The organism is Allosphingosinicella deserti (assembly GCF_003012735.1).
Taxonomy (GTDB): domain Bacteria; phylum Pseudomonadota; class Alphaproteobacteria; order Sphingomonadales; family Sphingomonadaceae; genus Allosphingosinicella; species Allosphingosinicella deserti.
In genome coordinates this window covers 170173-227843 of sequence record NZ_PXYI01000007.1, presented here as the reverse complement: position 1 = coordinate 227843, position 57671 = coordinate 170173, and the positions used below count along the sequence as shown (strand labels likewise).

Genomic DNA, 57671 nt, shown 5'->3' with positions numbered 1-57671 from the left:
CAAGGCGATTCCGATCGATGCGCCCATCTGGCTGGTCTGGGCAGCGCAGCGGAACGGCTCCGAGAGCGCGCTCAGAGCCTTGTCGGCGATCCGCAATGCTTCCTCCCGGCTCGAAACGTCGGGCAGCAGCAAGGTGAATTCGTCGCCGGCAAGGCGCGCGAGCAAGGGCGGCACGAGCCTGCCGGTGATCGTCCCGCTGGTGACGACGTCCCGAAGCCGGTTGGCGACCATCGTCAGCACCTGATCGCCCTGGGCATGTCCAAGCCGGTCATTGACCTCCTTGAATCCGTCGAGATCAATGAACAACAGGGCCGACATCTGATCGAGCCGACGCCCGTCGAGGATGCGCGCGGCCTCCCTGCGGAAGTGCAGGCGATTGGGAAGCGAGGTGACCGGATCGTACATCGCCATCGTGTGGAAATTTTCGAGGCTGGTCCGGACCTGCTCGAATAAGCCGTCTACCGCACCTGCAAGCGCGGGCATGTCGGTGCGCAATATCGTGGGGGCCGGAGAGATGAGATCGCCGCGACCGACCGCAAGCAGCCGGTCGATGAGCGCCGCCATCGCTTTGGCATGACGGGTGTTCGGCCGCTCTGTCGCCACCCGCACGATCAGCAGGGCAAACAGGCCGATGAAGAGGGAGGCGACGATCTGCTGATCTACCCGGCCAAGCAGCAGGAAACCGAGAAGCGTCAGCACGAAGGAGGCGACCCCTGCGAAAACAGAGAGAAAGGTATTGCCGATCCTGCTCAAGCTTTCGCGCATGCTGTCGCCGGCCCCACTTCGTGCCCGGGACGCGCTTTCTCCTGGAAACACGTCCTTCCGTTCACGATAAGGATCGGCGGTTACCAATTGATGAGTGCGGACGCGGCCCTTCAGCGGCGGCGGCGAAGGATGATGTAGAGCGCGCCCGTACCGCCATGGCGAGGATGGGCATTCCGTACGGCGGCGATATCACGGGAATGGCGCGACGCAGCCAGCCAATCGCCCACAGCCGCCCGGATTGCGCCGCGCTTGACGGGCCGCTCCGCGCCCGGCGGTTTGCCGGTGATCAGCAACAGTAGCCGAGCACCGGAGCCGATTGCCATCTCCAGCCGGCTGTCGAGCAGATCGTAGGCCGTGGAGAGGTTGTGGCCGTGGAGATCGAGAACATAATCCGGCTGGGCAAGGCCGCGCGAGAGCCGACGATCCCAGCTGCCGTCGAGGGTGGATTCATGGCTCGGCGCCGGCGGGGATTGCGGGGACTGCAATTGCGCCGGCCGTTCGGGGGGGCGCCGGCCGCGCACGGGCTTGGAATCCGCGGGACGCGCAGATTCCGGCGTCGCGGCGGTGGAGGGCAGACCGGAAGCCGGCGGCAGAGGTTTGGCGCGGATCGGGCGGACGCTCTCGACCACCTTGGCCCAGAGCCGCTCCTCGTCAGGGTTGAGGCGTCGCATCGCGCCTGATCATTTGCGGCGACAAGGTTTGGCGCGTCGAGCGGCAAAGCGGAACGTGTCTGCGCCTGAGGTGCCGGCCGCCGGTCACGCTGCCGGCTGCTTCGGCAGGGATCGCTCGCGTTCGAGCCTCGCGAGCGTTCCGCGGGGCACGGCGACATAGGCACGTCCCTTGCCCTGCATTCCCCCGGCGATCCGCGCCGCATCTGCCCCCGCGCCCCAGAAGGTGTCGAACCGGTTTGCACCCTTGATCGCGCCACCGGTGTCCTGAGCGACCCATAGTCCGCTCGCCTCCGGACGATCGAGCTGCAGCAGAACGGGGGCGCCGAGGGGCACGAATTTCGGGTCGGCCGCCACCGTCCTGCGCGGCGTCACCGGCAGGCCCAGCGCCCCGAGCGGCCCGGGGCCGGTCAGCTCCTGGAAGAAGATGTAGCTCTTGTTCTCGCGCATGATCGCCTTCCCCTCCTCCGGGTGCTCCCGGAGCCAGGCGACGATCCCCTGCATGCTGGTCTGACCCGGACCGAGCAGCCCGCGATCCTTCATCAACTTGCCGATGCCGACATATTCGCGGCCGTTCTGGCCGGCATAGCCGATCCGCATCACTCCGCCGTCCGGAAGGCGCAACCGCCCAGATCCCTGGATCTGCAGGAAGAAGAAGTCGATTGCGTCCGCCGCCCAGCCGATTTCCAGCCCCTGCCCGGCCAGCGCGCCTTCCTCGATCTCGGTGCGATCGAAATAGGGAACGATGACGCCATCGACGAGACGGCCGCGCCGCGGCGTTCCCGCCGCCGCCGCGGCCGCAGCGTCGACTTCGACGAGATCCGGGGGCTTGCGGTAAACCGGAATTTCGTAGCCTGGCTGGGGTGTCCGCGCGCCGGCAATCTCAGGCTCGAAATAGCCCGTGACGAAGGCGGCGCCGTCGCCGACCTCCACCAGCTCGAAATTCGAACGGAACCAGGAGGACAGCGCCGCCGGATCGGTCACGCCGGCCGGCGGCAAGCTCGTGCAGGCCGGAATCCAGTCGGCCGGACGGGTGAGACCGCTCGCATCCTGCCGCTTGGTCACCGCCGGACAGGAGATCTTGAATGCGGCGTGCGCGGCCGCAATCTCCGCCAGCGCGACTGTTTCGATACCAGGCCCCGCTCTTGCTCCGCTTTCGAACGCGGTCTGCGGCTTGGGTGGCTCGGGAGGTACCGGCGGAGTCGACGGCGGCACGGTGCGCTGGCTGCAGCTTGCCAGCGCGATCATCATTCCGACAAGAGACGGAAAATGCCTGAACGGCGATGCTGTTCGCCGCGTGGGGCGCCGGGGTGCGCGCGGCTGCACTACACCATGTGATTCGAATGTGGACACCGGACAGGGCATAACCCTCCCGGCCCGCCTTAGGAAAGCGCGCGTATGGCCGGGAGCGTCAGGGATCAGGCTTCGTCGGTCTCGACGAGCAGCCAGTTGGGATCCTGGCTGCCCAGCGTCCGGCGGAAGGTCCACACGTCGTGGGTCGGGATCGCATCTGTCATCGTTCCGGCGATCACATTGCCCTCCCGGTCGCGGGTCACGGCGGCGATGTCCGCGTCGAAGCGAACGTCAACCTCCGCGACGCGGCCGCTCAGGCGGGCGTCTTGGATCATCGCCCGCTCGATCGAGACCAATCGATTGTCCAGCGTTTCTCCGGCGGCCTGGCGCTCGGTGATCGCCGAATCGAACGTCGCGAATACTTCCGGGGCGGTGAGGAAGCGCAGATCCTCACGGTCGCCGCGCCAGAACGCTTCCAGGATCATGCGGTAGGCCGCTTGCGAGCCTTCAACGAACCGGCCCACATCAAAGCCGGGATCGGCCGCAACGATGGCGCGGATGCCGCCGGCGGCATTGTCCTCGTAGACGAGACCACTCGTCTCGGGCCTGTCGGCGCTCGGCTCGGCGATCGGCGCCGTGGCGTCCGGAGCGGCTCCGGTCTCGGCCGGGCGCAGGATCGGCTGCTGCTCGTGCCCCGTGCGGCGCCCGAGCACCGAATAGAGGCGCAGCCCCACGAACAGGGCTACCATCGCCAGAAGCACAATCTCGATCGTCACGCTCATCTCCGGGAAGTACAGCGTCCTACATAGGCACAGACACTGAAGGTTTCAAATGGGCTGCGGTTCCATGACCCGCTCGTTCATCATGTTGCGTGCCCCCGGCGCTCCTGCTACCCGCCCCCGGCACGGCCGCGGCGCTCGCGGACGGCATCCATCCGTAATCGAAAGCAAGACATCATGGCCGAAGAGCAGGGCGCGGAAGGCGCGTTTGAGCAGCTTACGAACGGCGCCGATGAAACGCCGCAGGCCGGCATCATCTCGCAATATGTGAAGGATCTCTCCTTCGAAAACCCGAACGCGCCGGCCGTCTACCAGTGGCAGGGCCAGCCGCAGATCGCGGTCGACTTCAACATCGGCGCGACGCAGCTGAACGACGAGATCCACGAGGTCAGCCTGAAGATCGAAGTTCGCTCGACCTTCGACGGTCAGACCGCCTTTGTCGTGGACCTTCTCTACGCAGGTCTGGTCGGCATGCGCAACGTGCCGCAGGAGCAGGTTCAGCCCTTCCTGCTGGCCGAAGCACCGCGCATCCTGTTCCCGTTCGCGCGCCAGATCGTCAATCATACGGTTCAGGACGGTGGCTTCCCGCCGCTGCTTCTCGAACCGATCGATTTCGGCGCCTTGTTCATGCAGCGCATGGCCCAGCATCTTGCCGATCAGGGCGGAGTCACCGCAGACGAGATTGGCGGCGAGGCTTGAGCCTCATGTCCCCAGGCGATCGTCCCGGGCGGGTTCGCCCGGGACATCTCTGCATGATCTATTCTCTGGCTCCGGGTGGACGCTGAACCGTGAATCTGTGGAAAGCGATGGGCACGATCGGCGGACTGACCATGGTCAGCCGCGTCTTCGGCTTTGCACGCGAGATGCTGATGTCGCGGATCATGGGCGCATCCGGCGCGGCCGACGCCTTCCTGGTCGCGTTCAGGCTGCCCAACACCTTCCGCCGTCTGTTCGGCGAAGGTGCCTTTTCCGCCGGCTTCGTGCCCCTGTTCAGCCAGCGCTTCCACGGTCCCGGCGGAATGGAGGAAGCGAAGAAGTTTTCGGAAGAAGTGCTGGCGGTCTTCCTCCCCACCCTGTTCGTGTTCACGCTCGTCTTCGAGCTGATCATGCCTTTGTTCGTGTCGGCGATCGCCTCGGGCTATGTCGGCGAGAAATATGATCTGACCGTGTTCCTGACCCGGATCACCTTCCCCTACCTGCTGCTGATCAGCCTCGTCTCCTTCTTCTCAGGTATCCTCAATTCGCTGACCCGCTTCGCGGCCGCGGCGTTCGCCCCTGCCCTCCTCAACATCGCCATGCTGGCCGCCTTGCTGATCGTGCCGGACGGCGGCGTGCGCAGCGCGACGGCGCTGGCGATCGGCGTGACGATCGGCGGCGTGCTGCAGCTGATCCTGGTGTGGCACGGCGCTCGTAAGGCCGGCGTATCGCTGCGCCTGCGCAAGCCGCAGATCACGCCCAGCGTGAAGCAATTCTTCATCGTCGTGATTCCGGCGACGCTCGGCGCGGGCGTCTACCAGATCAGCCAGCTCATCGACACCTTCTTCGCCACGAGGCTTCCCGAAGGATCGATGTCCTATCTCAACTATTCGGATCGTCTGAACCAGCTGCCGCTGTCGGTCATCGGAACCGCGCTCGGCACGGCGATCCTGCCGCAGATCAGCCGCTTCATCGCGCGCAACGAGCCGGACGAGGCGGCGCGTGTGCAGGGTCAGGCGGTCGAACTGTCGATGCTGCTCTGCCTCCCTGCGGCACTCGCGCTGGCGATCGTCGCGGGCCCGCTGGTCACGGCGATGTTCGAAGGCGGCCGCTTCACGGTCGAGGATGCCCGGATCACTGGAAACGTGCTCGCGATCATCGTCTCCGGTCTTCCAGCCTACGTGCTGGTCAAGGTAATCACTCCGGGCTTCTACGCCCGCGAGGACACCAAGACTCCGGTTAAGACCGCCGTGATTGTCCTCGTCGCCAACATCGTGCTCAATTTCGCGCTGATCCCGCCATTTGGTATCTATGGGCTCGCCTTCGCGATTGCCGCCTGCTCCTGGCTGAATGCGATCATGCTGTACCTGATCCTCCGCCACCGCGGCCATTTCCGCCTCGAGGCGAAGATCTGGTGGCGCATAGCCCGCCAGTTGCTCGCCGGGCTGGCGATGACGGCGGCGCTTTGGGGAACCCGGTCGCTGCTCACCGGCTGGTTCGACGGCTCGGTCGGCCATCGCCTGCTCGGCGTTGCCATCCTCGTGGCCGTCGGCGGGATCGTCTATTTCGTCGTGGCCTGGACGATCGGCGCGATCAACCGCGAAGACGTCCTCATCCTCCTCAGGCGCAAGAAGGCAGCGTGATGCGCATCGTTTCGGGCATCCAGCCCACCGGTAATCTCCACCTCGGCAACTATCTCGGCGCCATCAAGCGCTGGGTTGAGATGCAGGACGAGGGCGAGTGCCTGTTCTTCCTCGCCGATCTCCACGCAATTACCGTCCACAACAATCCTGCGGAACTTCGCGACAATGTCCGCGCGATGGCCGCGGCGCTGATCGCCTGCGGTATCGATCCCGACCGGTCGATCCTGTTCAACCAGGCGCGCGTGCCCGCACACGCCGAGCTTGCCTGGCTGCTCAACGGAACCGCGCGGATCGGCTGGCTGAACCGAATGACTCAGTTCAAGGAGAAATCGGGCAAGAACCGGGAGGCGGCAAGCGTCGGCCTGTTCGCCTATCCGGTGCTGATGGCGGCCGACGTCCTCCTCTACCAGGCGACCCATGTACCGGTCGGCGAGGACCAGAAGCAGCATCTCGAGCTCGCCCGTGACGTCGCCACCAAGTTCAACACCGATTTCGACGTCGAGCTCTTCACCCTCCCCGAACCGCTGATCGGCAAGGCCGGCGCGCGCGTGATGTCGCTCCGCGACGGCAGCGCCAAGATGTCGAAATCCGATCCGTCCGACATGAGCCGCGTCAACCTGAACGATGACAGCGACTCCATCGCGCAGAAGATCCGCAAGGCGAAGACCGATCCCGAGCCGCTGCCCGACAGCGTGGAGGGACTCGAAGGGCGTCCGGAAGCCCGCAATCTGGTGGCGATCTACGCGGCGCTTACCGGCCGTGAGGCTCAGGCGGTGCTCGACGATTTCGCAGGCCAGGGATTCGGTGCGTTCAAGCCGGCGCTCGCCGAGCTGCTCATCGAGTCGATGCGCCCGATCAAGAACCGGCTGGACGAGCTCAAGGCCAATCCCGACGAGCTCGACTCGATCCTGCGCCGAGGATCGGAGCGTGCAACGGCGCTTGGGGCGCCGACGCTTGCCGGTGCCTATGAAGCCCTCGGCCTTCAAAGATAAGGCTTTTCTGCGTACACCTGCTTTCAGCATCGACGCTGTTGCGACCTTCAGGCTGCATTCAGCCGGAACCTTCTAAAAAGCTTCGGTTCCTATACAGTTACCGATACGACTCCGGTCTGAAAGGTCGCGTCTCAATGTCTCTCTCGAAGAAGATTCTCACGTTCGCCGCACCGGCGGCGCTTCTGGCGCTCAGCGCCTGCGCCACCGGCTTCCCCGCAAAGGTGTCGCGGTTCCAGCAAATGCCGGCCCCGCAAGGCCAGACCTTCGCCCTCGAGGCCGCCGATCCGGACGACCGCGGCGGCCTGGAATTCGCCCAATATGCCGACCTCGTCCGCCGCAGCCTGATCGAACAAGGCTATAGCGAAGCGCCGTCGCGTGACGCCGCCACGTTGATCGTCTCGCTCGATTATGGCGTCGACGACGGCCGCCAGCAGGTCGTCGAGCGGCCCGGCTTCCGCTCCTCGTTCGGCTTCGGCTTTGGCCGGGGTTGGGGTAGCTACGGGGGCTGGGGCGGCTATCGTCCTTATTATTCGCGCTTCGGCTATTACGGCCGCCGCAGCCCCTTCTATTTCGGCTGGGACGATCCGTTCTGGGGGGTCGGCTATGACGATATCGACGTCTACACCGTCTACAACAGCTTCCTAGACCTCGACATCCGCCGCGCTTCGGACGGGCAGAAGGTGTTCGAAGGCACCGCCAAGGCGCGCTCCCGCACCGACGATCTGCGCACCCTGGTTCCGAACCTCGTCGAAGCGATGTTTACCGGCTTCCCCGGAAACAATGGCGAGCAGGTGAAGATCACGGTGCCGCCGCCCGCACGCAAGGGATGAACCGGACGGGAGACGGATCGAGAGGAGGGTCGGGAAACCGGCCCTCCTTTTTCGTTCGGCTCAACGCCGGATGAGCAGCACCCCGGCGAGGATCAGCAGCACGCCGAACACACGCGTGATGCTGATCGGCTGACGGTCCAGCCCGAAGGCCCCAAGATGGTCGAGCAGCAACGACATGCCGAGCTGTCCGGCAATCAGCAGCGCGATGTACAGCGCCATGCCGAGCCGCGGCGCGGCAAAGGTCCCGGCAAAGACGAAAAAGGCGCCGTAGAGGCCGCCCAGCCAGGCATAAGCGGGAAGCCCGCGAACGCCCGCCACATTTGGACGCACGCCGAGCGCAAGCGCCACGACCAGCAACGCGATCGTACCGACGGTGAAGCTCACGAGCGCTGCATTGACCGGCGAATTGACCGCGCGTGCCATCAGCGCGTTGGTCGGCGGCTGCAGCGCAACGAACGTGCCGCTGATCAGCGCCAGGACGACGCCGATGGCGACGAGCGGGTTCACGCGATCGTCCGCGCCGTGCGCGTCAGCCCTCGAGCTGACGAACGAGCAGGCGGATGTCGGAATCGAGCTCCGGGTCCTGCGCGCGAAGCTTCTCGATCTGGCGGACGGCGTGAATCACGGTGGTGTGATCGCGCCCGCCGAAGCGGCGGCCGATCTCGGGCAGCGAGCGCGGAGTGAGCTGCTTCGACAGATACATTGCCACTTGGCGCGGCCGGGCGACTTCGCGGGCCCGGCGCGCAGAGGTCATCTCGGCCTTGCGGATCCGGTAATGTTCGCTGACGCGGGTCTGGATCTCGTCGATCGAGATCCGGCGCTGATTGGCGCGGAGCGTCGATGCCAAGACCTCGGTGACGAAATCGACATCGATGGCGCGGTTGGTCATCGCGGCATAGGCGGCGATGCGGTTGAGTGCGCCCTCGAGCTCGCGGACGTTGGAATTGATCCGCTTGGCGAGGAACATCACGACGTCCTCGGGCACCTGCACGTCCGGCAGCGCCTCGAGCTTCTTGAGGATGATGTTGAGCCGAAGCTCGAGATCTGCCTGATTGATGTCGGCGACGAGGCCCCACGACAGGCGGGACAGAATGCGCGGTTCGATGCCGTCGAGATCCTGGGGCGCGCGATCGGATGAGATTACCAGCCGGCGGCCGGCCGAGATGATCTCGTTCATCGTGTGGAAGAATTCTTCCTGCGTCGATTCCTTGCCGGCGATGAACTGGACGTCGTCGATCATCAGCAGATCGGCGGAGCGCAGCTGCTGCTTGAACTGGATCGTCTCGTTGGCGCGAAGCGCGGCGACGAACTCGACCATGAACTTTTCGGCCGACATGTAGATGATCTTGGCGCGCGGGCGCTGCCGGTGGAATTCATGTCCGATGGCGTGCAGCAAGTGGGTCTTGCCGCGGCCGGTGCCGCCGTGGAGGAACAGCGGGTTGAAGGCAACGTTCTCGGCCGTCGCCAGCGTGCGCGCCGCGTTGAAGGCGACTTCGTTCGCCTTGCCGATAACGAAATTGTCAAAGCGATATCGGGGCTCCAGCGCAACGGCGTACAGGCCGTCCTTCTCGACTGCAGGCTCCTCCTCGGCGGGCGGCGCCGGTATTTCTACGACGGCTGCCGTCTTGGGAGCGGCGGCGCCGACTCCGATCACGATATGACGAATGGTCGGAACGGCGGCGCGCCAGGCGAGCGCCAGCCGTTCGGCGAAGTGGGTCTGCACCCACTCGGCCATGAACTGCGACGGGAGCTCGAGCCGCAGAGTGCCATGCTCGAGGTCGTAATTTCCAAGCGCGATCGGACGGAGCCAGCCGTCGAACGTGCGCGCACCGCAATCGCGGCGCAGCCCGGCACGAATCGATTCCCACGCCGCCTGCAGCGGATCGGGCGACGGCTGACCCGGAGCCGCATAGGCGTCTCCTCTGATCGGCTTGTTGGACACCAAGGCACCCCCTTTTATTCATTACGGCCAAACACAGGGCCCGGAAATTGGCGCAAGACTGAACCTCCACGGCAACGCCCCCCGGCAGCGCCGATTCGAAATCCACTCTTGCTGTGTGCGTCCGGCAGGAGATTCGCCCCGCCGGAGCGACCTTTTTAGGTACGGGGACTACGGTGGATCAAGGCCGGAAAAGGCCTGAATGGCAAATAAAGGATTTGACACAGGATTCCCGCGGATTTGCGTAGAAACGGCGGAAAACTGCCATTTGCTGCACCGCGGCAACCCGCGAATCGCGGTATTTGCTGACTTTTTTGTGACAGGTTTGAGACACGCAAAAAACCCGCCGGCGAGGCGCCGACGGGTCCATTTTGAACCTTTTGAAAGGTTTATGCGAGCGCTGCGATACGCTTCGTCAGGCGCGAGAATTTCCGCGCCGCAGTGTTCTTGTGCAGCACACCCTTGGCAACGCCGCGAGCCAGTTCCGGCTGAACCTTGCTGATCGCCGCGAGCGCGGTCGCCTTGTCGCCGGCTTCGAGCGCCGCCTCGACCTGCTTGACGAAGGTACGGATGCGGCTGACGCGCACGCGGTTGATGAGCGCGCGACGATCGTTGCGACGAATGCGTTTCTTTGCTTGCGGCGTGTTCGCCATCTTCCAGGGGCCTCGCTAAAGGTGTGTTCGTAAATGAAAAGGGTGCGGAATCGAACCGCACCCGCTCGGCGAGCCCTCTACGCGAGAGGCCGGGAAAGGTCAACTCGCTCTGCAGGCTTTCAGCGTCGATCCATGGCTTTCACGAACGCTGGCAACGCGGACAGAAGAAGGTCGAACGGCCCGAATCGGTACGGCGTCGAATCAGGGCGCCGCACTGGCACGCCTCCCCTTCCCGCCCGTAGACCCGCCACTGCTTGGAGAAATAGCCGAGTTCGCCGTCAGGCCGCGCATAGTCGCGCAGGGTCGATCCACCCGCCTCGATCGCCGCAGCGAGCACCAGCTTCACCCCCTCGACCAGCCGCCCGATCCGCATCGCGGAAATACGTCCTCCGGGCCGGGTCGGTGTGATGCCGGCCATGTGAAGTGCCTCGCACACATAGATGTTTCCGAGCCCTGCCACGATCCGCTGATCGAGCAGCAGCGCCTTGATCGGCGCCGTCCGTCCTTCGAGCGCGGTGATCAGATAGTCGGCGCTGAACGCATCGCCGAGCGGCTCCGGCCCCATTTTCGTGAACGGTCCGTAAAGCGGCAGATCCTCGGTTCGGACGAGATCGAGCGAGCCGAAGCGGCGCGGATCGTTGAGCGACAGCCGCCGCCCGGCGTCGGTTTCCAGGAGCACATGGTCATGCGCGCCGATGTCCGCCGGGTCGATCCGCCACCGACCGGACATGCCGAGATGGAAGATCAGGGTATCGCCGCGATCGGTTCCGATCAGCCCGTATTTCGCCCGGCGGCCGAGGCTCGTGACGGTCGCACCCGTGAGCCGCTGCCGAAGATCCGGGGCGAAGGCGCGGCGCAGATCCGCGCGGCGGGTTTCGAATTTGGTCAGCCGTCGACCCTCGAGCACGGGAACCAGTCCGCGCACCGTGGTTTCGACCTCGGGCAGTTCAGGCAAGATCGATCCTTACAAGATGGCAAGTGCACAGGAGAGCAAACCCCTGCTAGAGCGCGCTCCAATGGACAAGGTTTCTTTCGGCTTCGAGGACGTCGCACCGGATGAGAAGACCCGCCGCGTAGGCTCGGTCTTCTCTCGGGTCGCCGCCCGCTACGACATCATGAACGACTTCATGTCGGCGGGGCTGCATCGCCCCTGGAAGGACATGTTCGTCCGCCGGGTAAGACCGCGTGCGGGCGAATCGATCCTCGACATGGCCGGCGGCACCGGCGACATCGCCTTCCGCATGGCGCGGCACGGCGCACGTGTGACGGTTTCCGACATCAACGAGGAGATGCTCGGCGTTGGCAAGGATAGAGCGGCGAAGCAGGGGCTGGAGGGCCTCAGCTGGATCCGACAGAATGCCGAGGAGCTGACCTTCGGCGACCGGCACTTCGACGCCTATACGATCGCGTTCGGGATCCGGAACGTCACCCACATCCAGAAGGCGCTCGACGAAGCCCACCGCGTGCTGAAGGTGGGCGGCCGTTTCTTCTGCCTCGAATTCTCGACGACGACCTGGCCCGGCTTCGACAAGATCTACGACGCGTATTCGATGCGGGTCGTGCCGAAGATCGGCAAGATCGTCGCGCAGGACGAGGACAGCTATCGCTACCTTGTCGAATCTATCCGCCGCTTCCCGCCAATGGCCGAATTCAAGGCGATGATCGACAAGGCCGGCTTCGTGCAGACCAAGGTCGAGCCGATCCTCGGCGGCCTTGTGGCGATTCACAGCGGCTGGAAGGTCTGACTTGACCCACCCTGTCGTCCACGTCTGGCGGCTCCTCAAATGGGGACGCGTTCTGGCTCGTCACGGTGCCCTTCGCGGTATCGAGCGCGATCCGAACACGCCCCCGCAGGTGCGCCGCCTCGCTCGCATTGCCCGCTTCGGCGCCCGCATCCCGGCCGTGCCGACCTATGGCGAGGCCTTTCAGGAGCTCGGGCCAGCTGCGATCAAGTTCGGTCAGGCGCTTGCCACCCGGCCCGATCTGGTCGGTGCCAAGGCCGCGAACGACCTTCAGCTTCTGCAGGACAATCTTCCCGCGGCGCCGTTCAGCCAGGTGCGCGCGGCGATTGAGCTGAGCCTCGAGCGCCCGCTCGAGCAGATCTTCTCCAGCATCGACGAGGAGCCGGTCGGCGCCGCCTCGATCGCCCAGGTGCACCGCGCCGTCACCACCGAGGGGCGGCAGGTTGCGATCAAGGTGCTGCGGCCCAACATCGAAGAGGATTTCGCACGGGCGCTCGACACCTATCAATGGGCGGCGGCGCAGGTGGAAGGAATGGGCGGCGAGGTCGCGCGCCTCCGGCCACGCGCCGTGATCGCCCATTTCAAGCAATGGACGGCACGGGAGCTCGATCTCCGGCGGGAGGCCGCGTCCGCATCCGAACTTCGGCAGAATCTCGTCGCCGAAAGCGGCTTCTACATCCCAGAGATCGACTGGAGCCGCACGGCACGTCGAGTGATGACGCTCGAGTGGATCGACGGCATCAAGCTCACCGATCGCCAGGCCCTGATCGATGCCGGTCATGATCTGAAGGCGATGGCCGCCACCTTGGTCCGCGCGTTCCTCCGTCAGGCGGTGGTGGACGGCTTCTTCCATGCCGATCTTCATCAGGGCAATCTGTTCGCCCTTCCCGACGGGCGGCTTGCGGCAATCGACTTCGGGATCATGGGCCGGATCGATCGGCAGGCGCGGGTCTGGCTGGCCGAGATCCTGTATGGTTTGCTCACCGGAAACTATCGGCGCGTCGCCGAAATCCACTTCGAGGCGCAATATGTGCCTTCCTATCACAATGTCGACGAATTCGCGACCGCGCTCCGCGCGGCCGGGGAGCCGATCCGCGGCCTGCCGGTGAAGGATATCTCGATCGGGCAGATGCTCGATTCGCTGTTCACCATCACCCGAGACTTCGACATGAAGACTCAACCGCACCTGCTGCTTCTGCAGAAGACGATGGTGATGGAGGAAGGCGTCGCCCACACGCTCGATCCCGACATCAACATGTGGGAGACGGCAGAACCGTTCCTGCGCGAATGGGTGCGCGGCGAACTCGGGCCGGAGGCGCAGCTTGCCGATCGCCTGGTTCGGGATTTCCGCACCCTGGCGATGGTCCCCGACCTTATTCGACGGATCGACTATTATTACCCTGCGCCCGGCGCCGCACCGCCCGATCCGCCTATGGCTGACGTCGCTCTGGTCGTGCGACCGCGCCGCTATGGCAGCTATGTCCTGACCGGCTTTCTGTCGGCGGCTCTCGGGATCACGGCGACCTTGCTGCTGACATGAGTGGGCCGCTTACGCAGCGGCTGCGCCATGTTCCGGCCGATCTCGATCCCGACGCCGTGGCCGCCGTAGACACGCGCATTGCCGAAATTCGGCAGGCGCATGATGTGGCGATCGGTCTTGCGATCGAAAGCGGCAGCCGTGCCTGGGGCTTCCCGTCGCCCGATAGCGATTACGATTGCCGCTTCGTCTTCGTCCGCCGGTCCGAGGCTTATCTGTCTCCCTGGCAGATGCGGGACGTGATCGAGACGCCGCTCGAAGGCCTGCTCGACGTCAATGGATGGGACTTCGGCAAAGCGCTCAAGCTGCTGCTCAAGGGTAATGCGGTGATCGTCGAATGGCTGATGTCGCCGATCGTCTACGATGCCGACGTCCAGTTCGTCACCGATCTGCGGGAATTCGCGGAACGATACGGCAATCGCGAAGGCACGGCGCGCCACTATCTGCACCTCGGCGAGAAGCAGCGGCGCACCTATTTTGCCGATGGCAAGCACGTGCAGCTCAAGAAGCTGTTCTACGCGCTGCGCCCGGCGGCCGCGCTGCGCTGGCTCCGGCTCCATCCGGAGCGCGCGATCGCGCCCATGCATTTTCCCACCCTGATGGCTGAGTGCAATGCTCCGGAGGATGTGCGCGCGCTTACCGAGGAGTTGATCCTGCGCAAGGCGGAGACGCGCGAGCTTGGCGAAGCCCCGCTGCCGCCGCCGATCGAAGCGTTCGTCGATGCCGAATTCGCCACGGCCCGTCAGCGCTTGCCGCGGGCTGTCGGCCAATTGGCGCCGGAAGCGAAAGCCGCCGCCGACCAATTGTTCAGATCGGCGCTGGAACGGTTCGACCCTGCCCACACCTCGACTTTCGCAGCGGCAGTTGCCAGATAAGCGGCGTGAACGGCAAGCGCATCCTCCTCATCGTCGGCGGCGGCATCGCGGCCTACAAGGCCTGCGAGCTCATTCGCCTGATCCGCAAGGCCGGAGGAAGTGTCCGCTGCGTGCTGACCAAAAGCGGGGCCGAGTTCGTCACTCCGATGACGCTCGCCGCCCTCTCAGAACAGCCGGTCCATACCAGCCTGTGGGATTTGAAGGATGAGGTCGAGATGGGGCACATCCAGCTCAGCCGCGAAGCCGACGTCGTCCTGGTCTGCCCGGCGACGGCGGATCTCATGGCCAGGATGGCCGCGGGGATCGCCGACGATCTCGCCGCTACCCTGCTCCTTGCCACCGACAAGCCGGTGATCGCGGTGCCGGCGATGAACGTCCGCATGTGGCTGCATGCGGCGACCCGACGCAACGTTGAACGCCTGCGCGCAGACGGCGTGACGGTGGTCGAGCCGGACGAAGGCGACATGGCCTGCGGCGAGTACGGCCCGGGCCGCCTGCCGGAACCGTCCGTCATCGTAGACGCGCTGAAGGCGCATTTCGCGGGAGCTCGGCCTGGCGCAGCCGCGACTGGCGCGCGACCGGCCGATCTCGCGGGCAGACACATCCTCGTCACTGCGGGTCCGACCCATGAGCCGATCGATCCGGTGCGGGTGATCGCCAATCGCTCCTCGGGCAAGCAGGGCTTTGCGATCGCCGGAGCGCTCGCGCGGCGCGGCGCGCGCGTGAGCCTGGTCGCAGGACCGGTCTCCCTTCCCACGCCCGCAGGTGTCGATCGGATCGATGTCGAGACGGCGGAGCAGATGAAGGCCGCGGTGGAAACCGCGCTTCCAGCCGATGCGGCGGTCCTGGTTGCGGCCGTTGCAGACTGGCGGGTCGAGAGCGCCGGCTCGAAACTCAAAAAGGCAGACGGACCCCCGCAGTTGCGCTGGACCGAGAATCCGGACATCCTTGCCGGGCTCGCCGCAAGCGACGATCGCCCTGCTCTCCTGGTCGGCTTTGCCGCCGAGACGCAGAACGTCGTCGAGGCCGCCAAGACCAAGCGGCTGCGCAAGGGTTGCGACTGGATCGTTGCGAACGACGTGTCGGGCGATGTCATGGGCGGCGAGCGCAACCGGGTCCATATCGTCTCCTCCGGCGAAGTGGAGAGTTGGGAGGAGGCTCCCAAGGACGTGGTGGCATCCCGGCTGGCGGAACGCATCGCCATTCATCTGACAAGGGCCGACCGTCCGACGTGACTTGCCCTCTGGCGACCCACATCTCAGAGCGACCTCATCCCGCCTGGTGCGAAATCCGCTGTCCGACTGCGCGCGACGCGTGCTCCGCACAGAGCGGGCTTGAATTCGAATGCGCCGGTGGAGATCGATAGGGCCGGCTTCGGGGCGCGCTTGGCTTGAACCGCATATCGACCTGAAAGCCGATGATCACGATCAGTCGCCGTGATCGTCCAGCAAGCACACGAATGGAGGTTGCCAGGTCGACGGCCGGTTCGTAGCGCTTCTGGCGGATTCACGAGTCCGGGTGCGCGGACGTGTCACAGCGAGCGAGGCAAGAATGATCGAGATCGAAGTCAAACGACTGCCGAACGGCGAAGGACTTCCTTTGCCCGGCTACGCCAGTGCAGGCGCAGCAGGACTCGATGTGGTCGCGGCCGAAAGCCTGACCCTCGCGCCTGGCGCGCGTCATGCAGTCGCGACCGGATACGCGGTCGCGATTCCGGCCGGTTACGAAATCCAGGTTCGCCCGCGCTCCGGCCTCGCGCTCAAACACGGCATCACCTGCCTCAATACACCCGGTACGATCGACAGCGACTATCGCGGCGAGGTGAAGGTGATCCTCGCCAATCTCGGCGACTCGCCGTTCGAAATCGTCCGCGGCGAGCGCATCGCGCAATTGGTGCCCGCCCCAGTGCTCCGGGCCGCCTTCATTGAAGTCCGGGAGCTCGGCGAGACCGATCGCGGCGCCGGCGGCTTCGGCTCGACCGGCCAGTGAGCCTCACCGACGACCAACTCGATCGCTACGCCCGTCATATCGTCCTGAAGGAGATTGGCGGCGACGGACAGAAGCGGCTGATCGAGGCGAATGTAACGGTGATCGGCGCCGGCGGCATCGGCGCGCCGGCGCTTCAATATCTTGCAGCGGCCGGGGTCGGCCGCTTGCGGGTGATCGACGACGACGTGGTTTCCCTCGACAATCTGCAACGTCAGATCCTGTTCGGCACCGAGGATATCGGCCGCGGCAAGACGGTGGTCACCGGCGAAGCGGTCCGTCGGCTGAACCCGGCGATCCGCTTCGACGGCATCGCGGAGCGCCTGAACTCTACGAATGCTGCGACGTTGATCGGCAATCCGGATCTGGTCCTCGACGGCTGCGACAATTTCGCCACCCGCTTGATTGTCTCCGATCATTGCACGCGCGAGAGGATCCCCCTGGTGTCGGCAGCGATCGGCCAGTTTCAGGCGCAGATCGGCACCTTTCGCGGCTGGGAGGCCGGGTTGCCCTGCTATCGCTGCTTCGTCGGCGACGCGTTCGATGCCGACGATTGCGACACTTGCTCGGCGCTTGGCGTTCTGGGCGCAATGGCTGGCCTGGCCGGCAGTTTCGCCGCGCTCGAAGCGATCCGTCAGATCATCGGATTCGGCGAACGCTCGGTGGGCAAGCTCCACATCTTCGATGGCCTGAAGCCGGAGTTGCGAACGATCCGGATCGTCAAGGATCCCGCCTGCTCCGGCTGCTCGCCTCAGGCCGGCAGCTGACCCTCGACATCCTGCAATTGCAGGATGCTCAGTCCGACCAGGCCAAGTCCGACCGCCAGATCGAACCCGCGCAACGGCCGGATCCGCGATCCACGCCGCCGGGTGAGCATGTCGATCAGGGTCATCACGAGGATGGACAGACCGCAAAGCCCCATCACGGCCGCAAGGATCGCAAAGGGCCAGGTCAACACGCCCCCGAAGCGGCGGAAGAACGGCCACAGGAGGATTGCAAGGAGACCGGCCGTGGTGCCGATCCCGCTTGCCCGTGCGAAGCTCCAGCCGCGCATCAATCCTTCTTCTTGGCGGCGGCTTTCTTGGCCGGTGCCTTCTTGGCTGGTGCCTTCTTAGTGGCACCATCCTTCGCCGCCGCCGGCTTTTTGGCGGGGGCCTTGCGCCCCTTCTTCGCCGGTGCGCCCTTGGCAGCCCGCTCATCGATCAGCTGTGCCGCTTCCTCAAGCGTCAGCGCGTCTGGCTGCATCGATTTGGGGAGGGTCGCGTTGGTGGTGCCGTCGGTGACGTAAGGGCCGAAGCGCCCTTCCATCAGCTTGAGCTCCAATTCGGTGCGCGGATGGGCACCGAGCACCTTCAGCGGCTCGCGCGCAGCGCCTCGGGCGCGACCGCCGCCTGCGGCGGCCTCGGCGAGTTTGACGACGGCGGCATTCATGCCCGTCTCGAAAACATCGGCAGTCGAGCTCAAGCGCGCATACTTGCCGTCATGGGCGAGATAGGGCCCGTAGCGTCCGATCGAAGCGGTGATCGGGTTGCCGGTCTCCGGGTGCAGACCGATCGTGCGCGGCAGGGAAAGCAGGCGCAGCGCCTGTTCGAGGTCGACCGCAGCCTGGCCGATATCCTTGGGAATCGAACTGCGCTTGGCTTCCTTGCCCTCGCCCAACTGGACATAGGCGCCGAAGCGGCCGGTGCGCAGGCTGACCTCCTCGCCGCTCTCCGGATCGGTGCCAAGCACCGCCGGCCCCGCATCGCCGGCGCCGGCCTCTTCGCCGCCCTGGCCGAACCGCCGGGTGAACTTGCACTCGGGATAGTTGGAGCAGGCGACGAAGGCACCGAAGCGGCCGCCGCGCAGGGCGAGCCGGCCTTCGCCGCAGGCCGGGCAGACGCGGGGATCGCTGCCGTCATCCTTGTCGGGGAACAGCCACGGCGCCAGGAACTCGTCGAGCGCGGCGGTGATCTCCGATGGCTTCTGCTCCATGATCTCGACCGTCTTCGGCTTGAAATCGCGCCAGAAGTTCTCGAGCACCTTCTGCCATTGGGCACGTCCGCCGGAGACGTCGTCGAGTTCGTCCTCCAGATGGGCGGTGAAATCGTAGGAGACGTAGCGTTCGAAGAAGCGCTCGAGGAAGGCGGTGAGCAGACGCCCACTCTCCTCCGGTGTGAACCGGTTCTTCTCGAGGAGCACGTAGCCGCGATCCTTCAAGGTCTGCAGGATCGCCGCGTAGGTGGACGGCCGGCCGATGCCGAGCTCCTCCATCTTCTTGACCAGGCTCGCTTCCGAATAACGCGGCGGAGGCTGGGTGAAATGCTGTTCGGACGCGACCCGCTTCTTGGCCGGTGCATCGCCTTCGCGAAGGCGCGGCAGCCGGCGCGCATCCTCGTCCTGCTCATCAGCGGAGCCATGCTTGGCGGAGCTGCGATCGGGGTCATCACGGCCTTCCTCGTAAAGCGCGAGAAAGCCGGGGAACAGGACGACCTGGCCGGTGGCGCGCAGCGCATGCTGGCCGGTCCCGTCGGTAAGCTCGGCGGTGGTGCGCTCCAGCCGGGCCGAGGCCATTTGGCTGGCGAGCGCGCGCTTCCAGATCAGCTCGTACACCCGCCCATGGTCGCCAGACCCAGCCTTGTTCTTGCCGAAATCGGTCGGACGGATCGCTTCGTGGGCTTCCTGGGCGTTCTTCGCCTTGGTCTCGTAATGGCGCGGCTTGTCCGGCACATAGCCGGCGTCGAACCGGTCGGCGACCGCCTTGCGGGCGGCCGAAATCGCTTCCGGCGCCATCTGCACGCCGTCGGTCCGCATGTAGGTGATGGCCCCGTCCTCGTAGAGCCCCTGCGCCACCCGCATCGTGTGGCTGGCCGAGAAACCGAGCTTGCGCGCGGCCTCTTGCTGCAGGGTCGAGGTGGTGAACGGCGCGGGTGGATTGCGGCTGAGCGGCTTGGTCTCGACGCTCGCAACGGTGAAATGGCCCGCCTCCACGGCGGCTTTCGCCGCCTCTGCCATTTCCTTGTCGCCGATGCTCAGGCGATCGAGCTTGGTGCCGTTGAAGCGGACCATCCGCGCCATGAATTCCTGGCCGTCCGCCTCCATGAAGGCGGTGACGCTCCAATATTCCTGCGCCTTGAACAGCTCGATCTCGCGCTCGCGATCGACGATCAGGCGCAAGGCGACCGACTGAACCCGGCCCGCTGACTTGGCGCCCGGCAGTTTGCGCCAGAGCACCGGCGACAAGGTGAAGCCGACTAGATAATCGAGCGCGCGGCGCGCCCGGTAGGCATCGATCAGATCCTCGTCGAGCGCACGCGGCTTCTGCATCGCCTCGGTCACGGCCGATTTGGTGATCGCGTTGAAGGTGACCCGCTCGACGTCCTTGGGCAGCGCGCGGCGTTTCCGCAAAACCTCCTGGACATGCCAGCTGATCGCCTCGCCCTCGCGATCGGGGTCGGTCGCGAGGATGAGCGTGTCGGCCGTCTTGGCCTCGTCGGTGATTGCCTTCAATTGCCGCGCCTTGTCGGCATAGGCCTCCCATTCCATCGCGAAGCCGGCGTCCGGATCGACCGACCCATCCTTGGCGGGCAGATCGCGGACATGGCCGTAGGAGGCGAGCACGCGGTAGCCGCTGCCCAGATATTTCTCGATGGTCTTGGCCTTGGCCGGGGACTCGACGACGACAAGCTTCATTGCGGGCTTCTATCCTTCACACGTACGCGCGAGAGTGGAGATCGCCTCCACCGTGCGTCAAGCGCCTGTCGGCAATCCTCGGATCCGGGTAGGATCTGAGCATGATGATCGATACCGACGCCTTGCAGTGCCTCGAGGCCAGGCTGCGCGCCGACCATGACGTGCCCGGACGCGCCTATCACAGCTTCGCCCATGTCGAGGATTGCCTGACGAAGCTCGCACATGTCGACGGGATCGACGATCGCGAACGGTACCTGCTTCGCCTGGCGATCCTTTGGCATGATTCGATCTACGATCCCACCCGCAACGACAATGAGGCGCGCAGCGCAGAGCGCGCGATCCGGGAACTGACCGCGGTCGGCTCCGGCAGCGGCGAAGCACAAGAGGTGGGGCGTCTCATCCTGCTTACCAAGGGGCACCGGGTGACGCCGGGCGACCGCTTGGGAGCGATCCTCGTTTCGATCGATCTCTCCATCCTCGGCGAATCGCCGAAGCGCTACCGGGACTATGCCGAGGCGATCCGCCAGGAATATGCGCATGTGCCGGAGGCGCTCTATCGCGCCGGACGTCGACAAGTGCTGGAGCATATCCTCGCTGCCGACCCGCTCTACCCATATCCGCCGCTGCGCGACCGATACGAGGCCCAGGCGCGGCGCAACATGGCGGCGGAGATGGAGCGGCTTGGCTAAGCCCTCTGCGCCTCACAATCAGGCGAAAACTTCTTCGAGTGCCGTCTTCCTCGGGATGCGCAATTCCAGGAAGGCAATCGCCGCATACCAGCTCGTTACGACCGTCAGATTGGTCACCGCATCAATCGCAACGGTTGCGAGCGGTGCCGGCTCGGCTGTGAACAGGTCCCCGTTGAAACTCGCGATCACGACCGCGATCAGGAGAATAATCATGGGCGCGTACAGGATGAGAAGCACGCCAAAGACTGCGCTTCCATGACCCTCGGCCGTCTGCCAGCTTTTCCGTAAGGCGTCGCCGATCCCAAGATTGCCGCTGAGCGCGATCGGAATGGCGCTGAACCAGCGCACGGAAAGCAGCACACCCGGCGCGATCAGGGCACAATAGCCGAAAAGGATCGCCGCAGTGGAGAGGAGAGAGATGGCGAACACGACGGCGAGGCGGTCGCCGGTAACGTCCCCGAACCGCCGCTTGAGCAGCCGCTTGGTCACAGCATATTGCGCCAGAATGAGCACGACGAACTCGATGAGCAGATTCCAATCGCTCTCCGGGAGGCTGGCCTGGAGCGCGAAACTGCCCCCGGTCAGCATCGCCGTAACGACCAGAAAGGGGCCGGGGTCGGGTCGCAGTATGTCGAGCGTACGACCCAGAATGGCCCGCGTCGTAATCTCTCCGTCCATCAGAGTGCGCTGACCTTTCCGCCGGCATGCCTCTCCAGCCGTGCCGCGAGTTCGAGTTCGAGCAGCACCGTGTGAACGATGGCGGGCGTCAGACCGGTCTGACGGATCAGCTCGTCGACCGGCACCGGCGTCGCGTTGAGCAGACCGGCGATCGCACGCCGTGCCTGATCGTCCGCATCCGCGGTCGGCTCCGGCGCCGCATAGGGGATCTCGCGCTGACGAAACGGACCGATGCGTCCGGGGCTCAGCGCCTCGAGCACGTCTTCGGCATTCTGGATCAAAGTCGCACCGTCGCGGATGAGGCCGTTGCAGCCCTGCGCACGCGGATCGAGCGGCGAGCCGGGCACCGCCATCACCTCGCGTCCGAAATCGGCGGCAAAGCGGGCGGTGATCAGCGATCCGGAGCGCGGCGCCGCCTCGACCACGACGGTGCCTAGGGCGATGCCGGCGATGATACGGTTGCGCGACGGGAAATGCCGGGCGCGTGGCTCGATGCCGGGCGGCTGTTCCGAGATCAACAGACCACGCTCGGCGATCGCCCGCTGCCGTGCTTCATTCTCGGGCGGGTAATAGACGTCGATTCCGCCGGCGACGACTCCGATGGTGCCGCTCTCGAGCGCCCCGTCGTGCGCGGCGGTGTCGATCCCGCGGGCGAGCCCGGAGACGACCACCGCGTCGGCCTCCCCGAGCGCCTGGGCGAGGATCCTGGCGAAACGGCAGGCCGCGGCCGACGCATTGCGGGCACCGACCACGGCTACCAGGGTGCGATCGAGCAGCGACAGATGCCCCTTGACGATCAGCGCCGGCGGCGCGGTTTCGGTTTCGGCAAGCAAGGCGGGATAGGCCCCCTGCTCGACGAACAGATAGCGCGCACCCAGCCTCGCGACCGCCTCCATTTCCGCTTCCACGGCGGCGCGGCCGACCAGCCTTGGCGCACGTCCGCCGCCGCGGGCCGCGAGGTCGGGGATCGCTGCGATCGCTGCGGACGCGGAGCCGAAGCGGGCCAGGAGCTGAAAATAGGTGATCGGGCCGATATTGTCCGAGCGGATGAGGCGCAGGCGGGCGACCTGGTCCTCGGTTGCGCCCGTATCAGCCATTCCTGGCCGTGCCGACCCGCGGCTCCGTGCCGGCAAGCAGTCGCCGTACATTGTCGCGATGCTTCCACAGCACCAGCAGCGCCAGCCCAAGGAACATCAAGGCCAGATCGTAGCGCCCGAGAATGGCGGCAGCGATCGGTGCGCTGAGCCCGGCCGACATGCCGGCGAGCGACGAATAGCGGGTGGCGGCGAGCAGTCCGATCCAAACCACCGCATAGGCCGCGGGCGCGGCCCAATGGAGATCCCCAAGGATCGCGAAGCCGAGAACGAGACCCATGAAGGTCGCGACGCCCTTGCCGCCCGCGAAACGCAGCCAGATCGGAAACATGTGGCCGAGCAACGCCGCGATTGCGGCGAGCTGCGCGGTGCCGGGGACGAAATGCTCGGCGAGCAGGACCGCCGCCGTGCCTTTCAGCAGATCGAGCAGCAAGGTCGCCGCCGCGAGGCCCTTGCGACCGGTGCGCAGCACGTTGGTCGCGCCGATATTGCCGGATCCGATCTTGCGGAGATCGCCCGCGCCGGTGAAGCGCGTGAGTAGGATGCCGAACGGGATCGATCCCAGCAGATAGCCAAGGACAAGGGCCAGCAGGGGACCGGCTATGCTATCGATCGTCACCACTTACTCCCCGAGAGTGCCGGAATGTAGCGGATCGCCCCCACCGCGCAACAATTTCGGCGCCTGCGCTCGTCGCTTGCGCAGCTGCGGCCTTGCCCTGTAGCGGAGCGCGATGAACGAACCCAGGCCGCTGCTCGTCTTCGATTCCGGCATTGGCGGCCTTTCCGTCCTGCGCCCGATCCGTGCGCTGCTGCCGACCGCACCGATCGTCTATGTCGCCGACAGCGCCGGTTATCCTTACGGCACCAAGTCGGCCGCGGAGATCGAGGCTCGGGTCCCCGCTTTGCTCGGCCGCCTTGCCGAGCGCTTCGATCCCGAACTGGTCGTCATCGCCTGCAACACCGCCTCGACGATTGCGCTCGACGCCGTCCGCGCAGCGCTCGATCTGCCGATCGTCGGCACCGTGCCGGCGATCAAGCCCGCGGCGGCTTTGTCGAAAACCCGGGCGATCGGCGTGCTCGGCACCGAGGCGACGGTGCGGCAGCCTTATGTCGATCGCCTCGCCGCCGAATTTGCGGCCGATTGCACGGTCGTCCGCCACGGCTCGGCGGAACTGGTCGACCTCGCCGAAGCCAAGCTTCGCGGCGAGACACTCGATCCCGCCGCCTTCGCGCGGATTCTCGATGCGCTGTACACGCGCCCCGGCGGGGATCGCATCGACACGATCGTGCTCGCCTGCACCCATTTTCCACTCGTCCAAGACGAGCTCGCCGCAGCGTCGTCACGTCCGGTGCGGTTCGTCGACGGCAAGGAGGGCATTGCCAGACGAACCGCGTGGCTCACGCGCAACCATCTCTGGCCGGAGAGTGCGCCCGAAGGACGCGCCATTTTCACCAGCCGCGCGACGGACTTCGACGCCTATCGCAGCGGGATGGCCGATTTCGGCCTCGCCCGTATCGAAACGCTGTAAAATCATCGCTCTTGCAGGATGGCTCCGGCTAGCCATCTCGGGGCGGAATCGCTATAGGCGGGCAGGTAGAGCCCCGGGGAGCGGACTTTTGGACTATCAGCGAATCTTCGCCCAGGCGATCGACCGGCTTCATGCCGAGGGCCGCTACCGTGTGTTCATCGACATCTTGCGCAACAAGGGATCGTTCCCGAATGCGCGCTGCTTTGCCGGGCATAACGGCCCCAAGCCGATCACCGTCTGGTGCTCGAACGATTATCTGGCGATGGGCCAGCATCCGTCGGTGATCGCGGCGATGGAGGAGGCGCTCCACGATGTCGGCGCTGGTTCGGGCGGCACCCGCAACATCGGCGGCAACACCCATTACCATGTCGATCTCGAGGCCGAGCTTGCCGATCTCCACGGCAAGGAAGCGGCTTTGCTGTTCACGTCGGGCTACATCTCGAACGAGGCGACGCTCTCCACCCTGGGCAAATTGCTGCCGGGCTGCGTGATCTTCTCCGACGAATTGAACCACGCCTCGATGATCGCCGGCATTCGCACCTCGGGCTGCGAGAAGCGGGTGTTCCGCCACAACGATCTCGCGCATCTCGAGGAATTGCTTGCGCAAGCCGATCCGGACGCGCCCAAGCTGATTGCGTTCGAGAGCGTCTATTCGATGGACGGCGATGTCGCGCCGATCGCCGCCATCTGCGATCTCGCCGACCGCTACAATGCGATCACCTATCTCGACGAAGTCCATGCCGTCGGCATGTACGGCGCACGCGGCGGCGGCATTTCGGAGCGCGACGACGTCGCCCACCGCCTGACCATCATCGAAGGCACGCTCGGCAAGGCATTCGGCGTGATGGGCGGCTACATCGCCGCCGACCGCAACATCGTCGACGTCATCCGCAGCTACGCACCGGGCTTCATCTTCACCACCTCGCTCTCGCCGGTGCTGGTCGCCGGCGCGCTCGCCAGCGTCCGCCACCTCAAGGCGTCCAGCGCCGAGCGCGAAGGTCAGCAGGCCGCCGCGGCGACGCTCAAGGCGATCTTCGCCGATGCCGGGCTGCCGGTGATGGCCTCGACCACCCACATCGTGCCGCTGATGGTCGGCGATCCGGTCAAGGCCAAGAAGATCAGCGACATCCTGCTCGCCGAATACGGCGTCTACGTCCAGCCGATCAATTACCCCACCGTCCCCCGCGGCACCGAGCGCCTCCGCTTCACCCCGGGACCCAGCCACGATGAGGCGATGATGCGCGAACTCGCCGGCGCGCTCGTCGAGATCTGGGACCGGCTCGAGCTCAGGGTGGCCGCCTAACCGGACCGCCACCGCCCTCTCTGTTGCGGGTTCCTCGGGACATTCGCACCGAACTCGCGATTGCGGGCGCACCGCCACTCGCTTAGAGAGGCGCCTTCAATCAAAAGCGGAGTCTTCCGGCGTGGCTGAGCGTATCGCCATCGTTTCCGATCATGCAGCTTATGCGATGAAGGCGGAGCTCGCCGAGCATCTGCGCGGCCAAGGCTATGACGTGCTCGATCTCGGCACGGCGTCGACGGACAGCGTCGATTATCCCGATTACGGCTACCGCATCGCGCGCGCGATCGCCGATGGCGAGGTCGAACGCGGCATTGCTCTTTGCGGATCGGGCATCGGCATCTCGATCGCCATCAACCGTCATCCCCATTGCCGCTGTGCCCTCGTCTCGGACGGCCTCTCCGCGCGGCTCGCCCGCGAGCATAATGATGCCAACGTGCTTGCCCTCGGCGCGCGCCTGATCGGTATCGAGACAGCGCGCGACTGCATTGCCCAATTCCTAGCCACCCCGTTCGCCGGCGGCCGGCATCAGCGCCGCATCGACAAGCTCACCAACCCCGATTTTGCGAAGGAGCCCGCATGATGAGCACCCGCCCAGCCAATGATGTCCCCGCCAACGATCTCAGCGACGTTCAGCCGGCCGGCTTCTTCACCGAGCGCCTGCGCGTCGCCGACACTGCGGTCGCCGATGCGATCGCGGCCGAGCTCGACCGCGAGCAGAACCAGATCGAGCTGATCGCGTCCGAGAATATCGTGTCGCGTGCCGTGCTCGAAGCACAGGGTTCGGTTCTCACCAACAAATATGCCGAAGGCTATCCGGGCCGCCGCTATTATCAGGGCTGTGCGCCGTCCGACGCGGTCGAGACGCTTGCCATCGAGCGTGCCAAGCAACTGTTCGGCTGCGGCTTCGCCAACGTCCAGCCGCATTCGGGTGCCCAGGCCAACGGCGCCGTCATGCTCGCGCTGACCAAGCCCGGCGACACCATCCTCGGCCTCTCCCTCGATGCCGGCGGCCACCTGACCCATGGCGCCAAGCCGGCGCTGTCGGGCAAGTGGTTCAACGCCGTCCAGTACGGCGTGCGTAAGGACGATCACCTGATCGACTTCGACCAGGTCGAAAGCCTTGCCAGGGAGCACAAGCCACGACTGATCATTGCCGGCGGCTCGGCTTATCCCCGGCACATCGATTTCGCCCGCTTCCGCGCGATCGCCGACGAGGTAGGAGCGTTGCTGATGGTCGACATGGCCCATTTCGCCGGCCTCGTCGCCGCAGGCGAGCATCCGAGCCCGTTCGGCCATGCCCATGTCGTCACCACCACCACCCACAAGACCCTTCGCGGGCCGCGCGGGGGCATGGTGCTGACCGATGACGAGGACATCGCCAAGAAGATCAACTCGGCCGTCTTCCCCGGGCTGCAGGGCGGACCGCTGATGCATGTCATCGCCGCCAAGGCAGTGGCCTTCGGCGAAGCGCTCGAGCCGGGCTTCAAGTCTTACGCGAAGGCGGTGATCGCCAATGCCAAGGCGCTGGCCGGGCGCCTCCAGGAGCGCGGCGCGGCGCTCGTCGCCGGCGGCACCGATACGCATCTTGCGCTCGTCGACCTGACGCCCCTCGGCATCACCGGGCGCGATGCCGACGAAGCGCTCGAGCGCGCCTCGATCACCTGCAACAAGAACGGCATCCCCTTCGATCCGCTGCCGCCGATCAAGACAAGCGGTATCCGGGTCGGATCGCCCGCGGGCACCACCCGCGGCTTCGGCGTCGCCGAGTTCCGCGACATCGCCGACATGATCGCCGACGTGCTCGACGGCCTCAAGGCCAATGGCCACGAAGCCAATGCGGCGGTCGAGGCGGAGGTCAAGGCACGGGTCCGCGCGCTGTGCGCCCGTTTCCCGATCTACCAGGATTAAGCCCGACCTTGCGTTGTCCCTTTTGCTCTCATGAAAACAGCCAGGTGAAGGATAGCCGTCCCAGCGAGGACGGCACCTCCATACGGCGCCGGCGGCAATGCGAGGATTGCGGTGCCCGGTTCACCACCTTCGAGCGCGTGCAATTGCGCGAGCTGACGGTGGTGAAATCGGGCAGCCGGCGCGAGCCCTTCGATCGCACCAAGCTCGATCGCTCGATCGCCATCGCCTGCCGCAAGCGGCCGGTCCCGCAGGAGCGGATCGACCGGCTCGTGTCGTCGATCCAGCGCCAGGTCGAGACGAGCGGCGAGAGCGAGATCGTCTCCACCCGCATCGGCGAGATGGTCATGGATGGTTTGAAGGCGCTCGATCCCGTCGCCTACATCCGCTTCGCCAGCGTCTACAAGGACTTCACCGAAGCGCGCGACTTCGAGGAATTCGCCGGCTCGGTCGGCGAAGTCGGCCGCGAATGACATCGCCGGCCCCTTCTCCCGCCCCAGCCCCTTCTCCCGCGATCGTTCTCGTCCGGCCCCAACTTGGCGAGAATATCGGCAAGGCCGCGCGCGCCATGCTGAATTTCGGCCTCACCGACCTGCGTCTGGTCAGCCCACGCGACGGCTGGCCCAATCCGGCGGCGGGGCCGGCAGCGTCCGGCGCGGACATCGTGCTTGAGAAGGCGCGCGTTTATGGCACCGTCGCCGAAGCGGTTGGCGACTGCGTCCATGTCTATGCGACCACGGTGCGCAAGCGGGGCCTGGTCGTACCGGTCGCGACCCCCGAGGAAGCTGCCCGCGAAATTCGCATGCAGCCGGAGCCTTCGGCGATCCTGTTCGGTGCCGAGCGCTCCGGGCTCGAGACGGACGAAGTCGCGATCGCCGCAAAGATCGTCACGGTTCCGATCAATCCGGAATTCAGGTCGCTGAACCTCGCCCAGGCGGTGATCCTGCTCGCCTATGAATGGTCGAAGCACGGCGATCTCCTGATGCCGACGATCGGCGAAGAGCGTGAGCCGCAGGCAAATCAGGGGCAACTGGAAGGCCTGATCGGGCAACTCGAGGAGTCGCTGGAAGCCGCCGGCTATTTCCATCCGCCGGATCGGACGCCGGCGACCAAGAACACGATCCGCACCCTCATCACCAAAGCCGGATGGTCGAACCGCGAAGTTCAGGCGATGCGCGGCATGGTTCGCGCGCTGGTCAATCCCCGCCCGCGGCAGGAATGATCGTTGCCGGACTCAGGGCTCGGGTCCGCCGGAAGCTCAGTCCTGCGCGGCAGGTGCTCCGTCGAAGCGAGCGAGCTCGTAAGCGATAGAGCCCTCGATCAGGCGCTCCCACAGATCCGTGACGAGGTCGATCGGCACGCCGAGCTCACGGGCATGATCGGCAACGTTCGCGAGCACTTGCGCCTTCCGACCTTCGTCGCGAACCGCTCCACGCTCCGTTTTGATGCGGGAGGCCGCGTCCATGTAGCGGAAGCGTTCGGCGAGCAATTCCACGAGGAGTCGGTCGAGACTGTCGACGCCGGCCCGCACTTCGGCCATGGTCCGGCAGTCCGCCGGCGGAGTGATATCGAATTCCATGAGGGGCGCTTAGAGGGTGATCGTCCCGTGGGGAAGTGCCCGCTTTCGAACGGGCGGGCCGACCGCATCGCCTCGCTTTTGCTTGACTTATCCACCCCTCGCCGCCATGTGCCGGCCTTCGCAATTGGCCCCGCACTCCGGTGAAGCGGTGGCCGCGTCCGATGCAGTTCGGGCGGTGCGGTTCCGGAAACATAGCAACCAAGCAGATTGGACCACAGATGAGCAAGCGCAGCAGCGCCAAGTATAAACTCGACCGTCGTATGGGCGAGAATGTCTTCGGTCGTCCGAAGAGCCCCGTCAACAAGCGTGAATATGGCCCGGGCCAGCACGGTCAGCGCCGCAAGGGCAAGATGTCGGACTTCGGCATCCAGCTTCGCGCCAAGCAGAAGCTGAAGGGCTATTATGGCGACGTCACCGAGAAGCAGTTCAAGAAGACCTTTACGGAAGCCGCCCGCATGAAGGGCGATACCTCGCAGAACCTGATCGGCCTGCTCGAACGCCGCCTCGACATGATCGTCTATCGCGCCAAGTTCGCGCCGACGATCTGGTCGGCCCGTCAGATCGTCAGCCACGGTCACATCCGCGTCAATGGCGTCAAGTGCAACATCGCGTCGCGCCGGGTGAATGTCGGCGACGTCATCGAACTGGGCCCGAAGGCGCGCGAGATGGCATTGGTCATGGAAGCGCAGGGTCTCGCCGAGCGCGAGATCCCCGATTATGTGAGCCCGGAAGGCAACGCCAAGATCACCTACACGCGCGTCCCGACGCTCGACGAGGTTCCCTACCCGGTTCGCATGGAGCCGAACTTGGTGGTCGAGTTCTACTCGCGCTGATCTTTCGGCAGATCCGGCTCTAGCCACGGAAACGGCCGTCCCTTGGGGCGGCCGTTTTGTTTTGAGGGTACTGCGTCCTGCGGCGCACGACTCTGAGTCAGAGCAACGATCTGGCGCCCATTGGCAAACCCGTTCAATCGTGGTCATCCCCCTGAGAATGAGCCCGTTTGAGCGGCGCAGAGCGGTGCGCTCCGTCGCCGGCGCAAGCTTGCATGGCCTCTGCCGTGGTGCCAATAGCCCGAACAGACTGCCGCCCGGAGAAACCACCCGATGTTCGTCAATCGCCTGCCCGCAATCCTCGCTGGCGCCCTGCTCTCCGGCTGCGCAAGTTCGGCGCTCGCCGCGGATTCCGCCCGCCGACCGGCGCCGATCTCGCTCGATACGCTCAAGTCCGCGACGCAGACGATGTCGACGGATGCGTTCGAAGGGCGTGCGCCGACTACCGCCGGCGAGGAGAAGGCCGTCGCATTTATCGCGGATCAGTTCCGGAAAGCCGGGCTCAAGCCGGGCAACAAGGGTAGCTGGTATCAGAACGTGCCGCTGGTCGAGAACACCGCCTCGCCCTCGCAGATGACGATCGGCGGTGGCAGAACGCCGCTCGTCTTCGACTATCGCAAGGATTTCGTCGCCAATACCTATCAGGTGCAGCCGCGCACCGAGCTCGCCGCTTCCGAACTGGTTTTCGTCGGCTACGGCATCAACGCGCCGGAGCGCGGCTGGAATGACTATGCCGGGCTCGATGTGCGCGGGAAGACGGTCGTGATCCTGGTCAACGATCCCGATTGGCAGGCTTCGGATCTGAACGGGCGTTTCGGCGGCAAGGCGATGACCTATTACGGCCGCTGGACCTACAAATATGAGGAAGCGGCGCGCCAGGGCGCAGCCGGCGCCCTGATCGTCCACCAGACCGAGCCGGCGGCCTATGGATGGAACGTCGTCCAATCTTCGTGGACCGGCGCGCAGTACAATATGGACGATCCCGACAACCATATGGATCAGTCGAAGATGGTCGGCTGGCTGACCCAGGATGCCGCGCAAAGGCTGTTCGCCGCGTCCGGCAAGGATCTGGGCGCGCTCGTCGAGGCGGCGAAGCAGCCCGGTTTCAAGGCGGTGCCGCTCGGCACCAACGTGTCGATCCGGCTCGACAATCAGATCAAGCGTCAGGCGTCCCGTAACGTCATCGGCGTATTGCCGGGCGCCAGGCGGCCCGACGAATATGTGATCTACACCGCCCATTGGGATCATCTCGGCCGCTGCGATGCCGATCCGTCCGGCGACGACATCTGCAACGGCGCCGTCGACAATGCCAGCGGCACCGCCGGCCTGATCGCGCTCGCCGAAGCTCATGCGAAGACGGGCGCGGCCGACCGCTCGATCGTCTTCGTCGCCGTCACGGGCGAGGAATCGGGGCTTCTCGGTTCGCAATATTATGCCGAGAACCCGGTCTATCCGCTGGCGAGCACGGTCGGCGGGGTCAACATGGACAGCCTCAGTCTCGCCGGCGATGCACGCGATTTCGTCGCCGTCGGAGGCGGCAAGTCGGAGCTCGACACCTATCTCGGCCGCGCCCTCGGAGGACTGACGGTCAAGCCCGAGCCGTCGCCCCAGGCCGGCTATTATTATCGTTCGGACCATTTCAGCCTCGCCAAGAAGGGCGTGCCGATGCTCTACGCGAAGCTCGGCAACGATCTCGTCAAGGGCGGCACCGCTGCGGGCGAGGCGTGGCAGACGCGCTATCGCGCCGAACGCTATCACGGGCCGAACGACGAATATGATCCCACTTGGGACTGGTCGGGCGCACTTCACGAGCTCCAGATCTACTGGCAGATAGGCCGTGATCTCGCCACCGGAAGCGCCTGGCCGAACTGGAACCAGGGTGACGAATTCCGCGCCATTCGCGATCGTTCGCGCAGCGGAGCCGCCGGCCAATGATCCTTCGCCAGAGCGCCGAATGGGACGAGCATGAATTCGTCTGGATTGGATTTCCAAGCCATGCCGATCTCTGGCTCGAGGATCTCGAGGCCGCGCAGGCCGAAGTCGCCGCCTTTGCCGCTGCCGTTCATGCCGAAGGGCGCGGCGAGGAGATTCGCATCGTCGCCGCAGATCCGGTTGCTGCCCGGCGCGCGGCCGAGCTCGCGCCGTTCGCCACCGTCGTCCAGGAGATATTCGGCGACATCTGGCTCCGCGACACCGGTCCGATCATCCTCGGTCATGGCGAGACGCGGGTGCCGCGCAGCTTCCTGTTCAACGGATGGGGCGGCAAATACGATCTCGAGGGCGACGACACGATCGGGCTGCGGCTCGCCAACAGCGCCGGCCTGGAGGCGGAGCGCCGCGAGTGGATCTTGGAGGGCGGCGCGGTCGACGCCGACGGCACCGGTCTGCTCGTCACCACCGAACAATGCCTGCTCAATCCCAATCGAAACCCGAGGCTCGACCGCAAGGCGATCGAATCGGCATTGCGCGGGGATCTCGGTGCGGAGCGGATCCTGTGGCTCGGCGAGGGTCTGCTGAACGACCATACCGACGGCCATGTCGACAATCTCGCGCGCTTCGTCGGCGAGAGCCGGCTCGCTCTGCCCGTGGCCGCCGGGCCTGACGATCCCAACGCGGCGATCTTCGAGGACGCGCGCCGCCGCGCCGAAGCGTTCGGCGTCGAGGTGGTGCCGATCCCCTCCCCCGGCCTCGTCGAGCGGGATGGCGAGATCGTTCCGGCTTCCTATATGAACTTCTACATCGGCAATGCGGCGGTGGTGGTGCCCATCTACGGCGCGCCGAATGACGACGACGCCGTGCGGGCGATCGGTGCGCTGTTCCCGGGCCGCAAGGCGGTGGGGCTGCGCGCGGACCATGTCCTGACCGGCGGCGGCAGCTTCCACTGCATCAGCCAGCAAATGCCGGCCTGACGCGCTTCCATCCGGGATGATCCGAACATCATGACCACGATCACCGTCGCCGCCCTGCAGCTCGCTTTCTCGGACGACGTCCAAGAGAATATCGCCGCCGTGTCGGAGCTCGTGCGTGAGGCCGCGGCCAAAGGCGCGAAGCTGATCCTGCCGCCCGAATTGTTCGAGGGCCATTATTTCTGCCGCACTCAGGACGAGGGCCACTTCACCCGCGCTTTGCCTGTCGACGAGCATCCGGCGGTGCTGGCGATGCAGAAGCTCGCGGCCGAGCTCGGAGTCTACATTCCGACGAGCTTTTTCGAGGCCGACGGCCATCATCATTATAACAGCCTGGCGATGATCGACGATCATGGCGCCGTCATGGGCGTCTATCGAAAGAGCCACATTCCGGATGGACCGGGTTACTCCGAGAAATTCTACTTCCGCCCCGGCAATACCGGCTTCAAGACGTTCAAGACGCCCTACGGCAAGGTCGGCCCCGCGGTCTGTTGGGACCAATGGTATCCGGAGACCGCGCGGGCGCTGATGCTCGACGGCGCCGAGATCCTGCTGTTCCCGACCGCCATCGGCACGGAGCCGCACGATCCCGATCTCGACACCAGCCGTTTGTGGCGGCGGGCGATGATCGGTCACGCCGTGTCCAACGTCGTGCCGGTGGTCGCCGCAAATCGGGTCGGCACCGAGCATGGCCAGCGTTATTACGGCAACAGCTTCATTTGCGACGAGCGCGGCGACATCCAGGCGGAATTCGGCGCCACCGACACCGGGGTGCTGGTCGCCACCCTGGATCTCGCCCAGGCCCGTGCCCACCGCTCCGCCTTCGGCTTTTTCCGCGATCGCCGCCCGGAGCTGTACGGCCGGATCAGCCAGGATATCTGACGGGCGCTGGGCGTCCCGCCAGCAGGGGAAGCACGGCGTCGGCGAGCTTGCGTGTAAGTTGAATATGTCCGTCTGCAACGTGGCAGGTATGGCCTTCCTCGAGCGCACCGTCATATGTTGAGCGGAGAAAGCGCAGATCACGATGCGGCGCCGGCTGATCTGAACGCAAAGTTCGCGAGGCGAACCACCAGCGCAGAAAGCGCCGCTGTCTCTTCGCTCTGCGGCGGTGCACTTTGTCGAACGATGCTTCACCCGGTAAGGACGCCCACGAACCGGAATGGAGAATGGGATGCCGCACATTCAGGCGCTGCTGACGGGTCCCGTCAGACCCCTTGGCCCGCGCGGCATCCCAAGCGGGATCGACAAGCATCCGGTCGAGGGGCGCCTGTGGCTTGGCCTGAATGGATTTGCGAGCGATGCCCAGGGTGATCTCAAGCATCATGGCGGGCCCGAGAAATCGGTTCACCATTATCCATTCGATCACCACGCTGCCTGGCGCGGCGAGATTGGCGATCTCGCGCTGCTCAATCGGCCGGGCGCCTTCGGTGAGAATGTGTCGACCACCGGGCTTACCGAAGCGGATGTGGCCATCGGCGATGTGTTTCGCGCAGGCGGCGCCCTGATCCAGGTCAGCCAGGGACGTCAGCCGTGCTGGAAGCTGAACGACCGCTTCGGCGTGGCGGATATGTCGCGGCGGGTTCAGGCGACCGGCCGAACCGGCTGGTATTACCGGGTGATCGAGGAGGGCCACGTGGATGTCGGCGACGCCATGACGCTGGTCGATCGCCCCTCGCCGGACTGGACGATCGCGCGCCTTTCGCGGCTCCTGTACGTCGACATGCTCGATCGGGATGCTTTGGCCATCGTCACCGCCCTCCCCCATCTTGCCGAGAATTGGAAAGTTCTCGCCGCGCGCCGGCTCGCCACCGGCGAAGTCGAAGACTGGTCGCGCCGTCTCGATTTCACCCCTTGATCCCTGTGCCCGTTGTCTCATTCTGGCCCCGACGTGACCGATATTGCTGACGTCTGCGTCATTGCTCTATCTTCGTGAGATGATGTTCGCCAAACGCCTTCGTGAAGGTGTCCGGGAGGGCCGGATCACCTGCAGCATCCGGATCTGGACCCGGCCGCACGTCAAGGTCGGCGGAGCCTATCCGATGGAGCACGGCCATATCATTGTTGACGCGATCCGGCCGATCGCACTCGGCGATGTCACCGGCGCGCTCGCCCGCCGCTCCGGTTTCGAGGGCATGGTCGACCTGCTCAAGACGGCGAAGCACGGCAGCGGCAGCAACGTCTACCTCGTGGATTTTCATTACGTCCCGCCAGAACACGCCTGAAATAGGGTCGTGCTCGCCGGGAATTCGAAGCGACGCCAGCCGGTTAGGATTTCAGGGATCGTTCCGCGATTTCGCCGAAACGGGCGCGTTCTGCGCCGAACGGGGCTGATGCTGCGTCGAAACACACCTCGCGCATGCCCCGCGTTAATCTGACCATGCTATTCACCACTGCGGCTTGCACGGGTGTGCAAGCTCTGTGGTCTGCGGGGTGGAGCGTGTCGATGCGGCGTGTTGCGATGCTTTTCTGGATGCTTGCTTTCGTCGCCCAGCCGGCGGCGGCCTCGCCGGATTACAAGGCCGTCGAGCAGAAGCTCGCGTCGATGGCGGCCGAGAACCCGGGCGAATATGGGATTGCCGCCGTCGACCTCGCGACCGGCACGATGATCAGCTTCAACGGCAACGAGCCTTTCCCTATGGCGAGCACGATGAAGGTCGCGGTCGCCGCGACGTATCTGTCGCAGGTCGACGCGGGACAGCGGTCCCTCGACACGCTGATCGCCGGGGTGAGCGCGCGCACCCTTATGGACCAGATGATCACCCGCAGCGACAACCGCGCCACCGATCTGCTGATTGCCGAGCTCGGCGGACCGCAGGTGATCGACAATTGGATGCGCAGCCACGGCCTCAGCGGCATCCGCGTCGACCGCACGATCGCCCAGCTGCTCAGTGCACGCCGCGATCTGCGCGATGTCCGCGATTCCAGCACGCCCACCGCGATGCTGAGCCTGCTGCGCACCGTAGATGGTCCTCGGGCGCTGACGCCGGCAAGCCGGTCTCTGCTGCTCGACATGATGAGCCGCTGTCACACCGGCCGGAACCGGATGCGGGCGCTGCTGCCGGCCGGCACCAGGGTCGAGCACAAGACCGGAACGCTCAACGGCTATACTGGGGACGTCGGGTTCGTCACCCTGCCCGATGGCCGCCGCATCGCCGTTGCCCTGTTCGCCCGCGGCGGCGTCAACCGACCCGCGGTGATCGCAACCGCGGCGCGCACCATCTACGACGCATTCGGAGCCGAGGCTTCGCAGGCTCGGTTCGCTGTCAAGGCAACGGCGCCGGCCACCGGCTTTGCCACGGGGCTATCTCCGGCGACGACACCAGCCGCCGCCTTTGCCACAGCGCGTTCGCCGATGAAGGCACCGGCGAGTGCCTTCACCCCGGCGCGACCTCCCGTGAACGCACCGGCCAGCAACTTTGCCGCGGCGCGTTCACTGATGAAGGCACCAGCCAGTGCCTCTGCTCCGACGCAGCCTCGGGTGGCGGCTCCGGTCAGCGCCTTCACCGCCGCGCGTTCGCCGATGAAGGCACCGGCGAGTACCTTTGCTCCGGCGCAACCTTCGGTGACGGCACCGGCCAGCGCCTTCACCGGGGTGCAGTCTTCGGCGCCCGCGATGACCACGCGCTGCGCCGCCCCCGACCTGCGAACCCGGACACTCGCCGAGATCGTCCGCGACGCAACCGAGCCCGCCAGCACCCAGCCGGCGCAAACCTGCCTTCCGGGCGCAATCACGCAGGGAAACCGCGCGCCCGCTCTGTAATCGGCTCGCCTGAGGACGGAGTGGCGCGCCCGCAGGCGGCCAGGGTCGGACAGGCACGTAAGAACACCCCAGTTGCGACTGACTTGCAATAGCGTTGTGCGCTGGATAGAGCGCACAGCGAAGGGGAGTTTCGATGTGTTCGTCTTACCGCCGGCACTTGTTGGCCGCCGCCGCCCTGCTCGCGCTTGCCGCCCAGCCCGCTTACGCTGAGGATGCGGCCGCGAGCGTCGCCAACGTCGACGAAGACGGCGAAGGTTACGACGGCTCGCCCGCGGCGGGAGAAGAGATCGTCGTCACCGCGGCGCGGTCGATCCTGCCGCCCAGTGCCCTGCCCCTTACCGTCGACGTCATCGACAAGGCAGCGCTCGACCAGCAGATCGCGATCTCGGGTTCGGTCACCGACGCCGTCTCCGCCCTTACCCCGTCCTTCTCCCCGACACGCCAGAAGCTGTCCGGCGCCGGGGAGACGCTACGCGGACGCTCCCCGCTTTATGCGATCAACGGAATTCCACAATCGACCCCGCTGCGCGACGGCAGCCGGGACGGTTTCACCATCGATGGCTTCTTCGTCGACCGCGTGGAGCTGATTTACGGCTCGAATGCGTTGCAAGGCATCGGCGGGACCGGCGGTGTGGTCAACCAGGTCACCGTCGGCGCACCCCGCACCGAGGGGTTCAGCGGGCGCGTGCTCGTCCAGGGCAGTGCCGATGCCGACGTCCACGAGGACGGGCTCGGCGGCAAGATGGCCGGGCTCGTTCAGTACAAGACAGGCCCGTTCGATGCGAGCGTCGGCGGCGCCTACGACAAGCGCGGCGTCTTCTATGACGGACGCGGCAATCCGGTCGGCCTCAATCTCACCCAGGGCGAGACCCAGGATTCCCGATCCTGGTCGCTGTTCGGACGTTTCGGCTATGCGTTGAGCGACACCGCGCGGATCGACCTGATCGCAAGCCGCTTCCAGCTCGATGGAGACGGCGATTTCATTGCGATTCCCGGCAACCGTGCGACGGGGCTGCCGACCAGCGCGGTGCGCGGAACGCCGCCGGGCGAACCCGCCGCCAGCCGCACCGAAAGTGTCGCTTTGTCGCTCACCGACACCGAGGTGTGGGGTGGGAACCTGGTCACCCAGATCTTCTGGAATCGCACCCACGACATATTCGGCGGCGAGATCGCGCCGATCTCCACCTTCCAGGATCCGGCGATTGCGCCGGTCGGCACCCTGTTCGACCAGTCCGAAAACCGGTCCCGCAAATATGGCGGCAAGTTCAGCTACGAGCGGGCGATCCCCGGCTTCCAGGGACTGACCGCGATCCTCGGCTTCGATGCCTTGTGGGACTCGACCGAGCAGCGGCTGATCGCCACCGACCGGACCTGGGTGCCGCCGACCGATTTCCGCAGCCTCGCGCCGTTCGGGCAGCTCAACCTCGCGCTCTTCGGCGACACGGTGCGGCTGGCGGGCGGCGTGCGCTGGGAGAATGTGGAGATGCGCATCGACGATTACCGCACGCTCGCCTCGACGACGTTCGTCGCGCCAAGACAGTCGACATTCGGCGGCGTGGACGTGTCCGGCGGAAGCCCGAAGTTCGACGATCTGCTGGTCAATGGCGGCGTGATCTTCGAGCCGCTCGAGGGCATACGCGCTTACGCCAGCTATGCAGAAGGGTTCACCGTTCCCGACATCGGCCGCATCACCCGGGCGATCCGCACGCCGGGGGTCGATCTCGACAATTATCTCGATATCAGCCCGATCGTCTCGAACAACCGCGAGATTGGCCTCGAGGTCAAACGGGGTCCGCTCGACGCGAGCCTCGCTTATTTCTGGTCGTCGAGCGACAAAGGCCAGCTCCTGATCGCCGCGCCCGGCGGCATCTTCGACGTCCAGCGGCTGCGCACCGAGATCAAGGGCCTCGAGATCAATCTCGGCGTGGCGCTGCCGATCCCCGGGGCGCGGGTGTCGGTCGGCTATGCGCATCTCGACGGGCGCTACGACAGCGACTTGGTTCCCGACGGGCTCGTCGACACCGATCTCGACGGCACCAACATCTCGCCGGATCGCCTCAACCTCGCCGGGAGCTATGAGCGCGGGCCGCTGTCGCTGCGCGTCCAGACGCAATTCTTCCTGTCGCGCACCTTCACCGGCCGAATCCGGGATCCGCGCAACGATTTTGGCGGCTACAACGTCACCGACGCCGCGATCCGATATGAGATCGGCTTCGGCGCGCTGAGCCTCAGCGCGCAGAATGTGTTCGACGCATTCTACATCGATTATTCCAGCGACACGCGGCTGCCGACCGACAATCTCAGCTTCTTCGCCGGGCGTGGACGCACGATCACCCTCGGCTGGGATTACCGGTTCTGATCCGCCTGCTCGATCTCCTCCACCGCTGGACCGGCGGTCTGGTGGGCCTGCTCCTCGCCCTGATCGGTCTGTCGGGCGCGATCCTGGTGCACAAGGATGCGTGGATCGCCCTCCCCCATGCCGGCGATCCGCTGGTCCGCGATCCGGCCGTGATCGCCGGCACGACGGCGCGGCTGCTGGCCGAGCGCGACGTGCAGAGCATCGTCTATGCGAGCGACCGGTTCGGCCTGCACCAGCTCCGCACCGCAGCCGGAAGCGGCGCCTATTCGGATCAGGCCGGGACGGTGGTTGCGCGATGGTCGAGCCAGTGGCAGCGCCCGGAGCTCTGGCTGTTCGACTTCCACCATCATCTGTTCGCCGGGGATGCGGGAGAGACGGTGATCGGCATCGCCGGCACCGCCTCGATGCTCTTCGTCCTGACGGGTGTAATCCTGTGGTGGCGGACGCGGCGGACGTTCAAATTCCGGCTGCTGCCCAAGCGGATGAGCCGGCCGGCGATCGTCACGCACCATCGCGATCTCGGCATCGTCGTCGCGCCTTTGTTGCTGCTGTCGGCGCTGACCGGAACGATGATGATCTTCCGTCCGGTCGGCGAAGCGGCGGTGGCGCCGTTCGGGGCTTATGGCAGCGTCTCAGCGTCGCTTGCGGCGCCCGAGGTCGAGGGCGGCGCGATGCCGGAGCGGCCGGATTGGCAGCGGATCATCCTGTCGGCCCACGCCCGCTTCCCGGACGCGACGATCCGGATCCTGTCGCTGCCGCGCAAGCCCGGCGATCCCATCCAGATCCGCATGAAGCGCGCCTCGGAATGGCTGCCGAACGGGCGTTCGACCCTGTGGATCGACGCGGCGGACGGCCGTATCCTCGCTGCCCGCGACGCTTTGACGCTCCCGGCCGGGGCGCAGCTGTTCAACAAGGCCTATCCGGTCCATTCCGCCAAGGTCGGCGGCTTTGCCTGGAGAATGGTGATGACCATCTCGGGTCTGGCGCTGTTCCTCCTAGGCTCGCTGGCGGTGTGGAGCTTCTGGTTCAGACGGCCGCGCGGCCTGAAGTGAGGCCCGAGCATCCGGGAGCAATGATGCCGCACTGGCGCCGGATTCTGGTTAAGCTCGCGTGCGAATGACCGAGAGGAAGGAACCATCGTGATCGAGTCGGAGGATTCCGTGCTGGTCCAGGAGACCGGGGCGGGTCGATTTCAGGTGCGGGTGGATACGGGTGAACATCAGCTCACGGTCGATGAGCCGGCAGCCTTTGGCGGCGGATCGTCGGGGCCTAATCCGTTCGACCTGATCGAGGCCGCCCTGGGGGCGTGCACGCTGATGACGATGCGGCTTTATGCCGAGCGCAAGGGCTGGAGCCCGGATCGGATGAGCGTTCGAGTGACGCATCACAAGGGGTCGCCCGCGGGACGGGACCGGTTCGAACGCGTGCTTGAACTCGGCGACATGCCCGAGGAGCAGCGGGATCGGCTGGTGCAGATCGCCCAGAGGTGCCCCGTTCACCTGCTGCTCGAACGCGGCGCGGACGTCTCGACGACGGTCGCGGACTCTGCGCTGGAAGGCGGTGTCGCCGAGGGGCTCCATGCTCAGCTGATCGACGCCCTTTGCAACGAGGCGCGCTGACCTCGGGATGCCGTGCCGATTGCCAAGACGGCGGATCCGAGTTGCGCGACGCCGCGCGGGTTCAAGCTCGCGCTCCCCGGCATGCGCGGCGGGCAGCACCGGAATACGAGGGTGGCGGATCGATTGCTGCGTGACGGGATCGTCCATATCGACCCACCCGCGCTGTCTTTCGCTCAGCGCCGTTTGAGCGAGCCGGCGCAGGACCGAACGTCAGCCTCCGAAGGAAGCGATTGAATGCCGGATGATGTGCTTGCCTGCTCTCGCAGGTCCATTCTTGGCGCGCTTGCGGCAGCCCCGCTTGCAGGGTGCGTCCCCAGCCGCTCGCCACGCTCCCCCCTGCCCGCCCCCGGCTTCGTCGACGGGCTGAGCTTCCTGCCCAAGACTCTGTCGGACATTGCTGCTGCCGGTCTGAACGCGATGATCTGCGACGTCTCGGAGGTCGCAGAGGTGCGCGATCCCGATGGGACGCCGCGCTACCGAAGAACGTTCGAGGCCAATGACGCAGCCCTCGATGCCGGGGCAGCCCGACTCCGCGACAGCGATGTCGCATTCGTCGCGCAGCGCGGCAGCGACATCGGCCACCGGCCCGGCTGTGCCGCCTTTCTGCAATTCCAGTCGTGCGAGCCCGTGGGCGACGATCTTGCGCGGCTCGCACGCTTTCACGACAAGGGCCTTCGGGTGCTGCAATTCACGCATCACAACGACACGGCTTTTGCCGGTGGCGCCATCGAGCCCGTTCAGACCGGTCTCACCAGGCTCGGCGTCGCCGGCCTCGACGAGATGAACCGGCTGCGGATCCTGCCCGACGTTTCCCACGGGTCGGTCGCGACCATGATCGAGGCCGCGCGGCTCAGCCGCACGCCGGTCGTCTATTCCCATGGCGCGTGCCGGGCGATCCTCGATCATCCCCGCTGCATCCCCGACGAGGCGATCCGAGCCATCGCTGACCGCGGCGGCGTGATCGGAATCTTCATGATGAGCTTCTGGCTCACCCGTGATGCCGTGCCCCGGGTCGAGCACCTCCTCGCCCACGTTCGGCACGTCATCAAGGTCGGCGGGATCGAAGCTGTCGGGATCGCAAACGACTTTCCGATGGGAGGTCAGGAAAATCTGCTGAAGCTCAACAACGACAATCGCGAAGGCGTGAAGGAATATCTCGAATGGTGGCGCGCTATGCACGCCCTCGGCATCCCGGGCTTCGCTTGGACACCCGAGCACGTCGTGATTCCGGAACTCAACACGCTCGACCGAATGGCCCGCATCGAACGCGCCCTCGAGGCAGGCGGCTTTCGCCGGCGCGAGATCGAGCAGGCCATGGGCGGCAACTTCGCGCGCGTGCTCACGGACGTGCTTGGCTGAGCTCTGCTTCCATGCCGCCGGCTCGGCGGGTGCCGGATACGACGCAGGTCCGCTCCTGCGCCATTTGGGCAGGAACGGACCTGTCAAACGATCCCGTCACGCGCTTCGCCACCAGGTAACGGAACCTGGTGGCGGGTCAGGAACGCGGTTCAGAAGCGGAAGTCGACTCCGGCGTAGAGCATCCGGCCGAACAGATCGTAGGTTGTCGCCGACGTCTGCGTACCCGGGAAAGTAACCGGATTGGTGTCGTTGAACAGTGGCGGCCTCTTGTCGAAGATGTTGTTCACGCCGAAATAGACTTCGAACTTCCGGTCGTCCTTGGGCCCGACTCCGAGCCGGAGCTGGGCATCGTGGTACCAGAAGGCGCCGGTCCGGATCGGATCCGGATCGGTGACGTCATCAACGACCGAGCTGTAGTAGTTGGCACGCCAGTTCAGCGAGAAATCATCGGTCGACAGCATCGCGGAGCCGAACACCTTGTCCTTGAATCCGGTGCCGAGGCGACCGCAGCTGTAGCAATCGAGCTGACCGACTTCGTCCTGGGTCGGCCCGCCGGGGAACGACGTCTGCTCCTGCGACAGCAGGTGGTTCCAGTAGACCGAGAGATCGAGGCGGACAGGGCCGAAATCGTGGTTGAAGCGGGCCTGCGTGTCGATGCCCTCGACCAGGAAAGATCCGGTGTTGAGGTTCAGCGCGTTGACCGTGATCACCCGCCCGGTGGCATCGCGGACGACGTTGTCGCAGAAGATATCTTCGCCGCTGCCGGTATAGCATTCGTCGAGCGACGTTTGCTGTCCGATGATGCCGATCGCGTTCTCGACCTTGATCCGATAATAATCGACCGTCAGGCTGAAATTGCGCAGGAAGGTGGGGGTGAACACCACGCCTGCGGTCAGAGTCTTGGCCTTCTCTTCCTCGAGACCGAGATTTCCGCCAAGGAACCCGTTGATGGTCTGGATCTGCGCGGTCGAATAAACGAAGCCGCCGGCCGTCTGTGCCGCGGCGGCGATTGCCGGAATGGCAAGGCAGCTTGCCGGAAGCGATCCGCCCGCCACGACGATCGGGGCGCCGTCGCCCTCTCCGGCGCGCTGATCGCAGGGATCGGTCACGGCGGGGAAGGTCTCGCTCTGCGCGGAGAACAGTTCCGAGATGCTCGGCGCCCGGGTCGCCTCGGCATAGATCGCGCGGAAGCGGATGTCGCGGGTGGGCGCATATTCACCGCCCGCCTTCCAGCTCCAGACCCCGCCCACCGTCGAGTAATCGGCATAGCGGACCGCGCCTTCGAGGCCGAGATAATGGAAGCCGGCCCGGTCGGCGAGGATCGGGGCGACGAGCTCGACGAAGCCTTCCTTCACATTGTACTTGCCGCGCGTGTCGGAGAGGAAGTTGCCGAGCGTCAGGCCGAGATTGGTGGCCTCGTCGAAATCCTCGCTGCTCTTCTCTCGCCGATATTCCACGCCGGCCGCGAAGCCGAGCGCGCCGCCGGGCAGAGTGAAGGCGTCGCCGGAGATGGTTGCGGCGAAAACATCCTGCTGCACCTTGGCATTGTAGGTCGACAGCAGCCCGCCGTCCGTCACGTAGTTGGAGGCTTCTGGCGTCGCCGTGTTGAAGCCGAAGATGTTGATCGGCACGCATGCCGGATCATTGTTGTTCGGATTGGCATCGACGTTGATCGAGCAGACCGGGCCATTGGGTCCGGCGACCGCGTTCAGCGAATTGACGTAATTGGGCCCAAGGATGGTCTCCGACGACGTCGAATCCTTGGACTCGCCGTGATTGTAGAAGACGTCCCACTTGAAGCCGTTGCCGAGTTCGCCGCGGACGCCGGCGACCACCCGCCAGAGCTCGCGATCGTTGCGGTTGCTGCGGTCGAAGATATCGTTCGAACGGCGGCGGAAGGGGATTGCAGTGATGTCGTTGTCCGGATCGGCATCGGTGTTCAGCGCGTTTGCTGCCGCCAGTATCTGTGCCGGAATGAACGGGTTGGTCAGGGGAATGCCGGCATAACCCGTGCCGTCCGCGTTGGTCAGATCGGTGTTGGCCACTGCTTGCGGCTCGAGGCTCGAACGCGCCTTGGTCTTGGCATATTCGCCTTCGACGAACAGTTCGATGCCGTCGGTGATCTCGAACTTGCCGAGCACGGTGCCGAGATAGCGCTCGACCGGGACGGCCAGGTAGCGATCATCGTTGCGGTTGTAGCCGTTGATGTTGGCACTCTGATAGGGGATGACCTGGTTCCCCTGGTTGAACGTGAAGGTCGAGGCCCCCGGAGCGAAGCTGCCATCCGGGCTGAACAATCCTTGGGCCGCGAACGAGCTGCGGTTCGGCACGTCGGTGGCAGAGAAGGCACGTTTGCGTGAACGCAGCCCGGCGTCCCGGTCATATTGGCCGTAGACGATCAGGTTACCGCGGCCGTCGGCGAAGCCGGTTCCGGCGGTCACCGACACATATTGCCGTGCTGCGTCGCCTTCGTCGGAGATCGTGCCCTGGCCGCGCACGCGAACACCGGTGAAATCATCGTTGAGCACGAAGTTGACGACGCCGGCGATCGCCTCCGAGCCGTAGACGGCGGAAGCGCCTCCCGTGACGACCTCGATCCGCTCGATGAGATCGGTCGGAATCGTGTTGAGGTCGACGATCGACGTTCCGGGAAGACCCGCGACGAACCGGCGGCCATCGACGAGGACGAGCGTGCGCGCCGATCCGAGGTTGCGCAGGTTCACCGTCGCCTGGCCGTTGCCGGTGGTCGAAAAATTGCTCGAGGTGCGGCTGAGATTCTGGCCGACCGAGGGAAGGTCGGCGAGGGCGTCCTGGAGATTGGCCGCGCCGGTCGCCTGAATGCCCTCGTTGGACAGGACGGCAACCGGAACCGAAGCGGAAACGTCCGGCCGGGCGATGCGCGAACCGGTCACCACAATGCTGCCGGCCTCTTCACCCGCAGAATCGTCGGCGCTCTCGTCGGTTTGCGCGATCGATTCGACCGGGCCCGTCTGCGCGAACGCCGGCATCGACACACCGGCCATCCCGATCAGCAATGTGGAGGCAAGAAGACGCACCTTGTAATGCTGTGTCATAATCATCCCTTTTCGAGCTTCCGGACTGACCGCGGCGCTGGCATCCATGTCGAAAGGACCTCCTACATCGGCACACTCGGCAGGCAAGTAGACTGGCAGATGCGGATGCGTGATCCTGTCCGACCGTGCTTTCTCGGTCACAGGGTATGGTGCGATCATCGATGAATGCGCCACGCTGAGGGGCCCTGTGCGCCGCCTTGCATGAAATTTCTCGAGCGGTTGAACAAAAAAAGCCGTGGCGACCGACAGAACGGCCATTTCCCATCCACAATATGCTTGCGGGCTGCTTTCGCCCGCCGCCGACGGGCCGCGATTAGGCCCAGGTCTCGGGTGGAGACCGCTCAAATGGGGGATTTAGAATGGCATTTTCCGTGAACACTAACACCGGCGCGATGGCCGCTCTGCAGAGCCTGAACGCCACCAACAAAGGCCTTGAGCAGGTTCAGAGCCGAATCAACACCGGCCTCAAGGTTTCGTCGACCAAGGATGATTCCGCGTCCTACACGATCGCGCAGACGCTTCGCGGCGACCAGGGCGGCCTCCAGGCCGTCGGCGCCTCGCTGTCGCGCGCCAAGAGCGTGACGGACGTTGCGGTCGCCGGTGCGGAATCGATCTCGGACATCGTCAACCAGATGAAGCAGAAGGCTCAGCAGGCTTCTGACGGTGGTATCGATACCGAGAGCCGCACGGCCATCAACAAGGATTTCGAGGCGCTCCGCGAACAGATCAAGACGATCGTCGATTCCTCGACCTTCAACGGCACGAACCTTCTCAAGGCTTCGGGCGGCACTGTTACGGCGCTGCAGTCGCTGAGCGACACGGACAGCAACTCGGGCACCTACACTCCGGATTCGCTCTCGGTTGACAACCTCGAGCTCGACCTTGGCCGTTCCGGCGGTACGTTCGAGAAGCTGACTACCACCAGCAAGATCGACACCGCCGCCCTTGCAAAGACGATGGTCAACGATCTTGGCGACATCGCCAAGAACCTCAACGCCAAGCTCAGCACGCTCGGTGCGGCTTCGCGCAAGATCGACGCCCAGGCTTCCTATACGAGCAAGCTTTCCGACGTCGTCGAGGGCGGCATCGGCAATCTCGTCGACGCCGACATGGCGAAGGAATCGGCGCGTCTGCAGGGTCTCCAGGTCAAGCAGCAGCTTGGCGTTCAGGCTCTGTCGATCGCCAATCAGGCGCCGCAGACGATCACCTCGCTGTTCCGCTAATCGATACCATGCCGGCGCCCGGATTCTCGGCTCAGGGCGCCGGCACTCTCACCGTCGGCGGGCCGGCCGCAGAAGCGTTCGGCCCGCCGCCTGCGCATCCACGGCGGCGCGGCTGAACAGCATTGGCTGCAACTTTCCGCCGGTCCACGGCAGATATTGATCGCGATAATGCGGCGAGCGCGGGTCGTTGGACTGGCCCGGCAGGTTCAGCATCAGCGAATTGTCCCACGCACCGACATCGATTACCTGGAGATAGCTGGCGCCGCCGCTGGTCTGCCAGTTCGGCGCATCGCGCAACCAGCGCGCCATCACCGTATAGGAGTCGCCGCCCGATCCCTCGCCTTCGATCGCCGGGAAGGCAGCGGCGATGGCCGGCAGCCGCGAGAGCGGGTGCGCGATGCGCACCTGGTGAAGGGCCGCCCAGCGCCACGTGGCGGGATCCGGCCCGAGCCGCCCGACGGCAGTCGCCCAGGCGGCGGCAAGCGCTGCATCGAAGAGAGCGTCGCGCGCTGCCGCGGGATCCGCGCCGAGCCGCGCGTCGGGCATGGCAAGGAGGCCGAGCAGCACTGACGGCGCAATCTCGTCGACCAGTGCGCGCGCACGGTCGGGCACGATCGCCGCAAGCATCCTGTCGCCGAGTTCGCGCCAAAGGATCTGGTACAATGCGGCCGCGCCGCTGCCGCCATCCATCCGAGCATCCCACCCGCGCAGCATCGCGATTGCCGGTTGGGCGCCGGCCGAGCCGCGCGCCGGAAGCAAAGCGATGAGCTGTCGGGCCGGCGTCGACAGCGTGTCGTGCTGAAGCGCGACGCTGTCGCCGAGGCTGTGCTGCGGCTGCGCGCGGAGAACTTCGGCAATGCGCTCGTAGCGATAGGGATCTCGGAACGAGAAGGCCGGAATGCGATCGCGCGGCCAGTTGGCCGGAAGGTTGTTCTGATTTGCCGAAGCAAACCATCCCGCGGCCGGATTATATGCGCTCGGCAGCGCACGGAAATCGCGCATGCCCGTCCAGTCGTAGCGGCCGTCACCGGGTACCGGCATCAGGCCGTCGCCCTTGCGGCGCATCGGCACGAAGCCGATCACCTGCCATCCGTGATTTCCGTCGACATCGGCATAATGGAAGTTGGTCGGTGAAGGATGGAAGCGAAACGCTCTGCGCAGGCCCGTCCAGTCCCGGGCGAGATTGATCGCGATCATCGAGAACGCGCCGCTGGCACCCGGTTGCAGCTCGATAGCCGCGAGCGCGGTCGCCCGCCTTCGGGCAGGGTCGTGCGACACGACCGGCCCGTGGACGGAGTGGCGCAGGACCGAGGTGACAGGGGCGCCGCCACGCACCGGAATCGAGATCTCCGTGCGTTCGAACCTCTTCCAGCCGCCGGCGTGACGGTAACGCTCCGGATCGGCAGGATCGAGCTCCAGGATGAACAGATCTTCCTGATCGATATGGAAGTTGGTTCGTCCGAAGGCGAAGCGATCGGTGTGGCCCTGCATGATGCCGGGAAGGCCGGGCGAGCCGGCGCCGATTACGTCGAGCCCGGGGGCGCTCAGATGGGCGACGTGGCGCGGCCCGAAACCGCCGATGCCGAGATGCGGATCGTTGGCGAGGATCGGCCGCCCGGTGGCGCTGCGTGCCGGTGCGATCGTCCAGGCATTGCTGCCCGCGTTGGCGCGCTCCGCGGCACCGGGATTGGCCGCATCCGGCACCGGGATGATCGATCCGAACGGCAGCCCACCGCCGCGCAGCACGCCAAGATCGGCATCGGACACCGCAGCCGCGTCGAGGCCCTCCGGCACCCGCAACGTCGAGGCCGGACGGAGCGGCGCCATCACTGCGTCGAAATCGAGCAGGCCCATTCCCGCCAGCCGGGCGCGGCGCACTTCGTCCTCGACGCTGCCGCCCTGGACTCCCCGCGCAAGCACCAGATCACGCAGATCCCACCGCAGCGGCCGCACGCCGAGGATGGAATATTCGAGCGGCAGCAGAGCGGGATCGGCGAGGACTTCGTCGATGCGCGCATTGATGCCCGCCACATAGGCTTTGGCGCTGGCGAGAATGTCGGCGGGGATTCGCGCGAGTTCGGCATCGAGATCGCCGCGATAGTGGAACAGATGCGCAGTCGCGTCGTGCCGCGCGAAGTCGGGTCCGAAGGCCTCGGCAAGGCGCCCGAGCTCCCGCCGATGCGCGAGATCGATCTGGAACAGGCGGTCGCGGGCAACGACATAGCCTTGCCCGAAAAACGCATCGGGGATGGAGCGCGCACGGATGTGCGGGATGCCATACGGATCATCGATGATCTCGATCGGCCTGGATAGGCCCGCCGCATCCACCTGCCGGACGCCCCCGCGCGGCAGCGATCCGGCAGCCTCGGTACCGGCAGGCACCATGGCCAGCGCCGCCGCGGAGCCCAGCAAGAATGAACGACGATCGAGCATCGGCAAAATTCCACCTTCGTGACGGTCGACGCTAAACCGGCGGCCGACGAGGCGTCACATGCCAAAGGCTCGGGCGACCATAAGACAAGGCTATGGGGGCGCCATAGTCTGCGTCTATGGCCCAGCAAAGGATTGGAAGCCGAAGGGGATTGACGCTGCTCGGCACTGCCCTGCACCTTCCGTCGGTTCCTGCGCAAACACCGCACATGTCAGATGCCGACGCGGGGATATAAGAGGTCGTTGGAGGGCAGGCTTTCCGATTCCGGAAATGTCGGCACACCGAAGGGGGACATATGAACATTCGATCGACAGCCGAACGCCGCAAGGCCCCGTTCCTCGCCCTGTCCGGAATTGCCGCGCTCACCATGGCCAGCGCCGCTTCCGCGCAGACGGCGGACGAGACGCCCCCCGTGGAGGCGACCACGGCGGAGGCGGATGGATCGCTGACCACCACCGCTCGGAGCGACGAAAATATCGTCATCACCGGCACGCGCGTCGCCCGCGACGGCTATCAGGCGCCGACGCCCCTCACTGTGCTCACCCGCGAGGACATCGAGAATAGCTCGCCGACCAACAACATTGCCGACTTCGTCAATCAACTGCCTTCGCTGGCGGGATCGACCCGCCCGTCCAACTCGCGCCTGAACCTCAGCAGTGGCCAGGCCGGCATCAACGCACTCAACCTGCGCAATCTGGGTGAGGTCCGCACCCTGGTGCTGCTCGACGGCCGCCGCTCGGTCGCGTCGACGATCACCGGGCTGGTCGACGTCAACACCATCCCGCAATTGCTGGTCGAGCGCGTCGAAGTGGTCACCGGCGGCGCTTCCGCCACCTACGGCTCGGATGCGGTCGGCGGCGTCGTCAACTTCATCCTCGACAAGAAGTTCGAAGGGCTGAAGCTCCAGGCCGACAGCGGCATCACCACCCATGGCGACGGCTTCAACTATTCGCTCGGCCTGGCCGGCGGCACCTCCTTCGCCGGAGGCCGCGGGCACGTCATCGTCAGCGGCGAAATCGCCCACCGCGACGGCATTTTCGAGGTCGACCGCGACTGGAATGCGACCGGGTACGTGCGCATCCAGAATCCAGCCTATAGCGCGACCACCAACAGCAGCGTTCCGCAGTTCCTGATCCGCCGTCAGGTGGGCCCGACGAACTCCACGCCGGGCAGCATCATCCTGAATTCGCTCGGCGGCACCGCCAACCGGCTCCGCGGTATCTATTTCGGCCCGGGCGGCTCGGTGAACCAGTTCCAATATGGCGACCTGACCTTCCCCGCAGCTAACGGCTCGGCGCCGCCGACCCTCACCCAAGGCGGCGACTGGCAGGTGAACGATTCCGGTCGCCGCATCGGGCTCGACGCGGAGGATGATCGCCGCAGCCTGTTTGGTCGGATCAGCTTTGACGTCGCCGACGGCGTGACGCTGTTCGCAGAGGCTTCTTACAATTGGCAGGAAGTGCTGTTCAACGCCGGTCCCAACCTGGCCTCGACCACCAGCACGCCGAGCCTTGCCAATGTCGGCGCAGGCTCGGCGGGTGCCAGCACTCTCGCGGGCGACAATGCCTTCCTTATCCAGGCCCTCGGCGCGCAGCGGCTTGCCGGGATCACCGCGGTGACGATCGGCACGACCGCAGTCGACCTGCCGTTCCGCGCGGCGAACAACGTACGCGAGGTGCAGCGTTACGTGATCGGCGCGGAAGGCGAGTTCTCGCTTTTCGACAAGCCGGCGCGCTGGGACGTCTATGGACAATATGGTCGCGCCGACCTGCGCGAGCAATTGCGCAACATCATGCACACGCAGCGCACGGCGCAAGCGGTGGACGCTGTGTTCTCGGTCCCGGGAAATACCTCCAGCCCGATCGTTTGCCGGGTCAACGCCGACGCCAACCCGAACAACAACGATCCGAATTGCGTGCCGCTCAACCGGCTTGGCATCGGCGTCGCCAACCCAGCGGCCATCGATTACATCCTTGGAGACCCCTATCGCGACGAGGTCGTGGAGCAGATCGTAACGGGTGCAAACTTGTCCTTTACCCCGTTCGCGACCTGGGGCGGCGACGTCAGCGTCGCCATTGGCGGCGAATATCGGGAGGAGAAGATCAAGGGCTTCGTGCCTGCCGAATTCCAACCGGCAATCACCCCGAACCCTGCGGGCGGCGTGACCACGCTCAATGCATGGTCGGTCGGCAATTATCTGCCGACCAACGGCAAATACGACGTCAAGGAAGCCTATCTCGAAACCGTCGTGCCGCTGGGCCTAGGCCTCGAATTCAACGGTGCGGTTCGGGCAACCGATTATTCGAGTTCCGGCTATGTTACGACCTGGCGCTTGGGCGCGACCTGGCAACCGATCGATGACATCCGCCTCCGAGTGACTCGTTCACACGATATTCGCGCGCCAAACTTGAACGAATTGTTCCAGGCCGGCTCGTCCAACACCGATGCGGTGCGCAACCCCTTCTTCCCGGGGTCGGGTCCGCTCGGCAACACTTATGGGGCCAGCATCTCCTACTCGGCCACGGCGACGGGCAATCCCAATCTGCGGCCGGAGAAAGCCGATAGCTGGAACGTCGGCGCGGTCTTCTCGCCGCGTTTCCTGCCCGGCTTCAGCGCCTCGGTGGATTATTTCAGGATCGAGATGGAGGACGTGATCGATTTCCTTACAGCCCAGAACATCGTCGATCGATGCTTCGAGGGCGTGCAGGAATATTGCGACGCGATCATCCAGGATCCGAACAACGCTGCCCGCATCCTGCTGCGTAACCAGCCGTTCAACTTCGCCAGCAAGCTTGTCCGCGGCGTAGATTTCGAGGCGTCCTACCGTCGTTCGTTGGACAGCATTTTCCAAGGCGCAGACGGCAACATCGCGCTGCGTGGCGTGGCGACCCGCTACATCGACAACATCACCGACACCGGGATACCCGGGGTCGTGCCGCTGAATACGGTTGGCTTCAATGGCGGCCAGTACAGCACGCCAAAGTGGATCTACCGATTCAGCGCAACCTACGATACCGACAGCTTCGCCATCACAGGCGTGGCGCGCGGTGTCAGCGCGGGCAAGTATCTTGCGGGTGTCATCGAGTGCCAGACCGATTGTCCGGTCTCGACCACCCAATTCCCTACCTATGACGACATTGACATAAAGGGCGCATTCTACGTCGACCTTAATCTCACCGCGAAGTTCGACGCACTTGGACGCGGCGACGGGGAATTCTTCCTCAACATCACCAACCTGCTCGATGCCGATCCGATCCTCCTGCCGGAGACCGGGCTCGCCGCGAACAGCACCTATAGCGATCTTCTCGGCCGGGCCTTCCGGGCCGGTATTCGTCTTCGGTTCCGCTAGAGTCTCGGATGCTGCTCTCAGTGCCACGAGGTGCCGAGAGCAGCATTCGCAGCCAAGACACCTGGGTTGACCGGATCGCAGTGAGAGCCGAGCGTGCCGCCGGTGATCGAAGGCCGGCGATGATGGACACTGTGCGTGACTGACACGATCCCCGTCGCGCCGCCCGCCGTTCGTCCCGGCCTCGGCCGCCAGGCACTCTATCTCCTGCTCGGCTTTTCCGCCGGTCTGCCCTTCTACATGTTCTCGACGGTGCTGTCGCTGCGGCTGCAGGCGCATGAAGTCGGACTGGTGGTCATCGGCTTCTTCGCCTGGGTGCAATTGCTGCCGACGTTCAAGTTCCTCTGGGCGCCGATGCTGGACCGGTTCGACGTGCCGGGCTTCGGCCGCTTTTGGGGCAAGAGACGCGGCTGGATCATGCTGTCCCAGCTCGGCATCGTCACCGCTCTGACGGCGATGGGCCTCACCGCGGACGATGATCGTCTCGGCATCACCGCTTTGTTCGCCGTCCTGCTCGCCTTCTGGACGACCACGCTGGAAGTCGCCGCCGATGCATGGCGGATCGAGCTTGCGCCGACCCAGGAAGAGCAGGGTCCGCTCGCGGCGGCCAATCTGTGGGGCTATCGCAGCGCGATGGTCGCCGCGGGCAGCGGTGCCCTGCTGATCGCCGATCAGCCCGATTGGGGCTGGACGGGCGCCTATCTGGCGATCGCTGCCGCCGCTTTCCTCCCTTTGCCGCTGCTCGTTGCCCTGCCGCGCGAGCCGAACCGGACTGCAAGGCGGAGCACGGCGCTGGTTCAGGGCCTGATCGCCAGCACCGCCATCCTGCTGGCCACGACCGCGCTCACCGCCTCGGTCGGCTGGCTGCTGCTGGGCGCCGCGTCTGGGATCGGGATCAGCGCCAAGACCAATGTCACGCCTTACGTGCTGGCGCTCTGCATGTTGCCCTTCCTGATCATGGCCGCGGCCTTGCCCAAAATCCGAGAATTGCCGCCGACCTCGCGCGCCCGCCGGTCCGCAGCGATCGGGCCTTATGTCGATTTCTTCTGGCGCTATGGCACGATCGCTTTGGCGCTGCTCGCTTTCGTATCGATCTACCGGATGGGCGACGTGCTGGCGCTCAACCTGTCCAAGCCGATGATCAAGCAGCTCGGTTACTCGCTCACCGAGATCGGGCGCGCGGACAGCTATGTGGCACTGGTCGCCAGCATCGTCGGAGTCGGACTGGGAGGCCTGATGGCGGCGCGATGGCCGCAGGCGCGGGCGCTGACGATCGGCGCGCTGTTCGCGGCGCTCGGCAATTTCGGCTTCGTCTGGCTCGCCCACCAGCCGGTCGACGAAGCCTTGCTCTATATCGCAACGGCGGCAGACCAGTTCGGCAACGGCATGGCCGGCGCGGTGTTCGTGGTCTATCTGTCGTTGCTGGTGAACCCGCGATACCCCGGCGCGCAATATGCCTTCCTGTCCGGCTTCGCCTTCCTGCTGCCGCGCCTGCTCTCCGGCGCCGGCGGCGCCATCGTCGAGAGCCTCGACCGGGCCGGCCATGCCGGCTTCGACCTCTTCTTCCTGCTCTCGGGCGTGCTGAGCCTCGCCGCCTTGCTGTTCCTGCCGATCATCAGCCGGGCACGCCCGCGCGCGCGCGACGACGAGGCGGCGGCGTGATCGATCAAGCCTTTGCGCCCGCTTGCGCGGCCGTCGAAGCCGGACGTATCCCCGGCGCAATGCTGGGCGTGGTGCGTGCCGACGGCAGCCGAGCCGTACGGGTCGCCGGGATGGCCGCATTGGTCCCGGAGCCGGAACCGCTGACGGAGAATCACTGGTTCGATCTCGCCTCCGTGTCGAAGGTGATCGCCACCACCACGATGATCCTCAGCCTTGCCGAGCAGGGCCGAATCGACCTGGACCGGCCGCTCACCGACGCCATTCCCGATCTGCGGCAATATGACGTCGCCGATGCGGCCGAGCGCCGCCTCACCTTCCGCGATTGCCTGGCCCACCGCACCTTTCTCCCCGCGGTCGAACCGATCTACACTTATGGCGCCGATCCCGCCCGGCTCCGCGCCTTCGTGCTGCAGCGCGAATGGCGCCAGGGGCCGCCGGTCTACTCCGACATCAACTTCATTCTGCTCGGCATCGCGATCGAACGGCTGACCGGCAAGCCGCTCAGCGATTGGCCGCTCGGCCCAGGCCTGCGCTACGGACCACCGCCGGGGCCCGCCGTCGCCACCGAGGACTGCACCTGGCGCGGCCGGGTGATGAAGGGCGAGGTCCATGACGAGAATGCCTGGGCGCTCGGCGGCGCACCGGGCCATGCCGGCCTGTTCGGGACGGTCGCTGGCGTGCTCGATTTCGCTGTAAGCCTGCTGGACGGCAGAGGCGCCTCCCCGTCCATAATCGAGGCGATCCGGACGCCGGTCCACGCCGACCGCACCTGCGGCTGGGAACGGCGCTTCGATGGTTGGCATGGCGGAGATGCCTGTTCCGGCGAGACGATCGGCCACACCGGCTTCACCGGCACCGGGCTATGGATCGACTTCGACCGCGGCATCGCCTGGACCCTGCTGACCAACCGGGTTCACCCGACTCGCCACCGGGAGACCGGGATCCTGGACCTGCGCCGCGCCACGGGCGACGCGGTGATGGATGCATTCGGCCGCTGACCATATCCCTTGCTGCGTTTGCGCACGGGCTCAATTCTCTTCCGCAATCAGCACCAGTGCGGCATCGATCGGGCGCGCTCCCGACACATCCTCCGGCACATCGTTCGCATAAGCGGAGAAGGTCAATGTGCGGCCACTCTTTGCGATCAGGTAGCCGGACAAGGCATTGGTCGCATTGATCGTGCCGGTCTTAGCGAAGACCTTGCCCTCCAGCGCAGTGCCGCGGAAGCGCCGACCGAGCGTCCCGTCGACTCCGCCGATCGGCAAAGTGGCGCGCCAGCGCGCGCCCCAGTGCTGTACCGCGATCCAGCGTAGCAGGGTCGCCATCCCGCGCGGAGCGACTCGGTTGTAGGTGGACATGCCCGATCCGTCGGACAGGGCCCAGCCGGACCGGGGTACGCCGGCGCGCTCCAGCATGCCGCCGATCGCGGCGACTCCGTCGGCGATCGATCCGGTACCGTTCACCAGTCCGATCCGGCGCAGCATCAGCTCGGCGTGCAGATTCTGGCTGACCTTGTTGATGTGGACGAGATCCTCGGTGATGGACGGCGGCGTCAGCCGGGCGAGCGCTTCCGGCTCGGCCGGGCGCACCGGCGCTATTCCGCCGCGGCCTTTCGGATCGTCGCCCGGCCCGAGCGGACGGTGGCGCACGTCGACCTTGCCGGTGACCCGCACGCCGCGTGCCTCCAGCAGCGCGCGGAAGCGCCAGGCCGCGAAATGGGCCGGATCGTCGATTCCAACGTGAAGTGTCTCGGGCTCTGCCGTCGCCGCGATCGTTCCGGACAGGCGGAGGATCCGGCTTCCCGGCATCCGCTCGACGTCGAGCGTGGCTGGACCGGCGGCGACGGTGCGCGCGCGATTGTCGACCTCGTAATAAGGAAGGTGTGTCACCTGCGGCGCAGACCCAGCCCGGCCGGCTGTGACGCGAATTTCCAGCTCGTTATCGTCGAGGGTCAACGCGGAGACACCGGTGCCGTAGCGCGACACGATGTTATTCCAGCTCATCCCCGGGCTCCAGCGCTGGTCCGGGAACAGGCTGTCGTCGCCGATGATGTCCGCCACCCGCCTGGTTTTCGCCGCAACGGCATCGGCGAGTATGGCGAGGCAATTCGTGACGCAGTCTGGAGCGCTCGACAGCCGTGCATCGCCATGGCCGGTCAGCACCAGATCGGGCGCGCCCCGGCCTCGCGCCTCGAGGCGCACCGAAGCGCCGCCGCGCCGATCGGGTCCCTCGATGTCGGAAAGCGTCGCGAACGCCGCTGCAGTGGTGAAGATCTTGGTATTCGACGCCGGAATGAAGCGCTCGTCCGGATTGATCGCGATCAGCTCGCGTCCGTCGTCACCAGTGACCACCAGGCCGAAACGCGGGCCGGGCCCGGCTTCGGCGAGCCGCGCCTCGATGCGTTGCTGCAGGCTCTCCCCGGCTAGACTGGGAGACGCCACCGCGATGGCCAGGAACAACATTACACTTGGTCGGACGCGTCGCATGGCAAATTCCTGGCAAAGCGGATGAACCGGTTTCAGGCCGCGGCCGGCTTGTCCGAAGTGGCCCGAAGAACCTCGTTGTCGAGTTCCCCTTCCCAGTGCGCCACAGTGGTTGCGACCGTCAGGTTCGCGCTGGCGCTGGGGACGGTGCGGGTCATGTCGAGCAGGCGATCGAACGGAAGCACGAATCCGACGACCAGGGCGGTCTGCTCGGGCGCGATCCCGACGGCGGAGAGAACCGCGGCGAGCATGAACAAGGAGGCGGAGGGCACCGGTGCGGTGCCGAACGCAGCGAGCGCGCCGGTCAGAAGCACCAGCGCGTAGACGGTGGGGGTGAGCGGCGTGCCGAAGGCCTGCAGGCTGAACAGACTGAGCAGGCCGACATACATCGCCGTGCCGTCCTTGCCGATGCTCGCGCCGAGCGGGAGCACGGTCGAGTAGACGGGACGGCCGACGCCCAAATTCTGCTCGCTGACTCGCATGGCGACCGGCAGGGTCGCCGAACTCGACGCGGTCGAAAAGGCGACCACAAGCGCATCGATGATCCCGCGGAAGAAGCGCATCACCGGCACGCGCGCGAGCAGCGTCAGGATCGCGCTGTGGACGAGCAGGATCTGGATGGCCGAGCCGAGCAGGACCGCGAGCGCCAGCCAGCCGACGTTGACGAACATCGTGGCGCCGTTGGCGGCGACTGCGACGGCGATCAGCGCGAACACGCCGAACGGGGTCGCCTCCATGACGATTCCGACGATCTTGAGCAGCACCGACGATGCCGACTGGAGCAAGGCGGCGAACGGACGCCCCGCCTCGCCCGCGACCAGGGTACCGATCCCGAGCAGGATGGCGACGAAGATGATCGCCAGCATGTCGCCCTTGGCGAGGGCATCGAAGATGTTGGTCGGGATGATGCCGATCAATTGCTCGTACGGTGTCGGCGGTGCGCCGAGCGCCTTGGGCACCGCGGTCCCGAGCGGCGCGCCGATGCCGGGGCGGACCAGGGTCGCGACCGCCATCCCGACGGACACGGCGATCGCAGTGGTCAGCGCGAACAGGCCGATCGTGCGCGCACCGAGCCCGCCGATCCGCTTCGGATCGCCGAGCGCCGTGATGCCGGAGGCGATCGTCACCAGCACGATCGGCACCACCAGCATTCGGATTGCGCGCACGAAGAGATCACCGATGAACTGAACCGCCGGAGTCGCTTCGGGCCACACGGCCGCGAAGACCAGACCGAGCGCCAGCGCCGCAAGCACACGCTTCCACAGCGGGATCGCAAACCAGATCCGCAGCAGGCTCATCCGCACCGGCCCGGCGTCGGGGTGTGCGCAAGCGCGCGTCCGGCGGCCGCGCCGGTGGGCGTGCCGTTGTCGACGGCGAGCACGCCATTGACGACGACGGCGCGGACGCCGGCGGCAAGCAGCGCCGGCTGCTCGTAGGTCGCCTGCTCGGCAAAGTGCTTCGGATCGAACAGGACGATGTCGGCATAGGCGTCCGGTGCCAGGCGTCCGCGACCGCTGAGGCGGAACGTGTCTGCGGTCAGCGTGCTGCTGCGATGGAGGAATTCGCGCAATGTCAGCACCTGCCGCTTGACCACATATTCGGAATATTTGCGGGCGAAGCTGCCATAGGATCGGGGGTGACCGGTCGAGGCGTCCGAGCCGGTCATCACCCACGGACGGCGCATGAACGCGGCGATGTCCTCCTCCGTCTGGTTGAACGACGCGACCGCGGGATCCTTGACCCGGATGACCGCAATCGCGGCGGCTACCGGA

At 65.7% G+C, this 57671-nt stretch carries 51 protein-coding genes (2 of these 51 only partly in view); 32 read left to right on the top strand and 19 right to left on the bottom strand.

Annotation, left to right across the window (positions count from 1 at the left end; all coding sequences use genetic code 11):
- From C7I55_RS20450 to C7I55_RS20435, 4 genes are all read right to left on the bottom strand, one after another.
- Positions 1-765, bottom strand: partial view of a putative bifunctional diguanylate cyclase/phosphodiesterase gene (locus tag C7I55_RS20450; RefSeq protein ID WP_106514869.1) — the 5' end (the start) only. The gene continues 951 nt to the left of window position 1, outside the view; 765 of the gene's 1716 nt are visible here — the first part of the coding sequence; its start codon is at positions 763-765; its stop codon lies beyond the left edge, outside the window.
- 110 nt (positions 766-875) lie between these two features.
- Positions 876-1436: a Smr/MutS family protein gene (locus tag C7I55_RS20445; protein ID WP_106514868.1), complete on the bottom strand. Its 561-nt coding sequence runs from the start codon at positions 1434-1436 to the stop codon at positions 876-878.
- Between the two features lie 84 nt (positions 1437-1520).
- Entirely contained in the window at positions 1521-2684 is a 1164-nt protein-coding gene (mltA, locus tag C7I55_RS20440) for a murein transglycosylase A (protein WP_408640620.1), read from the bottom strand.
- Between the two features lie 167 nt (positions 2685-2851).
- Entirely contained in the window at positions 2852-3508 is a 657-nt protein-coding gene (locus tag C7I55_RS20435) for a Tim44/TimA family putative adaptor protein (protein ID WP_146151097.1), read from the bottom strand.
- 174 nt (positions 3509-3682) lie between these two features.
- On the opposite strand from C7I55_RS20435, the gene secB reads away from it, so the two are divergent.
- From secB to C7I55_RS20415, 4 genes are all read left to right on the top strand, one after another.
- On the top strand, positions 3683-4204 hold the full coding sequence (gene secB, locus C7I55_RS20430; RefSeq protein ID WP_106514866.1) for a protein-export chaperone SecB: 522 nt from the start codon (positions 3683-3685) through the stop codon (positions 4202-4204).
- Between the two features lie 89 nt (positions 4205-4293).
- Entirely contained in the window at positions 4294-5844 is a 1551-nt protein-coding gene (murJ, locus tag C7I55_RS20425; RefSeq protein WP_106514865.1) for a murein biosynthesis integral membrane protein MurJ, read from the top strand.
- Entirely contained in the window at positions 5844-6836 is a 993-nt protein-coding gene (gene trpS / locus C7I55_RS20420; protein WP_106514864.1) for a tryptophan--tRNA ligase, read from the top strand. Before murJ ends, trpS begins: the two co-directional genes overlap by 1 nt.
- Before the next feature lie 134 nt (positions 6837-6970).
- Positions 6971-7666, top strand: a complete 696-nt coding sequence (locus C7I55_RS20415) for a DUF4136 domain-containing protein (RefSeq protein WP_106514863.1) — start codon at positions 6971-6973, stop codon at positions 7664-7666.
- A gap of 60 nt (positions 7667-7726) precedes the next feature.
- Here the strand turns inward: C7I55_RS20415 and C7I55_RS20410 are convergent, their stop codons facing one another.
- The 4 genes from C7I55_RS20410 to mutM form a co-directional block, all read right to left on the bottom strand.
- Positions 7727-8173, bottom strand: coding sequence for a DMT family transporter (locus C7I55_RS20410; protein WP_106514862.1), 447 nt, complete (start codon positions 8171-8173; stop codon positions 7727-7729).
- 22 nt (positions 8174-8195) lie between these two features.
- Positions 8196-9593 (bottom strand): chromosomal replication initiator protein DnaA, encoded by a 1398-nt coding sequence (gene dnaA / locus C7I55_RS20405; RefSeq protein ID WP_199192971.1) that lies wholly within the window; start codon positions 9591-9593, stop codon positions 8196-8198.
- 401 nt (positions 9594-9994) lie between these two features.
- Entirely contained in the window at positions 9995-10258 is a 264-nt protein-coding gene (rpsT, locus tag C7I55_RS20400) for a 30S ribosomal protein S20 (RefSeq protein WP_106514860.1), read from the bottom strand.
- A 139-nt stretch (positions 10259-10397) separates the two neighbouring features.
- Positions 10398-11213 carry a bifunctional DNA-formamidopyrimidine glycosylase/DNA-(apurinic or apyrimidinic site) lyase gene (gene mutM / locus C7I55_RS20395; RefSeq protein WP_106514859.1) on the bottom strand — a complete coding sequence of 272 codons (816 nt, stop codon included), beginning with the start codon at positions 11211-11213 and terminating at the stop codon, positions 10398-10400.
- 61 nt (positions 11214-11274) lie between these two features.
- On the opposite strand from mutM, the gene C7I55_RS20390 reads away from it, so the two are divergent.
- The 6 genes from C7I55_RS20390 (at position 11275) to C7I55_RS20365 (ending at position 17165) form a co-directional block, all read left to right on the top strand.
- On the top strand, positions 11275-12003 hold the full coding sequence (locus tag C7I55_RS20390; protein ID WP_106514858.1) for a class I SAM-dependent methyltransferase: 729 nt from the start codon (positions 11275-11277) through the stop codon (positions 12001-12003).
- Position 12004: 1 nt separating this feature from the next.
- Positions 12005-13540, top strand: a complete 1536-nt coding sequence (ubiB, locus tag C7I55_RS20385) for a 2-polyprenylphenol 6-hydroxylase (RefSeq protein ID WP_106514857.1) — start codon at positions 12005-12007, stop codon at positions 13538-13540.
- A complete protein-coding gene (locus C7I55_RS20380) occupies positions 13537-14412 on the top strand; it encodes a nucleotidyltransferase domain-containing protein (protein WP_106514856.1) in 876 nt (291 codons plus the stop codon). The genes ubiB and C7I55_RS20380 overlap by 4 nt, the downstream gene beginning before the upstream one ends.
- A 5-nt stretch (positions 14413-14417) precedes the next feature.
- Positions 14418-15647, top strand: a complete 1230-nt coding sequence (coaBC, locus tag C7I55_RS20375; protein WP_106514855.1) for a bifunctional phosphopantothenoylcysteine decarboxylase/phosphopantothenate--cysteine ligase CoaBC — start codon at positions 14418-14420, stop codon at positions 15645-15647.
- A 316-nt stretch (positions 15648-15963) separates the two neighbouring features.
- A complete protein-coding gene (dut, locus tag C7I55_RS20370) occupies positions 15964-16401 on the top strand; it encodes a dUTP diphosphatase (RefSeq protein WP_106514854.1) in 438 nt (145 codons plus the stop codon).
- Positions 16398-17165 (top strand): HesA/MoeB/ThiF family protein, encoded by a 768-nt coding sequence (locus C7I55_RS20365; RefSeq protein ID WP_106514853.1) that lies wholly within the window; start codon positions 16398-16400, stop codon positions 17163-17165. The genes dut and C7I55_RS20365 overlap by 4 nt, the downstream gene beginning before the upstream one ends.
- Here the strand turns inward: C7I55_RS20365 and C7I55_RS20360 are convergent.
- On the bottom strand, positions 17150-17452 hold the full coding sequence (locus C7I55_RS20360) for a hypothetical protein (RefSeq protein WP_106514852.1): 303 nt from the start codon (positions 17450-17452) through the stop codon (positions 17150-17152). The two genes, C7I55_RS20365 and C7I55_RS20360, sit on opposite strands and share 16 nt — an antisense overlap.
- The gene (gene topA / locus C7I55_RS20355; RefSeq protein WP_106514851.1) at positions 17452-20070 is read right to left on the bottom strand and encodes a type I DNA topoisomerase; all 2619 of its coding nucleotides are present in this window, start codon (positions 20068-20070) and stop codon (positions 17452-17454) included. Before topA ends, C7I55_RS20360 begins: the two co-directional genes overlap by 1 nt.
- A gap of 101 nt (positions 20071-20171) precedes the next feature.
- Between topA and C7I55_RS20350 the strand changes: the two genes are divergently transcribed.
- The gene (locus C7I55_RS20350; RefSeq protein WP_199192964.1) at positions 20172-20759 is read left to right on the top strand and encodes an HD domain-containing protein; all 588 of its coding nucleotides are present in this window, start codon (positions 20172-20174) and stop codon (positions 20757-20759) included.
- A gap of 18 nt (positions 20760-20777) precedes the next feature.
- Here C7I55_RS20350 and C7I55_RS20345 read toward each other — a convergent pair whose 3' ends face one another.
- From C7I55_RS20345 to plsY, 3 genes are read right to left on the bottom strand one after another with little or no spacing between them, the layout of a single operon-like run.
- Positions 20778-21437, bottom strand: a complete 660-nt coding sequence (locus tag C7I55_RS20345) for a glycerophosphoryl diester phosphodiesterase membrane domain-containing protein (protein WP_106514850.1) — start codon at positions 21435-21437, stop codon at positions 20778-20780.
- Positions 21437-22534 carry a DNA-processing protein DprA gene (gene dprA, locus C7I55_RS20340; protein WP_106514849.1) on the bottom strand — a complete coding sequence of 366 codons (1098 nt, stop codon included), beginning with the start codon at positions 22532-22534 and terminating at the stop codon, positions 21437-21439. The genes C7I55_RS20345 and dprA overlap by 1 nt, the downstream gene beginning before the upstream one ends.
- Positions 22527-23150, bottom strand: a complete 624-nt coding sequence (plsY, locus tag C7I55_RS20335) for a glycerol-3-phosphate 1-O-acyltransferase PlsY (RefSeq protein WP_233222324.1) — start codon at positions 23148-23150, stop codon at positions 22527-22529. Before plsY ends, dprA begins: the two co-directional genes overlap by 8 nt.
- Positions 23151-23262: 112 nt before the next feature.
- Between plsY and murI the strand changes: the two genes are divergently transcribed.
- The 6 genes from murI to C7I55_RS20305 all read left to right on the top strand — a co-directional run bounded on the left by murI (position 23263) and on the right by C7I55_RS20305 (position 28490).
- Positions 23263-24060 (top strand): glutamate racemase, encoded by a 798-nt coding sequence (gene murI / locus C7I55_RS20330; RefSeq protein ID WP_106514848.1) that lies wholly within the window; start codon positions 23263-23265, stop codon positions 24058-24060.
- Between the two features lie 88 nt (positions 24061-24148).
- Positions 24149-25363 carry a 5-aminolevulinate synthase gene (hemA, locus tag C7I55_RS20325; protein ID WP_106514847.1) on the top strand — a complete coding sequence of 405 codons (1215 nt, stop codon included), beginning with the start codon at positions 24149-24151 and terminating at the stop codon, positions 25361-25363.
- 121 nt (positions 25364-25484) lie between these two features.
- Positions 25485-25943 carry a ribose 5-phosphate isomerase B gene (rpiB, locus tag C7I55_RS20320; RefSeq protein ID WP_106514846.1) on the top strand — a complete coding sequence of 153 codons (459 nt, stop codon included), beginning with the start codon at positions 25485-25487 and terminating at the stop codon, positions 25941-25943.
- Entirely contained in the window at positions 25943-27271 is a 1329-nt protein-coding gene (gene glyA, locus C7I55_RS20315; protein WP_106514845.1) for a serine hydroxymethyltransferase, read from the top strand. Before rpiB ends, glyA begins: the two co-directional genes overlap by 1 nt.
- Before the next feature lie 8 nt (positions 27272-27279).
- Entirely contained in the window at positions 27280-27741 is a 462-nt protein-coding gene (gene nrdR / locus C7I55_RS20310; protein ID WP_106514844.1) for a transcriptional regulator NrdR, read from the top strand.
- Positions 27738-28490: an RNA methyltransferase gene (locus tag C7I55_RS20305; RefSeq protein WP_106514843.1), complete on the top strand. Its 753-nt coding sequence runs from the start codon at positions 27738-27740 to the stop codon at positions 28488-28490. Before nrdR ends, C7I55_RS20305 begins: the two co-directional genes overlap by 4 nt.
- A gap of 36 nt (positions 28491-28526) precedes the next feature.
- Here the strand turns inward: C7I55_RS20305 and C7I55_RS20300 are convergent, their stop codons facing one another.
- The gene (locus C7I55_RS20300) at positions 28527-28847 is read right to left on the bottom strand and encodes a chorismate mutase (RefSeq protein ID WP_106514842.1); all 321 of its coding nucleotides are present in this window, start codon (positions 28845-28847) and stop codon (positions 28527-28529) included.
- A gap of 218 nt (positions 28848-29065) precedes the next feature.
- On the opposite strand from C7I55_RS20300, the gene rpsD reads away from it, so the two are divergent.
- From rpsD to C7I55_RS20240, 11 genes are all read left to right on the top strand, one after another.
- Positions 29066-29680 (top strand): 30S ribosomal protein S4, encoded by a 615-nt coding sequence (rpsD, locus tag C7I55_RS20295; RefSeq protein ID WP_106514841.1) that lies wholly within the window; start codon positions 29066-29068, stop codon positions 29678-29680.
- Between the two features lie 270 nt (positions 29681-29950).
- Positions 29951-31612 carry a M28 family metallopeptidase gene (locus tag C7I55_RS20290; RefSeq protein WP_106514840.1) on the top strand — a complete coding sequence of 554 codons (1662 nt, stop codon included), beginning with the start codon at positions 29951-29953 and terminating at the stop codon, positions 31610-31612.
- A complete protein-coding gene (locus C7I55_RS20285; RefSeq protein WP_106514839.1) occupies positions 31609-32586 on the top strand; it encodes an agmatine deiminase family protein in 978 nt (325 codons plus the stop codon). The genes C7I55_RS20290 and C7I55_RS20285 overlap by 4 nt, the downstream gene beginning before the upstream one ends.
- 30 nt (positions 32587-32616) lie before the next feature.
- Positions 32617-33465 carry an N-carbamoylputrescine amidase gene (aguB, locus tag C7I55_RS20280; protein ID WP_106514838.1) on the top strand — a complete coding sequence of 283 codons (849 nt, stop codon included), beginning with the start codon at positions 32617-32619 and terminating at the stop codon, positions 33463-33465.
- 289 nt (positions 33466-33754) lie between these two features.
- Positions 33755-34438 carry an MOSC domain-containing protein gene (locus tag C7I55_RS20275; protein WP_106514962.1) on the top strand — a complete coding sequence of 228 codons (684 nt, stop codon included), beginning with the start codon at positions 33755-33757 and terminating at the stop codon, positions 34436-34438.
- Between the two features lie 82 nt (positions 34439-34520).
- On the top strand, positions 34521-34805 hold the full coding sequence (locus C7I55_RS20270) for an ASCH domain-containing protein (protein ID WP_199192961.1): 285 nt from the start codon (positions 34521-34523) through the stop codon (positions 34803-34805).
- 221 nt (positions 34806-35026) lie between these two features.
- Positions 35027-36343: a serine hydrolase gene (locus C7I55_RS20265; protein WP_233222323.1), complete on the top strand. Its 1317-nt coding sequence runs from the start codon at positions 35027-35029 to the stop codon at positions 36341-36343.
- A gap of 133 nt (positions 36344-36476) precedes the next feature.
- Positions 36477-38702, top strand: coding sequence for a TonB-dependent receptor (locus tag C7I55_RS20260; protein ID WP_106514837.1), 2226 nt, complete (start codon positions 36477-36479; stop codon positions 38700-38702).
- Positions 38702-39754, top strand: coding sequence for a PepSY-associated TM helix domain-containing protein (locus C7I55_RS20255; protein WP_106514836.1), 1053 nt, complete (start codon positions 38702-38704; stop codon positions 39752-39754). Before C7I55_RS20260 ends, C7I55_RS20255 begins: the two co-directional genes overlap by 1 nt.
- A gap of 87 nt (positions 39755-39841) precedes the next feature.
- Positions 39842-40321, top strand: coding sequence for an OsmC family protein (locus C7I55_RS20250; protein WP_158266517.1), 480 nt, complete (start codon positions 39842-39844; stop codon positions 40319-40321).
- A 234-nt stretch (positions 40322-40555) separates the two neighbouring features.
- Complete coding sequence (locus C7I55_RS20240) at positions 40556-41680, top strand: membrane dipeptidase (protein WP_106514833.1); 1125 nt, start codon at positions 40556-40558, stop codon at positions 41678-41680.
- A gap of 149 nt (positions 41681-41829) precedes the next feature.
- Here C7I55_RS20240 and C7I55_RS20235 read toward each other — a convergent pair whose 3' ends face one another.
- On the bottom strand, positions 41830-44754 hold the full coding sequence (locus C7I55_RS20235) for a TonB-dependent receptor domain-containing protein (protein ID WP_233222322.1): 2925 nt from the start codon (positions 44752-44754) through the stop codon (positions 41830-41832).
- Positions 44755-45113: 359 nt separating this feature from the next.
- Between C7I55_RS20235 and C7I55_RS20230 the strand changes: the two genes are divergently transcribed.
- Positions 45114-45977, top strand: coding sequence for a flagellin (locus C7I55_RS20230; protein WP_106514832.1), 864 nt, complete (start codon positions 45114-45116; stop codon positions 45975-45977).
- Between the two features lie 48 nt (positions 45978-46025).
- On the opposite strand, the gene C7I55_RS20225 is transcribed toward C7I55_RS20230, so the two are convergent.
- Positions 46026-48410, bottom strand: a complete 2385-nt coding sequence (locus tag C7I55_RS20225; RefSeq protein WP_106514831.1) for a penicillin acylase family protein — start codon at positions 48408-48410, stop codon at positions 46026-46028.
- Positions 48411-48703: 293 nt separating this feature from the next.
- Here C7I55_RS20225 and C7I55_RS20220 point away from each other — a divergent pair, with 293 nt between their 5' ends.
- The 3 genes from C7I55_RS20220 to C7I55_RS20210 all read left to right on the top strand — a co-directional run bounded on the left by C7I55_RS20220 (position 48704) and on the right by C7I55_RS20210 (position 54414).
- Positions 48704-51757 (top strand): TonB-dependent receptor plug domain-containing protein, encoded by a 3054-nt coding sequence (locus C7I55_RS20220; RefSeq protein ID WP_199192959.1) that lies wholly within the window; start codon positions 48704-48706, stop codon positions 51755-51757.
- Between the two features lie 135 nt (positions 51758-51892).
- A complete protein-coding gene (locus C7I55_RS20215; protein WP_233222321.1) occupies positions 51893-53416 on the top strand; it encodes an AmpG family muropeptide MFS transporter in 1524 nt (507 codons plus the stop codon).
- Positions 53413-54414 (top strand): serine hydrolase domain-containing protein, encoded by a 1002-nt coding sequence (locus tag C7I55_RS20210; protein ID WP_106514830.1) that lies wholly within the window; start codon positions 53413-53415, stop codon positions 54412-54414. The genes C7I55_RS20215 and C7I55_RS20210 overlap by 4 nt, the downstream gene beginning before the upstream one ends.
- Before the next feature lie 30 nt (positions 54415-54444).
- Here C7I55_RS20210 and dacB read toward each other — a convergent pair whose 3' ends face one another.
- The 3 genes in view from dacB to C7I55_RS20195 are tightly spaced (at most 56 nt apart) and all read right to left on the bottom strand, a layout consistent with a single transcriptional unit that may run on beyond the window.
- Positions 54445-55878 carry a D-alanyl-D-alanine carboxypeptidase/D-alanyl-D-alanine endopeptidase gene (dacB, locus tag C7I55_RS20205; protein ID WP_233222320.1) on the bottom strand — a complete coding sequence of 478 codons (1434 nt, stop codon included), beginning with the start codon at positions 55876-55878 and terminating at the stop codon, positions 54445-54447.
- A gap of 56 nt (positions 55879-55934) precedes the next feature.
- On the bottom strand, positions 55935-57197 hold the full coding sequence (locus C7I55_RS20200) for a dicarboxylate/amino acid:cation symporter (protein WP_106514828.1): 1263 nt from the start codon (positions 57195-57197) through the stop codon (positions 55935-55937).
- On the bottom strand, positions 57194-57671 hold the 3' portion of the coding sequence (locus C7I55_RS20195; protein ID WP_199192957.1) for an N-acyl-D-amino-acid deacylase family protein. It continues 1085 nt past the right edge of the window; only the last 478 of its 1563 coding nucleotides appear in the window; its start codon lies beyond the right edge, outside the window; it ends in the stop codon at positions 57194-57196. Before C7I55_RS20195 ends, C7I55_RS20200 begins: the two co-directional genes overlap by 4 nt.

Excerpts from the sequence above, each read along its gene's own strand:
- C7I55_RS20200 (WP_106514828.1), bottom strand. The coding sequence starts at position 57,197 with ATGAGCCTGCTGCGGATCTGGTTTGCGATCCCGCTGTGGAAGCGTGTG.
- C7I55_RS20240 (WP_106514833.1), top strand. The coding sequence starts at position 40,556 with ATGCCGGATGATGTGCTTGCCTGCTCTCGCAGGTCCATTCTTGGCGCG.
- dacB (WP_233222320.1), bottom strand. The coding sequence starts at position 55,878 with ATGTTGTTCCTGGCCATCGCGGTGGCGTCTCCCAGTCTAGCCGGGGAG.
- C7I55_RS20300 (WP_106514842.1), bottom strand. The coding sequence starts at position 28,847 with ATGGAATTCGATATCACTCCGCCGGCGGACTGCCGGACCATGGCCGAA.
- trpS (WP_106514864.1), top strand. The coding sequence starts at position 5,844 with ATGCGCATCGTTTCGGGCATCCAGCCCACCGGTAATCTCCACCTCGGC.
- C7I55_RS20235 (WP_233222322.1), bottom strand. The coding sequence starts at position 44,754 with ATGACACAGCATTACAAGGTGCGTCTTCTTGCCTCCACATTGCTGATC.
- C7I55_RS20260 (WP_106514837.1), top strand. The coding sequence starts at position 36,477 with ATGTGTTCGTCTTACCGCCGGCACTTGTTGGCCGCCGCCGCCCTGCTC.
- glyA (WP_106514845.1), top strand. The coding sequence starts at position 25,943 with ATGAGCACCCGCCCAGCCAATGATGTCCCCGCCAACGATCTCAGCGAC.
- secB (WP_106514866.1), top strand. The coding sequence starts at position 3,683 with ATGGCCGAAGAGCAGGGCGCGGAAGGCGCGTTTGAGCAGCTTACGAAC.
- aguB (WP_106514838.1), top strand. The coding sequence starts at position 32,617 with ATGACCACGATCACCGTCGCCGCCCTGCAGCTCGCTTTCTCGGACGAC.
- C7I55_RS20360 (WP_106514852.1), bottom strand. The coding sequence starts at position 17,452 with ATGCGCGGCTGGAGCTTCGCACGGGCAAGCGGGATCGGCACCACGGCC.
- C7I55_RS20265 (WP_233222323.1), top strand. The coding sequence starts at position 35,027 with ATGCGGCGTGTTGCGATGCTTTTCTGGATGCTTGCTTTCGTCGCCCAG.
- C7I55_RS20435 (WP_146151097.1), bottom strand. The coding sequence starts at position 3,508 with ATGAGCGTGACGATCGAGATTGTGCTTCTGGCGATGGTAGCCCTGTTC.
- C7I55_RS20305 (WP_106514843.1), top strand. The coding sequence starts at position 27,738 with ATGACATCGCCGGCCCCTTCTCCCGCCCCAGCCCCTTCTCCCGCGATC.
- C7I55_RS20415 (WP_106514863.1), top strand. The coding sequence starts at position 6,971 with ATGTCTCTCTCGAAGAAGATTCTCACGTTCGCCGCACCGGCGGCGCTT.
- dut (WP_106514854.1), top strand. The coding sequence starts at position 15,964 with ATGATCGAGATCGAAGTCAAACGACTGCCGAACGGCGAAGGACTTCCT.
- C7I55_RS20275 (WP_106514962.1), top strand. The coding sequence starts at position 33,755 with ATGCCGCACATTCAGGCGCTGCTGACGGGTCCCGTCAGACCCCTTGGC.
- C7I55_RS20380 (WP_106514856.1), top strand. The coding sequence starts at position 13,537 with ATGAGTGGGCCGCTTACGCAGCGGCTGCGCCATGTTCCGGCCGATCTC.
- C7I55_RS20285 (WP_106514839.1), top strand. The coding sequence starts at position 31,609 with ATGATCCTTCGCCAGAGCGCCGAATGGGACGAGCATGAATTCGTCTGG.
- murI (WP_106514848.1), top strand. The coding sequence starts at position 23,263 with ATGAACGAACCCAGGCCGCTGCTCGTCTTCGATTCCGGCATTGGCGGC.
- mltA (WP_408640620.1), bottom strand. The coding sequence starts at position 2,684 with ATGATGATCGCGCTGGCAAGCTGCAGCCAGCGCACCGTGCCGCCGTCG.
- topA (WP_106514851.1), bottom strand. The coding sequence starts at position 20,070 with ATGAAGCTTGTCGTCGTCGAGTCCCCGGCCAAGGCCAAGACCATCGAG.
- C7I55_RS20390 (WP_106514858.1), top strand. The coding sequence starts at position 11,275 with ATGGACAAGGTTTCTTTCGGCTTCGAGGACGTCGCACCGGATGAGAAG.
- C7I55_RS20345 (WP_106514850.1), bottom strand. The coding sequence starts at position 21,437 with ATGGACGGAGAGATTACGACGCGGGCCATTCTGGGTCGTACGCTCGAC.
- dprA (WP_106514849.1), bottom strand. The coding sequence starts at position 22,534 with ATGGCTGATACGGGCGCAACCGAGGACCAGGTCGCCCGCCTGCGCCTC.
- rpsT (WP_106514860.1), bottom strand. The coding sequence starts at position 10,258 with ATGGCGAACACGCCGCAAGCAAAGAAACGCATTCGTCGCAACGATCGT.
- C7I55_RS20225 (WP_106514831.1), bottom strand. The coding sequence starts at position 48,410 with ATGCTCGATCGTCGTTCATTCTTGCTGGGCTCCGCGGCGGCGCTGGCC.
- C7I55_RS20230 (WP_106514832.1), top strand. The coding sequence starts at position 45,114 with ATGGCATTTTCCGTGAACACTAACACCGGCGCGATGGCCGCTCTGCAG.
- C7I55_RS20445 (WP_106514868.1), bottom strand. The coding sequence starts at position 1,436 with ATGCGACGCCTCAACCCTGACGAGGAGCGGCTCTGGGCCAAGGTGGTC.
- C7I55_RS20270 (WP_199192961.1), top strand. The coding sequence starts at position 34,521 with ATGTTCGCCAAACGCCTTCGTGAAGGTGTCCGGGAGGGCCGGATCACC.
- C7I55_RS20290 (WP_106514840.1), top strand. The coding sequence starts at position 29,951 with ATGTTCGTCAATCGCCTGCCCGCAATCCTCGCTGGCGCCCTGCTCTCC.
- C7I55_RS20350 (WP_199192964.1), top strand. The coding sequence starts at position 20,172 with ATGATGATCGATACCGACGCCTTGCAGTGCCTCGAGGCCAGGCTGCGC.
- rpsD (WP_106514841.1), top strand. The coding sequence starts at position 29,066 with ATGAGCAAGCGCAGCAGCGCCAAGTATAAACTCGACCGTCGTATGGGC.
- C7I55_RS20220 (WP_199192959.1), top strand. The coding sequence starts at position 48,704 with ATGAACATTCGATCGACAGCCGAACGCCGCAAGGCCCCGTTCCTCGCC.